Below are 47,530 nucleotides of genomic sequence, written 5' to 3' on the forward strand. Positions count from 1 at the left end.
AGAACTGTTGGAGCAGGTGTTGTTTCAAAACTTATTGAGTAGGTGAATTATGAGAGAGACAAAAAGTAGAGTAAGAATAAAATTAAAATCTTTTGACTCCAGAGTTTTAGATATTTCTGCTGCTCTAATTGTGAATACACTTAAAAAACTTGGAGTTGAAGTTTCTGGTCCAATACCTCTTCCTTCAGAAAGAACCCTTTATACATTTTTGAGAGCACCAAACATAGATAAAGATTCAAGAGAACAACTTGAGTTAAGAATACATAAAAGACTTATTGATATTTTAAACCCTACACCAGAGTCAACAAAAGCACTTATGGATCTTGATTTACCAGCAGGAGTTGATATTGAAATTAAGTTATAAGGAGAAAGTTATGAAAGGCATAATTGCTAAAAAAATTGGAATGACACAAATTTTTGAAGAGAATAGAGTAATTCCAGTTACAATTCTAAAGGCAGGGCCTTGTAAAGTTGTTCAGAAGAAAACCCCTGAAAAAGACGGATATCTTGCAGTTCAACTTGGATTTGAGCCTGTAAAAGAAAAAAGATTAAACAAACCACTACTTGGACATATGAAAAGGGTAGGAGAATTTTTTAAATATTTAAAAGAGATAAGAGATTTTGATAAAGAAGTTGGCGATACTATTGATGTGAATATTTTCAAAAAAGGTGAAAAGGTAAAAGTTACAGGAGTTTCAAAAGGAAAAGGGTTTCAAGGAGTTATGAAGAGATGGGGAATGGGTGGTGGTTTTGATTCTCATGGTTCTACATCTCATAGAAGAATTGGATCAATTGGAAACAGATTGACACCACAAAGAGTTTTTAAAGGAAAAAGAATGCCTGGTCATATGGGTTTAGACACAGTAACAGTTAGAAATTTAGAAGTTGTTTTTATTGATACAGACAATAATTTACTTGGGCTTAAGGGTGCTGTACCTGGTCCAAATGGAAGTATTGTTTTGGTGAGAGGTGAATAATGAATATACCAGTTTATGATATAGAAGGTAAAGTTTTGGAAAGTGAAGAGATTCCAGAGGCATTTTCTATACCACCACATTATCACTCTCTATTTTTATCAATAAGATACATTAGAAATGCTTTAAGAAGAGGAACTGCTTCAACTAAAAAGAGAGGAGAAGTTAGAGGTGGTGGTAGAAAGCCTTGGAGACAAAAAGGTACTGGTAGAGCAAGACAAGGTTCCATTCGTTCACCATTATGGAAAGGTGGAGGAGTTGTCTTTGGTCCAAAACCAAGAAGTTTTAGAATTGAAATTCCTAAAAAAGTAAAAAGATTAGGTCTTCTCTCTGCAATCAGTGCAAAACTTAGTGAAAATAAATTTTTTGTTGTTAGTGGAATAAAATTTGAGAAACCAAGCACAAAAGATGCAGTTCAACTTTTAAACAAACTCAATCTCATGAGTTCAACACTTTTTGTTTTCTCTGATGAAAATGGAGAGGTTTTGCTTAGTATGAGAAATATTCCTAAAGTTTTGCCAATTCATTTTAGATTTTTAAATACATATGATGTTTTGAAACATGAAAATCTTGTATTAACAAAAGAAGCATATGAAAAGGTAAAAGAGGTGTGGGCAAATGTTTGAAAGAGTTTTAATAAGACCAGTTATATCTGAAAAAAGTCAAAGACTTATAAATGAAAGAAAATATGTTTTTCTTGTTCATAAAGATGCAAATAAAGAAATGGTTAAAAAAGCAGTAGAAGAGATGTTTAATGTTAAAGTTGAAGATGTGAATATAGTGAAAAAATATCCAAAGAAGAGAAGAATAAGATACCTTTTCACTAAAACTCCAGATGGTAAAAAAGCAATAGTAACCTTAAAAGAAGGTTACTCAATTGAATTTTTGAAAGGAGTGTAAAAAATGGGAATAATAAAAGTTAAACCAACAAGTCCTGGTAGAAGGAATGCAACTTATTTGGATAATAGTGATATAACAAAAAAAGAACCTGAAAAAAGTTTAACAATAGGTTTAAGAAAAAAAGGCGGAAGAAACAATCAGGGTAAAATAACAATTAGATTTAGAGGTGGTGGAACCAAAAGGTTATATAGAATTATAGACTTTAAAAGAGATAAAGATGGAATTCCAGGTAAAGTTACTTCAATTGAATATGATCCAAATAGATCTGCAAGAATTGCATTGATTACATATGCAGATGGTGAAAAAAGATACATTATAGCACCACTTGGATTAAATGTAGGTGATACAGTTCTTTCAGGAGAAAATGTTCCTCTAAAACCTGGAAACGCAACTTTTTTAAGAAATATACCAGTTGGAACTATTATTCACAACATTGAACTTATTCCTGGTAAAGGAGCTCAAATTGCTCGTTCTGCTGGGTCATATGCTCAAATTTTATCAAAAGATGAAAAATATGCTCAGGTTAAACTTCCTTCAGGTGAAATAAGACTTATTAATTTAAATTGTCGTGCAACAATAGGACAAGTCGGAAATGTAGATCATGAAAATGTTCAATTAGGTAAAGCAGGAAGGTCAAGATACCTTGGAAGAAGACCACATGTTAGAGGTTCAGCAATGAATCCAGTTGACCATCCTCATGGTGGTGGTGAAGGTAAAGCACCAATTGGACATCCATCTCCACTTTCTCCTTGGGGTAAACCAACTCTTGGAAAGAAGACAAGAAAGATGAAAAAGCCAAGTTCAAAATTTATTGTTAAAAGGAGGAGGTAGAGATGGCTAGAGAAAAATATGTTGATCCAAAACTTCTTAAAAAGATAAGAGAAATGAATGAAAAAGGTCAAAAAAAGATAATTAAAGTTTGGTGTAGAGATTCAACTATAACCGAGGAAATGGTTGGACATACAATTGCTGTTCATAATGGAAAGGTTCATATCCCAGTTTATATTACTAAGGCAATGGTTGGTCATAAACTTGGTGAGTTTGCATTCACAAGAACTTTCAGAGCACATAATAGACCTACCGAGAGGTCCACTGCATTGAAGTAGAGGAGGATAATATGGAAGTTAAAGCACAAGCAAGATTCGTTAGAATTTCACCCAAAAAAGCAAGAAAAATTGCTAATATGGTTAGAGGAATGAATGCTAAACTCGCATTAAAATCTTTAAAATTTGTTCCTAATAGAGCAGCAATTCCTATTGCTAAAACAATTAAATCAGCGATTGCAAATGCTAAGAATAATTATCAAATGGATGAAGAGTCTTTATACATTAAAAAAATTTTTGTTGATCAAGGGCCTGTTATGAAAAGAGTTCTTCCCAGAGCAATGGGAAGAGCAGATATAATTAGAAGACCACTATCTCATATAACTGTGTATGTTGAGGAGAAAAAGGAGGAGTAATGGGACAAAAGTGTAATCCTTTAGGTTTTAGATTAGGTATAACAAAAGAGTGGAAGGCTTTCTGGTTTGCTCCAAAAAAAGATATTCCTAAGATTCTTCTCGAAGACCTAATGATTAGAAACAAAATTGATGAACTTGGAAGAGATGTTGCTGTATCTTCAACTGAAATTTATAGAAAAGGAGAGCAAGTTAGAGTTTTAATTTTCAGTGCACGACCAGGAGTTCTAATTGGTAAGGGTGGAGCAAACATAGAAAAGTTGAGAAATGAAATTCAAGAGATAATTGGTAATAAGAAACTTGATATAAAAGTTGTTGAAATCAAAAAACCAGAACTTTCAGCAAAACTTCAAGCGGAATTTATTGCAGATAGAATCGAAAAAAGAGCATCTTATAAAAGAGCAATGAAACAGACAATTGCAAGAGCAATGAAAGCAGGAGCAAAAGGAATAAAGGTTCAATGTTCTGGAAGATTAGAGGGAGCAGAAATTGCAAGAACTGAATGGTTTAAAGAAGGAAGAGTTCCTCTTCAAACTTTAACAGCAGATATAGATTACGCTTATGTGCCTGCTGTTACAAAATTTGGAGTTATTGGAGTTAGAGTTTGGATTTATAGAGGAGATATTCCAGTTAGAAGATTCAATAGAGAACAATTGGAGGTGTAATATGTTGATGCCCGAAAGAGTTAAATGGAGAAAACAACATAGAATAAGGGCTAAAGGAATAGCCACAAGAGGAAATAAACTTGCTTTTGGTGATATAGGACTTAAAGCACTTGAACCAGGTTGGATAACAGCAAGACAAATTGAAGCAGCAAGATTGCCATTAACACAAGTTGCTCATAAATCAGGAAAAATGTGGATAAGAATTTTTCCTGATAGACCTGTTACAAAAAAACCAGCAGAAACAAGAATGGGTGGTGGAAAAGGAGATCCAGAATATTGGGTAGCAGTTGTTAAACCAGGAAGAATTCTTTTTGAACTTGAAGGTGTTCCTGAAAAGGATGCAATTAGAGCACTTGAACTTGCTCAAGATAAATTACCAATTAAAACAAAAATAGTAAAAAGAGAGGGATAAAGATGAAGGCAAAAGAATTGAGAGAGTTAACTGTTGATGAATTAAAAAGAAAACTTGAAGATTTGAGAAGAGAACTTTTCAATCTTAGATTTCAACAAATTACACATCAACTTAAAAATCCTGTAAGAATTAGATTTGTAAGAAAAGATATTGCAAGAATATTAACTATATTAAAAGAGAAGGAGAAGACACAATGAAAAAAAGTTTAATTGGAGTTGTATCTTCAAATAAAATGCAGAAAACAGTTGTTGTGAAAGTTGAAAGAATGATTGAACATCCAAGATATAAAAAAATAATAAAAAGATTCTCAAAATTTTATGCTCATACAGAAATTCCATTAAACATAGGAGATATAGTTGAAATTGAGGAAACAAGACCGCTCTCCAAATTAAAAAGATGGAGAGTTAGAAGAGTTGTTAAAAGAGTTGAAGAAGAGATTATGGAGGTTAATGATGATCAGGCCATATAGTAGATTAAAAGTTGCAGATAATACTGGAGCTAAAGAGGTTTTATGTATAAGAGTTTTAGGTAGTTCGAATAAAAAATATGGAAGAGTTGGTGATGTAATTGTTTTTACTGTAAAAGACGCTATTCCGAAAAGTCCGATTCCTAAAGGTGCTGTTGGTAAAGGTGTGATTGTTAGAACAAGAAATAAAATAAGAAGACCTGATGGATCATACCTTAGATTTGATGACAATGCAGTTGTAATTATAGATGATGAAGGAAATCCAAAAGGTACAAGAATATTTGGTCCTGTTTGTAGAGAATTAAGAGAAAAAGGTTATTTAAAAATTATTTCACTTGCAGCAGAGGTGGTATAAGATGAAGTTGAGAATTAAAAAGGGCGACACTGTTAAGGTAATTTCTGGAAAAGATAAAGGAAAAATTGGAAAAGTTCTTAAAGTTTTACCCAAAGAAAAAAAAGTAATAGTTGAAGGTGTAAATATTATAAAAAAATATTTTAGACCGACACAGGAGAATCCAGAAGGTGGAAAAAAAGAAGTTGAGGCACCAATTTATTATTGGAAAGTTCAACTCATTTGCTCTCATTGTAAAAATCCAACCAGAATCGGCATGCTTTTTTTAGAAAGTGGAGAAAAAGTCAGAGTTTGCAAAAAATGTGGTGAAATAATTGATAAAGTATAACAGGAGGAGAAATGGGATATCTAAAGGCTAAGTGGATGGAGATTGCTCCAAAATTAATGGAAAGATTTAATTATAAAAATATAATGGAAGTTCCAAAGATTGTTAAAATTGTAGTGAATAGAGGAATTGGAGATGCAACTCAAGATCCAAAGGCAGTTGAAAAAACTGAAGAAGAGTTTAAATTGATAACTGGTCAAAAACCAATTTTTATTAAGGCTAAAAAATCTATCGCTTCTTTTAAAGTTAGAAAAGGAATGATAATTGGAGCGAAAGTTACTCTTAGAGGAAAAAGAATGGAAGAATTTTTTGAAAAACTTATTAATGTAGCACTACCAAGAATTAGAGACTTTAAAGGTCTGTCAAGAAAAAGTTTCGATGGTAGAGGAAATTACACATTTGGAGTTGAGGAGCAACTTATATTTCCAGAAATTGATTATGATAAAGTAGATAAAATTAGAGGTTTTGATATTACAATTGTTACAACTGCAGAAACTGATGAAGAGGCAGAAGCATTACTTGAATTGTTAGGATTTCCATTTGAAAGAAAGAAAAAGGAGGCATAAATGGCAAGGAAAGCAATGATAGAAAAAGCAAAAAAAGAGCCCAAATATAAAACAAGAAAAGTTAACAGATGTAAAATATGTGGAAGAGCAAGAGCAGTATATAATGATTTTGGGCTCTGCAGAATGTGTATTAGAAAATATTTTCACTCGGGTTATATACCTGGTATGAAGAAAGCGAGTTGGTAGGAGGTGATACACTTGTTAACAGATCCAATTGCTGATTTGATTACAAGAATTAGAAATGCAAATATGGTTTATAAAGAAGAAATAGATGTTCCTTATTCAAATATGAAAAGAGCAATTGTTCAAATTCTTAAAGAAGAAGGTTACATTAAAGATTTTGAGATTATAGATAAAGATAACAAAAAAACAATAAAAATATATATGAAGTATGGCAGAAATAAAGAGAGGGCTATTTTAGGCATAGAAAGAGTTTCAAAACCAGGTAGAAGAGTTTATGTTGGAAAAGATGAGATTCCTAAAGTTCTTAATGGAATAGGTATGGCGATTCTCTCAACTTCTAAAGGAATAGTTACTGACAGAGAAGCAAAAAAATTAGGAGAAGGTGGAGAAGTTCTTCTTCTCATTTGGTAAGGAGGTATAAAATGTCAAAAATTGGAAAAAAACCAATTCCGATACCCAAAGATGTTATTGTTGAAATAAAAGATAGAGAAATTTATGTTAAAGGAAAAAAAGGTGAACTTTCAAGAAAAATTCCTGATGTATTAAATGTTAAGATAGTTGATAATTCAATTGTAGTAGAAAGAAAAAATGATTTAAAAGAAACAAAAGCATTGCACGGAACTTATAGAGCATTAATTAATAATATGATTATCGGAGTAACAGAAGGATTTCAAAAAGCCCTTATCCTTCAGGGTGTAGGTTATAAAGCCCAACTTCAAGGTAAAAAACTCATTATTAATTTAGGTTATACGCATCCAATAGAAATGGAGCCACCGCCAGGGATAGAATTTAGTGTTGAAAAAGATATTAAAATTTATGTAAGAGGTTTTGATAAAGAACTTGTTGGTCAAGTTGCAGCAAACATAAGAAAACTTAGAGATCCAGATCCATATAAAGGAAAGGGTGTAAGATATGAAGATGAAATTATTAGAAAGAAAGCAGGAAAAGCACTTAGTAAAGGTGCATAATAACGGAGGTTACTTATGATTAAAATTCAATCTCGTAATGAAAGAAGAAAAATCAGACACATAAGAATAAGAAAGAAAATAAGAGGAACTCCAGATAGACCAAGAGTTTCTTTTTATAGAAGTTTAAAACACATTTATCTTCAAGCAATAGATGATACTAAAGGCCATACACTTCTTGCGTTATCAACTCTTTCAAAAGAAATAAGAGATGAAATTAAAGGAAAAACAAAAAAAGAAATTCATGCACTTCTTGGTAAAAAATTTGGTGAAAAACTTCTTGAAAAAGGAATAAAAAAGATTGTATTTGATAGAGGCGGATTTAAATATCACGGGAATCTAAAAATTCTCTGTGATGAAATGAGAAATGTTGGTATTGAATTTTAGGAGGAAGATATGATAGACCATGAAGAACTTGAAGTAACTTCATATGAGGAACAATTAATACAAGTAAGAAGAGTTGCAAAAGTAACAAAAGGTGGTAAAAGATTAAAATTTAGAGCACTTGTTGTTGTTGGTGATGGAAGTGGTAAAGTTGGTGTTGGTCTTGGTAAAGCAAGTGAAGTTCCAGATGCAATAAGAAAAGCAGTTAATAGGGCAAAAAAAGATTCAATTGAAATTCCACTTAAAGGCACCACAATCCCTCATGAAGTTTGGGGAAAATGGGGAGCAGCAAAAGTATTTTTAAAACCAGCAGTTCCGGGTACTGGAATAATAGCAGGTGGACCAGTAAGAGCAATTCTTCAGAAAGCAGGAGTTAAAGATGTTCTTTCTAAATCATTTGGATCAAATAACCAAGTAAATGTGGCTTTTGCAACTATTGAAGCGTTAAAAAGTTTAATAACTTATAAAGAAAAAATGGAAATTCTTGGCAAGAAGAGACCTAAGGAGGAGAAAGAATGATAAAACTTTCTAATCTTAAGAATCCATTTCCCCATAAAAAAAAGTTTATAGTGGGAAGAGGTCCAGGATCTGGTGCTGGTAAAAATTGTGGATACGGAAACAAAGGTCAAAAATCAAGAAGTGGGAGAGGAAAAGAAGTATGGTTTGAAGGTGGTCAAACTCCAATATACAAAAGATTACCTCAACTTAGAGGAATTAAAAATAAATCCCTTAAAAATCTTAAAGAAATTGCATCTTTAAATATAAAAGATATTGTTGATCATTTTAAAGAAGGAGATACTGTAAACTTACAAACATTGAAAGAAAAGGGTTTAATTGAAAAAAGAATTAAATATCTAAAAATTCTTGGAGAAGGTGAAATCTCTTTTCCGCTCAATTTTGAGGCTCACTCTTTTAGTAAAACTGCAAAAGAGAAAATTGAGAAGGCTCAAGGAAAGTGCATTCTGTTGAGGTGAGAAGATGTGGAGTCTTTTGAAAAATGCGCTTAGAATAAAAGAATTAAGAGGAAGAATAATTTTTACACTTTTTATGTTTGCTCTTTTTAGATTAGGAACCTTTATTCCTGTTCCAGGAGTAAATAGAGATCTCTTGAAAGATGCTGTAACCCAAGGTGGGCTTTTGAGTTTGATTGATATTTTTGCTGGTGGAGGACTTTCAAACTTTTCAATTTTTGCACTTGGTGTTTTTCCTTATATTAACGCATCAATTATTATGCAACTTTTAGGTGCTATTTTCCCCAAACTTGAAGAACTAATGAGAGAAGGCGGTGAAGAAGGAAGAAGAAAAATTGCAATGTGGACAAAGTACCTCACATTTTTCCTTGCTTTAATTGAGGCTGGTGCTCTTTTAATTACTTTTTCAAACCAAGGTTTTGTTACTGCAAAAGGACTTCTCTCTCAATTTACGATAATTTTAACTTTAGTTGCAGGAACTTATGTGCTTTTCTGGATGGGAGAAACGATAACAGAAAAGGGAATTGGAAATGGAGTTTCGCTTATAATTTTTGCTGGAGTTATTAGTAGAATTCCCGTAGGAGTTGGTGAAATTGTCAGATTATATGGAAAAACAGGTGGTATAACTCTTCCTCAAATTATCTTTACTATTTTAGGATTTCTTGCTATTCTTCTTGGGATTTTATATCTTTATCAATCTGAAAGAAGAGTACCGGTTCAATATGCTAAAAGAATAGTTGGAAGGAGAATGTATGGTGGTCAATCAACATATATTCCTTTAAGGTTAATTCAGGCAGGAATACTACCAATTATTTTTGCTTCAGCATTTTTAACTTTTCCAGCAACAATTGGTCAATTTTTCCCTGGTACATGGATTGATGCTATAGGTAAAGCATTAACTAAATCAAATTCATTTTGGTATAATTTATTTTTCTTCTTATTTGTTGTATTCTTCACTTATTTCTATACTGAAATTTCATTTAATCCAAATGAACTATCTGAAAATCTTAAAAAATGGGGAGGATTTATTCCAGGAGTAAGACCAGGAGAAGCAACAACACAATACATAGCAAGAATTATTAATAGAGTTACATTTCCATCTGCTTTAATTCTTGGTTTAATTGCAATTGTTCCTAACTTTTTCTTTGGCGCAACTCAGATTAGAGCATTTTATTTTGGTGGTACATCAATTCTAATTATAATTGGTGTTGCACTTGAAACAATTCAACAAATTGATGCCTATGTTAAAATGCGTCATTACGAGGGTCTTTTGAAGTGATGATAATTATACTTCTTGGAAATGTTGGTGTAGGAAAAGGAACGCAAGGAAAACTCATTATGAAAAAATACAATATTCCATATTTCGCAACTGGTGATATCTTTAGAGAAAATATTGAAAAGAGTACTCCTTTAGGAGTTAAAGTGAAAGAGATAGTTAGACAAGGAAAACTTGTAAGTGATGAACTTGTAAATGAGATAGTTTTTGATAAAATAAATAATTTGGAAAATTTTATACTTGATGGATATCCAAGAACTTTAAATCAGGCTTTGGCCTTTGAAAATTTTTTAAAAGAGAAAAACAAAGAAGTTAATATTGTTCTTTATATTGATGTTCCAGAGGAGATAATTATTAAAAGGTTATCTGGTAGAAGAATATGTCCTAAATGTGGTAGGATTTACAATATCTACTTAGACAAACCAAAAAAAGATGAAATATGTGATTTTGATGGAGAAAAACTTGTGACTCGAGAAGATGATAAAGTTGATGTTATTCAAAAAAGAATTGATGAATTTAAACAAAAAACTTATCCTTTAGTTGAATTCTATGAAAAAAGGATGAAACTTTGCAGAATTAATGGAAATAGAGAAGTTAACGAAGTTTTTAATGATATTTCAAAGATTATAGATGATTATATTGAAAAGCAAAAGAGAAATTGAAATTATGAGAGAGGCAGGAATTATTTTGTATGAGATAATGGATCAACTAAAAGATATGGTTAAAGAAGGAGTTTCTGCTTTTGAACTTGATAAGTTTGCTGAAGAGAGAATTGTTTCTTATGGTGCAGTTCCTGCTTTTAAAGGATATAGAGGTTATCCATATTCAATATGTATCTCTATTAATGAAGAGGTAATTCATGGATTTCCGCTTAAAGAAAAAGTTTTTAAAAATGGAGATCTTGTATCTTTAGATTTAGGATTAATGTATAAAGGATATTACTCTGATATGGCTTATACTGTTCCAGTTGGTGAAATTGATGAAGATAAAAAGAAATTAATTGAGTTTGGTGAAAGAGTCATGTATAAAGCAATTTCTATTGCACAGATAGGGAATAGAATTGGAGATATATCTAATACAATTGAACTTAATTCGAAAAGTTTTGGTTATTCAGTTGTAAAAGAATTTATTGGCCATGGAATAGGAAGAAAATTACATGAAGAACCAGAGGTACCAAACTTTGGAGAGAAAAACAGTGGTCCATATATAAAAGAAGGTATGACTTTTGCTATTGAACCTATGATATGTATGGGAAGTGGAGAAGTTTATGTAGATAAAGATGGTTGGACTGTTAAAACAAAAGATGGTAAACCTGCTGTTCACTTTGAACATACAATTGCTATTACAAAGAGTGGTCCAATAATTTTAACTTCACCTGAGGAGATAAGATGAAAGACAAAGAGTATATTGAAGTTGAAGGAGTTGTAGTAGAAGCACTTCCTGATATGCACTTTAAAGTTAAATTACCAAATGGAAAAATTATAAAAGCATTTGTAAGTGGGAAAATGAGATTAAATTCTATTCGAGTTCTTCCTGGGGACAAGGTTAGGATTCAGATTTCAAAATATGACCCAACCCAGGGAAGAATAGTATATAGAATTTCTTAAAGGAGGAAATAATGAAAGTTAGATCATCTGTTAAGAGAATTTGTCCTAAGTGTAAAGTTATAAAAAGAAAGGGAAGAGTTATGATTATTTGCTCTAACCCTAAACATAAACAAAAACAAGGTTAAGGAGGTAAAAGTGGCAAGAGTTGTTGGAGTTGATTTGCCTAAAAACAAAAGAATAGATATTGCATTAACTTATATTTATGGAATTGGTTTATCAAGAGCAAAAGAAATAATTAAAAATTTAAACATTGATCCTAATAAAAAAGTTAAAGATCTTACTCCAGAAGAGATAAATAATTTAAACGATTATATTCCAAAACACTATAAAGTTGAAGGTGATTTAAGAAAAGAGATTGCTTCAAATATTAAAAGATTAATTGACATAAACTGTTACAGAGGATATAGACATAAAAGAGGACTTCCTGTTAGAGGTCAAAGGACAAGAACAAATGCAAGAACAAGAAAAGGTCCAAGAAAAACTGTTGGTAGTAAATAAAGGAGGATAAAGGATGGCTAAGACAAAGAAAAAAAGAAGAGTAGATGAAAATGTGAATGTGTATATAAATTCAACATTTAACAACACAATTGTTACAGTTACTGATAAAGATGGTAATGTAATTACTTGGGGATCTGCAGGAACCAGTGGTTTTAAAGGAACCAAAAAAGGAACTCCATTTGCTGCTCAAGTTGCTGCAGAAAATGTTGCAAAAAAAGTTAGTATGCTTGGTGCAAAATATGCTGATGTTTTTGTTAAAGGTCCTGGCCCTGGAAGAGAAACTGCAGTAAGAGCACTTCAAACAGGAGGTCTTATTGTTAAATCCATTAAAGACATTACACCAATTCCACATAATGGTTGTAGACCACCAAAAAGAAGGAGAGTATAAGGAGGTATTAAGATATGGCTAAGATAACTAAACCAAAATGTAGAATATGTAGAAGATTAGGAGTTAAACTTTTTCTAAAAGGTGAAAGATGTTATTCAAGAAAGTGTGCACTTGAGAGAAAATTTTCACCTCCTGGTGTTCAAGGAATGAGAAGAAAAGCAAAACCATCAGACTATGCAATTCACCTTTGGGAAAAACAGAAATTAAGAAAAATTTATGGAGTTATGGAAAGACAATTTAAACTTTACTTTGAAAGAGCAAATGCACAAAGAAAAATTCCAACTGGTGAGAAACTTCTTGAACTCCTTGAGAGAAGATTAGACAATGTTATCTTTAGAGGAGGTCTTGCAATTTCAAGATCCTCTGCAAGACAACTTGTAAATCACGGTCATGTAAAAGTAAATGGAAAAACAGTAAATATACCTTCATATGAAGTAAAACCAGGAGACATAATTGAATTAAAGCCAAAAGCAAGAAATATTCCTCAAGTTATTCAAGCAATTGAGACAAGATCATTTGTTCCTTCATGGCTTTCTACAGATTTTGATAATTTAAAAATCACTGTAAACTCAATCCCAACAAGAGATCAAATAGATACTCCAATCAAAGAGGAACTTGTTGTTGAGTTCTATTCTAAATAGGAGTTAATATGGAATATTTAGCAGGCAAACCTAAAATTAAAATTTTAGAAGATAATAATAATTATTTAAAAGTAGTAATTGATCCACTTTATAGAGGTTATGGAATCACAATTGGAAATGCTTTAAGAAGAGTTCTCCTTTCATCTATTACAGGATATGGAGTATATGCAATTGAAATTAAAGGAATAACTCATGAATTTACAACTATTCCATATGTATATGAAGATGTTCCTCAAATAATTTATAATATTAAACAACTTGTTTTAAAAGGAAATCTTGAAAGAGACAAACTTCACCTTCATGTTAAAGGAGAAAAAGAAGTAAAAGCAAAAGATATTGATCCAAATCCAAACATAGAAATTGTAAATCCTGATTTACACCTTTTTACTATAACTGATAAAAAGGGTGAAGTTGAGATGCTTCTTTATGTTAAAAGAGGTTTTGGATATCTACTTGATTCAGAAAATAAAGAGCCAGGATTTCCAATTGATACAATTTTTATTGATACAAATTTCTCTCCAGTAAAAAAAGTAAATTTTGAAGTTTCTTCTTCAGATGTCGCTCCCTTCCCAAAGAGAGAAAAATTAACTCTTGAAATTTGGACAAATGGAGCATTAACTCCAAGAGAATCAGTAAAGGAAGCAATAAATATTCTTAATTACTATATGGGAATTCTTTCAGAACTTAAAGTTGAAGAGGAGAAAAAAGAGATTAGTGTTGAGTTATTGCCTTTATCAACAAAAGTAAAGAAAGTTTTAATAAGTGAAGGTATTGAAACTTTATCACAACTTAAAAAAGAGTTTCTATCTGGTGGTCTTAAAGATTTGAAAGGTATTGGTGAAAAATATCTTTCTGAAATTGAAGATGTTTTAAAAAATTATAGTGAGGAAGCAGAAGAAGAAAGTATTTTAAATAGATCTATTGAAGAAGTTGCAACTGAACTTTCTATTTCTATGGATGATTTAAATGTTTTAAAACTTGGAGGAGTGAAAACCTTAAAAGATTTAATTAAACTTTCTCATGATGATCTTTTATCTGAAAAATTCAATTTATCTTCAAAAGTTGTAAAAAAGATTGAAAATAGATTAAAAAAATGGAATTTATCTTTAAGAAAGGAGATAAGCGATGAGGCATAAAGTTGGTTATAGAAAGTTGAATAGATATCCATCTCATAGAAAAATGATGTTGAGAAATTTAGTTACCTCTCTTATTTTAAAGGAAAAAATTATAACCACAGAAGCAAGAGCAAAAGAAGCAAGAAAAATTGCAGATAAAATTATAAATCTTGCTAAAAAAGATACACTTCATGCAAAAAGACAAATTTATTCGATTCTACTTTCAAAAGAGGCAGGTAAACATTTAGAAGAGATAAAAGATAAATTTGAAGGAAGAGATGGTGGTTATACAAGAATTGTACCCTTAGGAGAAAGGAGAGGAGACGGAGCTAAATTAGTAGTACTTGAACTTGTTAAAGAGTGATTGAACTTAAAAATATTTACTTCTCTTATTTTGTTCCTGAGAAGGTTGATGTTTTAAAAAACATCAACTTAAAAATTAATAAAGGTGAATTTATATCAATAATCGGAAAGAATGGTTCTGGTAAATCTACCCTTGGTAGAATTATTTCTTTTTTATTAGAACCAACTCAGGGTGAAATTTTATTTGATGGAAAAAAGGTTAAAAGTGAAATTGATTATCTTGAAATAAGAAAAAAGATTGGAATGGTTTTTCAAAATCCTGATAATCAAATTGTATCTCAAATTGTTGAGGAAGATGTTGCTTTTGGATTAGAGAATTTAAACTATGATGAGGAAACTATAAAAAAGAAGGTTGAGGAGGTTTTACTTGAAGTTGACCTTCTTGAAGAAAGAAGGTTTCCTCCTCACTTTCTTTCTGGAGGGCAAAGACAAAAACTCGCAATTGCTGGAATACTTGTAATGGAACCAGAATATATTGTTTTAGATGAACCAACTTCTTTGCTTGATCCAAAAGGAAGGGGGGATGTTATCAAATTAATAACAAGATTAAATAAAAAGGGGATAACCATAATTCTAATAACTCATAGAATGGAAGAAGCGATGCTGGGTGATAAAGTTTATGTTTTAAATGATGGTGAAATTGTTATGTCAGGAGAACCAGAATATGTTTTTACAAAAGTTGAATTTTTAAGAAATATTGGTCTTTCTGTTCCACCGTTAACATATCTTTCTTATTTATTGAAAAATGAAGGAATGCCAATTGAGGTTAAGTTATGGAATATAAAGGAGTTGAAGGAAGAACTCCTGCAATTGAAATTAAGAATTTAACATACACATATTCAAAAGGTCTTCCTTATGAAAAAGAAGCAATAAGAGATATTAATATGATAGTTTATGAAGGAGAAGCAATTGGAATTTTAGGCCATACAGGAAGTGGAAAATCAACATTAATTCAACATCTTAATGGTATACTTCTTCCACAACAAGGAGAAGTTAAAATTTTCGGGGAAACTATTAAAAATGATAAAAAATTTTTAAAAAATTTAAGAAGAATTGTTGGAATAGTTTTTCAATTTCCAGAAGATGAACTTTTTGCTGAAACAGTTTATGAAGATATTGCTTTTGGACCTAAAAATCTAGGTTTAAATGATGATGAAATAAGAATAAGAGTTTTAAATTCAATTAAAGAGGTTGGGCTAGATGAGAGTTATCTTGAGAGGTCTCCATTTTCATTATCCGGTGGTGAAAAAAGAAGAGTTGCAATTGCTTGTATTTTATCAATGGAGCCAAAAATACTTGTTTTAGATGAACCAACATCGGGTTTAGATCCAATAGGAAGAGAAGATATTATTTCTTTAATTAAAAAACTAAAAGATGAAAGAAAAGTTACAATAATTATGATTTCTCATTCAATGGAAGATATTGTTCAATTTATTGATAGGGTTTACATATTAAATAATGGAAGAGTTGTTTTAGAAGGCAAAACAGATGAAGTTTTTAAAAATAAAGAATTATTAGAAAATTATGATCTCTCTGTACCAGAATTGTTTCAATTGGGAGAAGAGTTAAAAAAAGAGGGTTTTATTATTAACTCATCTTTTAAAGATTTTGAAATTGCAAAAAAAGAAATATTAAGGAACTTTTATGATTAGTAAAGATTCAATCGTAATTGGACAATATTATCCAGGTTTTGGCTTTTTATACACAATTGATCCAAGAGCAAAGATTATTTCTTTTCTTTTCCTCATGATTATGATATTTGTTTACAAAACTATAACTTCATTCATTCCAATTTTTATTTTAATAATGTCCTTTTTTATATTATCAAGAATTCCACTAAAACATGTTTTAAAGGGTTTAAAACCAATTTTTATTCTTCTTATTATAACTATTTTCTTCCACTTTTTCTTTACACCTGGAAAATCTCTTCTTAATTTGTTTTTTTTGAAATTGACTTATGAAGGTTTAACAAGGGGAATATTTATTGGAACAAGACTTATCCTTTTAATTTTTATTTCATCAATTTTAACTTTTACCACATCTCCTCTTGAATTAACAAGAGGATTAGAATTTTTAACACTTCCATTAAACAAAATTGGTTTTCCCTCATCTGAAATCATTATGATGATAACAATTGCTTTACGTTTTATCCCAGTTCTTGTAGAAGAAGCAGATAGAATTATTGTTGCTCAAATAAGTAGAGGTGCAAATTTATATGAAGGAAATATTATTAAAAGGTCAAAAAATTTAATTCCAATACTTATTCCACTTTTCATCTCTGCTTTTAGAAGAGCAGAAGATCTTGCAATTGCAATGGAGGTTAGATGTTTTCAACCAGGAAAGAAAAGAACATACATGAGACGTCTTATCTGGCATAAAAGTGATACAATTTTTCTTATATTAATTCTTTTTCTTGGAGTTTTATCTTATTTCATAAAATGATAAAAAATATAAAACTAACTTTAATGTATGATGGAACAAATTTTTTTGGTACTCAAAAAAATGAAAATTTTAGAACAGTTGAAGGAGTTCTTGAAAACTGTTTATCAAAAATTTTAAAAATTAATGAAATAAAAATAACTTTTGCCAGTAGAACAGATAGAGGAGTTCATGCCATTGGTCAAGTTGCAAACTTTTTAGTTGAGACAAATATTCCAGGTGATAGATTTAAAAATATTTTAAATGATAAATTGCCTCAAGATTTAAGAGTTAAAGAATCAATTGAAGTAGAAAACACTTTCTCTTCAAGGTTTGATTCTAAAGGTAAAATTTATCTTTTTTTTATTAATAATTCAAAAGATACTCCTCATCCTATAATTGATAGATATTCTTTGTGGTTTCCTTATGAAATTAATATCGAAAGAATTAAAAAAAATTTAAAAATTTTTGAGGGTATAAAGGACTTTTCAAGTTTTACAACTGAAGAAGAGAGAAAGGAAGAGTCAACAATAAAAGAAATATATGAAACAAATTTAATAAAAAAGGGAAATTTTATTATTTTATATTTTTTTGGAAAATCTTTCTTAAGGCATCAAATAAGAAGAATGGTTGGGGCTCTTCTTGAAATTGAAAGAAGAAATTTAAAAAGTGATATTTTGTTAGAAGCTTTAAATTCAAAAAAACATTACCTTGGAGAAAAAAAAGTTTCATCAAGAGGCCTTTTTTTATTTAAGGTTCTTTATTAATCCCTTTTGCAAATTTTATAACTTTTTTTGCAAGACAAAGAGTTGAATCGATAATTGGAACTTTAATCTCTATGTATGGAAATAATAGTGGAATTTCAGTACAACCTGCAATAATAACTTGAGATCCACTATTTATATATTCTTCAACTATTTTATTGAAAAGATCTATATTTTCTTTTATTTTTCCCCCTTTTATTGAATAAATTATTTTCATTACATCATTAATTAAATCTTTTCTTATAATAATATTTAAACCCTCCTTTTTGATGGGTGTTTCATATACTTTTCCAATTATTGTTCCCTCAGTAGCGATAAGTCCAACATTTTTAATATTCTTATAATTTTCTTTAATCTCTTCGATGACAGAGTCGACTATACTTAAAAATGGTACTTTTATCTCTTTTTTTATTTCATTCACAAAATAGTGAGCAGTATTACATGGCATACATATTGCTGAAACTCCTAACATTTCAAGATTTTTAGCAGATTTTAATATATATGGAAGTGGATTTTCTCCTTTGCCAAGTAAATACATAGTTCTATCAGGGATTTGAGGATAATTATCTATTATTAAATGAATATGATCTTGATCCTTTTCTGCCTTTGTATTTTTTAAAATTTTATAAAAAAGGTCCAGAGTTGCCTCTGGACCCATTCCACCTATTACACCAATTATTCTTTCGCCTATTTCCATTTTGATAAATCAAGTTCTTTTTCAGTTTTTGCAACTATTGCTGTTCCAACCATATCTCCTGTTACATTAAGACATGTTCTTCCCATATCTAAAATAGCATCAATTCCAAGAATCATTGCATATGCTGCTGCAACTGCTGTTCCTGCTTCTACTTTAAACCCAACTGAATTTAATACCATAAGCAACATAATTGCACCTGCACCTGGGACGCCTGCTGTTCCAATTGAGGCAAGTGTTGCAGTTAAAACTACTATCATCTGTTGAGAAAAAGTTAAGTGTGCTCCAACTGCAAATGCAACAAAAAGAGTACAGACTCCTTGATATAAACATGTACCATCCATGTTAATTGTTGCACCAAGTGGAAGAGTGAAAGAGTAAATAGATTTAGGAACACCTAAATTTTCATCTGTGTTTTTCATTGTAATTGGAAGAGTTGCACTTGAACTTCTTGTAACAAAAGCAGTTAGCATTGCTTCTTTTGCACCTTTTAAGAATTTATAGAAAGACAAACCAAATAAAGATAGAGCACCACCATAAACTAAAAAGAGATGTACTGCAAGACCAATATAAACTGTTAAAGTAACCATTCCAAGAGGACCAAATGCTTTTGCTCCTTGTTTTCCAAAAACAACAGCAATTAATGCAAAAACACCAATTGGTGCGTATTGAAGAACTCCGCCAACAATTTTATACATTATCTCTGCTGCAGCATCAGAAAACTTATAAACAAGATTTGCGCCTTCTCTTAACCTTTCATCAGGACTTTCTCTTAGAATTGATATTGCAATTCCAAATATTAATGCAAAAAAGATAATTGGTAAAACATCACCTTTTGCAAGAGATTCAACAGGGTTTGTTGGTATTATATTTAGAAGTGTTTGGACTACTGAAGGAGCAGTTAATTCTTTACCAGGTGCTTCTCCTGGTAGAGTTAACCCAACCCCAGGTTTCAGGAGATTTGCAAAGATTAATCCTATTATAACTGCTAATACTGTAGTTATGAGATAATAAACAATTATTTTTACACCAACTCTACCAAGTTTTGATGGTGCTATACTTGCAGCACCTGTTATAAGGGAGAAGAAGATAACTGGCACAACTATCATTTTCAATAATCTAATCAATAAATCACCTAATGGTTGAACAACTTCAATTTTAGGACCAACAATTAAACCCACAATAATACCAATTACTAACCCAATTAGAATTCTCAGGAGTAGGTTTGGTTTAAAATACCAATCAAGAATTCCTACTCTCTTTTTTTCCATTATTAAAATCTACCTCCTTTTGTTTTAATTTTTAAATAATTTACCAATTTTATTATAAATTACAATAATTAAAAGCACAAGGTTATAAATTTTGTTATTTCAATTTATGTTATAATCTAAATAACAAAATTTAAGGAGGTTTTATTATGATCAAAGTTTTAGGAGAAGAAGTTCTTAGAAAGGCTATACAGGGAGAATTACAAGCATCAAAATTTTATTCTGATGTTTCAAAGTTAATTGTTAATAAAAAGTCAAAAACCTTAATGGAATCACTATCAAATGAAGAGGCAAGGCATAAGTCAATTCTTGAGAAGAGATATAAAGAACTTTATAATAAAGATTTTGAAGAGATTCCTGGGTTTGTTTTTGATCCAAATTTAAAATTAGAAAAGTTTGGTTTAAATTCAAAGAGCAATGCAATAGAAATTTTAAGTGCAGCAATAGAAGCAGAAAATAATGCTATAAAATTTTATTTTGAACTTCTTCAAGCGGTTGAATCGAATGAAGATAAAGATTTACTTCATTCATTAATTGAATTTGAAAATTCACATAAACAAAAGTTGCAAAATGAATACAATGACATAAATAGAGAGTTTATTTGGAATATTCCTTAAAGCCATGAGTGTTGTAAGTGTAAAAAATTTAACCAAATTTTATGGAGATCTTAAAGCAGTTGATAATATCTCTTTCGAGATTGAAGAAGGAGAAATTTTTGGCTTAATTGGACCAAATGGTGCTGGAAAAACAACAACTTTAAGAATAATAGCAACAATACTATCTCCAACTGAAGGAGAAATTAAGGTATTTGGGTATGATCTTAAAACTCAATCTGATAAAATAAGAGAAATAATTAGTTATCTTCCAGAAGAAGCAGGTGCCTATAAATCTCTCTCAGGTTTAGATTATCTTGATTTTATGGCATCTCTTTATGCAAAAGATTCAAATACCAAAGAAAAATATATAAAAAATGCAATAGAAATTGCAAGTCTTGGTGATAGAATAAAGGATAAAATCGGAAGTTATAGTAAGGGAATGGTTAGAAAACTTCTTCTTGCACGAAGTTTAATGCATTATCCAAAACTTGCAATTCTTGATGAACCAACTTCAGGTCTTGATGTAATAAATTCAATTGAAATAAGAAAAATTATAAAAGAGTTTACAAGAAATGGTACAACAGTTCTTCTTTCATCTCATAATATGCTTGAAGTTGAGTTTCTTTCAGATAGGATTGCTTTAATTGATAAAGGAAGAATTTTAATTCAAGGAAAACCAGATGAATTAAAAAAGGAATTTAATGCAAGAAATATTGAAGAAGTTTTTATGGAGGTAGTGAATAGATGAAAAAGTTTTTGGTTTTATTTAAAAAAGAGATCAAAAGTTTAATCACACTACAACTCATAATACCTTTAGTTATTATGGTAGTTTTGTTTTCAATAATTGGTAATATTGTTGGTAAAGAGACAAAAAAAGCAACTGAACCTAAAGAAGTTGCAATTTTAGATTATGATGATACATTCTTATCAAAAGAGATTATAAATATATTATCAAACAGTAATTTTAAAGTAAAATTACTTGAGAAATCACTTTCAAAGGAAGACGCTAAAGAATTAATTAAAAAGGAAAGAATTCAAACCTTAATAGTAATACCATTTGGATTTCAAGACAATATCTCAAGATATATACCAACAGAAATTGAAACCTATAGTATATTAACAGGACTCTCCTTTGTAAATATAATGCATTCAGTCTCAACAAACGCTATTTTAAATAGTATAAATGAGTCAATTTCAGATAGATATATATCAGAGCGCTTTTTTGGAATGAATCCACAATCTATTAAAAGACCAGTAAATGTAAAAAGTTTTGTAATTGTTAAAGATAAAATTTCAGAAACAACCATTGAAACAATAGCAAATGCAATTACATCACAAAGCGCTTTTATTCCAATCATTTTAATGATTGTTATTATTTTTTCCTCTCAAATGATTGCTTCCTCAATTGCACAAGAAAAAGAAAATAAAACCCTTGAAACGCTTTTAACTATACCAATAAATAGAACCTCAATAATTTTTGCAAAAATGTTAAGTTCTGGTGTTATTGCTTTGATTATGTCAGCTATTTATATAATTGGAATGAGAAGCTACCTTACTGGGATAACAGGGTCAAGATTTTTTACAAGTTCAACACAAGATATTTCAAAGATTTTAAGTGATCTTGGATTAACATTTAATACAACTACATATATAGTTTTGGGAATTTCTCTATTTTTTGGTATTCTTTGTGCACTTTCACTTGCAACTATTCTCGCAGTTTATGCAGATAGTGTTCAAAGCGCACAAACCCTTTTAACTCCACTTATGGTTATGGTTTTAATTCCTTATTTTCTTTCTCTATTTATGGATTTAAATTCCTTACCATTTATTTTTAAAATAATTATTTTCCTTATTCCTTTTTCACATCCATTTATGGCTAATACATACCTTTCATTAGGTAATTATCTAATTCCAATATTAGGAATTTTTTATGAAATTCTTTTCTTTCTAATTTGTCTTTATATCGCAACAAAAATATTTTCTTCCGATAAAATAATAACCACAAAACTTAAAATAACAAAAAGAATATCTTTTTAAATAACCTGTTAAAATTAAATTATGAATATAGTTGATGGGGTTATTATTTTGATACTCATTTATTCATGTTATGCAGGATATAAAAAGGGGATTTTTAAAATTTTAATTTCCATATTGGGTTTTTTTCTTAGTATTTATCTTGCCTATAAATTTTCTCCAAACTTTGCATTGTTTCTTGAAGAAAGATTTGGTTTAATAACAAATATTAAAAATTACATTTCACCATATATAAATTTGCCCCCAGAAACAAAAATATTATCAAACACCTCTTCTAATCTTTTCCTTTTTGTTGATTCACTTAAATTGCCAAAATTTTTGAAATCTTCATTCATAGAAAATATAAATTTACTTGTAAATTTTGAAAATTTAAACACTGTTTTTGATTCATATTTATATTTGTTATCACTGGTAATAGCAGAAGTTATATCTTTTATAATTTTATTTCTGATATTTATAATAACTTTCTCAATTTTAAGAGGAATATTTTCTTCAATAATTCATAAAATCCCAATCATTGGAACAATTGATCGTCTTTTTGGTCTAATATTTAACATGATACTATATTTTTCTATAATTATTTTGATTGTTTTTGTATATTCAAATTTACTTTTAAAGATTATAAAACCCGACTCAATAATTGTAAAAACTTTTGAATCTTCTTTTTTTGTTAAGTTTATTGAAAACAATATGATTTTCTTCAAATCAATACTTAATACTCTAATTTTAAAAATTATGGAGGTATTGAGTTGAAGAAAATTTTAATTTTTACTCTTCTTATTATTTTTTTAAATATAAATAGTGGTTATTCATTGAATATCGATGTACGAGTTTTATTATTTAAAAATCCTCTCTATTTAGAATTTGGTGATGATTTGAATTTAAAATTAGATAATGTAGAAGTTTTTAAAGCGAATAAAATATATTATTATGAAAAAAATTTAAATTCTTTAAGAATAAGAGTAGGAATTTTTTTATCAATTCAAGATGCATTAAAATATTTTGATTTTTTAAAAGACAAAATTCAAACAAAAGATTTTTATATATATTTTGAAAATGGAAAATACAATTTAGATATTGGAGATTTTAAATCAAATGAAGAAAGAGAGACATTTAAATTATTAAATAAACTCTATCTTGTTTTTATGGAAAATATTGATATATCTGGTTATTTCATTTTTGTAGGTACTGAAAGAATCAAAATTCAATTTAATAAAAGTGATTTAAATGGAATAATTTTTGAAATTTATCCAAATAGTGGTTTTGTAAAAGTTAACTCAAGAAGATATAGAGGATATATATATTTATATGTTACTCTATCAACATCATATATTATTAATAAATTAAACATAGAAGATTATCTTAAAGGAGTAATACCATCTGAAATGCCATCAAGTTTTAACATTGAAGCCTTGAAATCTCAGGCTGTTGCAGCAAGAACATATGCACTATCAAAAATTAGAGAAAAAAACATATATGATGTAACTGCAACTCCTAATTCTCAAGCATATCTTGGATTAGATAAAGAAACAGAAAAGACAAATCTTGCTGTTGAATTAACAAAAGATGAAGTTATAACTTATGATGGAAAAGTAATTGAAGCGGTTTATCATTCAACTTCTGGAGGATATACTGAAAACAATGAGAATGTTTGGTTTTCAGTACCATATCCATATTTAAGGGGAGTTGAGAGTCCTTATGAAGATAAATCACCACATTATAATTGGACTCAAACATTTACAAATTATAGAATACAAATTTTATTTAAAAAATATTTTAAAGAAAAAAATATAGATGATATTGGAGAAATTTTAGGCTTTGAAGTTTTAAGAAGAGGAGTTTCTCCAAGAGTTGTTGAGATAAAAGTAATTGGAATGTATGATGAAATAATTCTTACAGGGCCAGAATTTCAGTCAATTTTAGGGCTAAAAAGCACATGGTTTGATTTTGAATTTAAAGTTTATAGATTTAATCATTTATATTCAATTGTAAATATGGTTGATAAAATCCCATTTTTTAAAAGCAGTTTTAATGACTTGATAAAAAAATTTGAGGATTATGAATATGATATAAAATATATAAGAAGAAGGTGGGAGATAGTTGTTTTTAAAGGGAAAGGATGGGGTCATGGGGTTGGAATGAGTCAATGGGGTGCTCAAGGTTTTGCTGAAAATGGAATGAATTATATAGATATTTTAAAACACTACTATACAGGGGTAAATGTAGTAAAATTAGAGAGTGGAAATTGACATTTTTGATTACTACCTACCAAAAGAACTTATTGCTCAAGAACCACTTAAAGAAAGAGATAAGGCTAGATTACTTGTTTTATATAAAGATAGTGGAAAAATAGAGCACAAGTTTTTTTATGAACTTCCCTACTTTTTAGAAGAAGGAGATCTTCTTGTTTTAAATAATACAAAGGTAATAAAAGCAAAACTTATATTAACTCTTGATACAGGGGGTAAGTTAGAGGCACTTTTGATTAGAGGTAATAAAAATTTAATTGAAATTAAAGCAAAAAAAGCAAAAAAATTAAAAGAAGGCAGAGAAATATATTTTAAAGATGGAACAAAGGGAGTTGTTAAAAAGGTTTTAGATGAGGGAAAAAGATTAATTGAGATAAAAGATGTAGAAAATTACATTGATTTTATCGATAAGGTTGGTGATGTTCCACTTCCTCCATATATAAAAAACAAAAATATTAATGAAGATGATTATCAAACAATTTTTGGAGAATATTTAGGTTCTATTGCAGCACCAACAGCTGGTTTACATTTTACAGAAAATTTAATAAATAAATTAAAAGAAAAAGGAGTAAAGATTGAGTATGTAACTCTACATGTAAGTACTCCTACTTTTGAGCCAATTAAAGAGAAAAGTTTAGATAAAGTTAAACTTGGAGAGGAGTGGATAGAAGTAAATGAGAAAGTTTTAAATGAAATAAAGAGTACAAAATTAAATAAAAAAAGAATTATTGCTGTAGGAACAACAGTTGTAAGAACTCTTGAAACAGTTGCAAGAATTGAGGGCATTAAAGAGTATAAAGGAACAACAGATCTATTTATAAAACCTCCATTTGAATTTAAATTTGTTGATGCACTAATTACAAATTTCCATTTACCTAAAACCACTCTTCTTGTTTTAGTCTGTGCATTTGGAGGAATTGAAAATGTTTTAAATGCATATAAAGTTGCAATAAATGAAAGATATAGGTTTTACTCTTTTGGAGATGCTATGTTAATTATTTAATTTTATTGTATAATTTTTTTGAATATAAACAAAAATAAGGAGGAATAAGATGATAAGATTTGCAGAAAGAACTCAAACAATGGGAACAGAAGGTGCTTTTGAAGTTCTTGCCAGAGCGAAAGAATTAGAAAAAATGGGAAAAGAAGTTTTTCATTTTGAAATTGGTGAACCAGATTTTGATACTCCAGAAAATATTAAAAAGGCTGCCTTTGATGCTTTAAATAAAGGATTTACACATTACACCCCTGCATTTGGAATTTATGAAGTTAGAGAAGCAATTGCAAGATATATTTCAAAAACAAGAGGATATGAAGTTAAACCTGAAAATGTAATTGTAACTGCTGGTGCAAAACCCGCAATTGTCTATGCTGTTCTTTCTCTTGTTGAAAAAGGAGAAGAGGTTATTTACCCTGATCCAGGATATCCAATTTATAACTCTGCAGTTAAAATTGCTGAAGCAAAGGGAGTACCATTGCCTCTTTTAGAAGATAAAGATTTTAGATTTGATTTATACGATCTTGAAAAAAGAGTTACTAATAAAACAAGAATGATAATTTTAAACTCTCCACATAACCCAACTGGTGGAATTTTAACTCTTGATGATTTTTATGGAATAAGAGACATTATTGGAAATAAAGATATTTTTATTTTAGCAGATGAAATTTATTCAAGAATTGTATATGATGGTGAGTTTGTTTCAATAACAAAAATAAAGGAGTTAAGGGATAGAGTTATTTTAATAGATGGATTTTCAAAAACATATGCAATGACTGGTTGGAGACTCGGTTATGCAGTTGCTGATCCAGAGATTATAAAGATGATTGCAAAATTTGTAATAAATAATTACTCTTGTCCTACAGCATTTGTTCAAATTGCTGGCATTGAAGCACTTGAAGGAGATCAAAGTGCAGTAGATTATATGGTAAAAGAGTTTAAAGAGAGAAGAGATCTTATTGTTGAGGGTTTAAATAGTATAAAAGGAGTAAAATGTCTTCTTCCAAAGGGAGCATTTTATGTTTTTCCAAATGTAAAAAGTTTTGGAAAGAGTTCAAAAGAGATTCAGAGTTATTTGCTTAATGAATATGGTATAGCATCTCTTCCTGGAACAAGTTTTGGAGAATATGGAGAAGGATATCTTAGATTTTCATATGCAGCAAGTAAAGAAAGTATTAAAAAAGCATTGGTTGTTCTAAAGGAGGCATTTAAAAGACTATAATGGATTATTTTAGTTTTCTTTTATGGTTATTTATTTTTATTTCGCTATTTTATCCTGTATTTCAAAGGAGACAAATTGAACTTCAAAGGTTAAGAGTTATTGCATCACTTCAAAAGAAAAGAGGATCAAGAGTAATTACTTTAATTCATAGAGAAGAATCGATTTCATTTTTTGGGATTCCGTTTAGAAAAATGATTGATATTGAAGATTCTGAGCAAATTTTAAGAGCAATAAGAGAGACACCCGATGATATGCCAATTGATCTTATTCTTCATACACCAGGTGGTCTTGTTCTTGCTGCAGAACAAATCGCAAGGGCATTAATTAGAAGAAAAGGTAAGGTTACAGTTTTTATTCCTCATTATGCAATGTCGGGTGGCACATTAATTGCACTTGCAGCAGATGAGATTGTAATGGATAAAAATGCTGTTCTTGGGCCAATTGATCCTCAGATTGGTGGTTATCCTGCAATTTCAATTTTAAAGGCTGTTGAAAAGAAAAATATAAATGAACTTGATGACCAAACTTTAATACTTGCAGATATAGCAGAGAAGGCAATGAATCAAGTTTATGAACTTGCTGTAGAAATTTTGAGTGATAAAGAAGGGTCTCTTTCAAAAGAGCAGATCGAATTTATTGCAAAAGAGTTATCATCTGGAAAATGGACTCATGACTATCCTTTAACATGTGAAAGGGTTAAAAAACTCGGTCTTCCAGTTTCATTCAATATGCCAGAAGATGTATATTTGCTTATGAGTTTATACCCTCAAGCAGGAGTTGGAAGACCATCTGTTCAATATTTACCAATGCCTGTTCAACCTCCATCCCATAAAAAAACAACACAAAATGAATGATAAAATCAATCTTCTAATTAAAAATATTTCAAAAGTAATTGTTGGAAAAGATGAAGCAATAAAAAAAGCAATAATAACTTTAATTTCAGGTGGGCACCTCCTTATTGAAGATGTACCTGGAGTTGGAAAAACAATGCTTGCAAAGTCTATTGCAAAAAGTATTAATTTAGATTTTAAAAGAATTCAATTTACACCAGATTTACTTCCTTCAGATATAATTGGTATTACAGTTTATAATGAAAAAACAAAAGAGTTTGAATTTAAAAAGGGCCCTATATTTTCAAATATAATTCTCGCAGATGAAATAAATAGAAGCACACCAAAAACTCAATCTGCTCTTCTTGAAGCAATGGAAGAGAGACAAGTTACTGTTGATGGCATTACATATCCTTTAAATGAACCATTTTTTGTTATTGCGACAGAAAATCCTATAGAATATGAGGGAACATTTCCTCTTCCAGAAGCACAACTTGATAGATTTTTTATGAAAATTGAAATTGGTTATCCAAATAAAGAAGACGAAATTTTGCTTTTAAGTAGAGTTCAATTAAAACATCCTATTGAAGATTTAGAGGAAGTTATAAAAAAAGAAGAGATTGTGGAGATTCAAAAGGAAGTAAAGAAAGTTTATATTGATGAATCTTTAAAAGAATACATTGTTAATCTTGGAAAAGAGTTAAGAGAAGACGATGATATTTATTTAGGTCCTTCTCCAAGAAGTTTAATTATTTTAATGAGAGTATCACAAGGAAAAGCCTATATTGAGGGAAGAGATTTTGTTGTACCAGATGATATAAAATCTCTATTTGAATCTGTTATGTCTCATAGAATAATTTTAAAGCCAGAATCAAAACTTAAAGGAATAACTGAAAAAGAGGTTATTGAAAGAGCAATTCAAAGGGTAGAAGTTCCAATTGTTTAAAAAATTTAAAAAAGAGATAACTTTTCTTATTATTTTAATTATTGGAATTTTATTAAATTCTAAATTTCTTATTTCAATTTCAATATTTTTCATCCTCTATATCTTATTTTTTAAAAAATTTTTAAAAAGAGAATTAAAAAAATTTAGTTATTCAATTAAAATAAAGCCAAGTTTTATTCTTGAAGGAGAAACTTTTGAAATATCTTACTATTTAAAATTTTTTAAAACAAATTTAATAAATTTTGAGTTAATTCCTTCACTTCCAACCTATTTTATTCCAATTGAAAGTAAAAATTTATTTTTGGAACTTCCTCAAGAAAAGGAAATAGTTCATAATTTTAAAGTAAGAGCAAAAAGAAGAGGAAAATTTTTTCTTGGGAGTTTTAAAGTAAGAGTTTATGATGTTTTAGGATTAGTAAATATTGAAGAGTTTTTTGATGAGAAGATAGAAATTATTGTTTATCCTAAAATGATCGAAATAAAAAAATCTATTGTTAAAACAAGAGAGCCCTCTTTTGGCATTAAAGTCAAAGAAAGGATATTTGAGGATTTTACATCAATTCAAGGACATAGAAAATATACCGGAAATGAAGAACTTAAAAAAATAAATTGGAAACTTTCTGCTCATAAGGGAGAGATTTTAGTTAAAGAATTTCCCTCAACTGCAGTAACTTCAATAACACTCCTCTTAGATCCTTTTGCCTCAAAAAATCAAAGGAATCAAGAGATTTATGAAGAACATTTAACGACTGTTTCTTCTTCTTTTGTCTATTTTTTTGAAAGATCAAAATTTTATTATGGTTTATGGATACCATATCAATTGAGAATTGAAGAAAAAAATGGTAAAGATCACCTTATGAAGATTCTTTCTATAATTTCAGACTTAAAAAATAAAATTGAATTTGATTTTTCCTACTTTTTAATTGAAAATTCACAAAAAATAAGAGAGTTAAGAAATGTTTTACTTATAAAAAGAACAATAAATACAATAGAACTTTACAATTTAATAAAAACAAAAAGTGCATTTTCAACCTTTACAATATTTTTGCTCCCAGATTTTGGTTTCTTATATCCATGGGAAAAGCCTCATCCATATATTCTTCAAGAAAGTGAAGAAATTGAAAATATAAGAAAAATTAAAGACTCTTTAAAGAGATATGGAATAAATATTATAATTATAAGAGGAAATGAAAGCATCAAAGATCTTGTTTTTATATAATTTAACTCTTTCTCTAAATTGGTTTTTAATAAATTTTTTGCTATTAAATATTCTTTTTAAGAATATTTTTATATCTATTTTAATTCCCCTTTCTCTTTTCTTGTTTATTTTTAACTATAAAAACAAAAATATTGAAACAATTTTAAAAAGTTTAATTGCCCTCTTCTCTATAACATTTATCTCTTTAACATATATTCCAATTAGTTTTTCAATTTTTTTAAAAATTCTTTTATTTTCTTTTATTTTTATTTTTTCTTTAATAATTTTAAAAACTGAAATTTCAAATACCACTTCAATTATTTTAATTGCTACTCTTCTAATTTTTTATGAAAAATATATAGGCAATAATCTTTTAATTTATATTCTTTCATTTCTTTTTATAATTCAATCAATTTTTTTAAAATTTCTTAAAAACAAATTTTTTTATTTCTGGGAAAATAATTTCAAATTAAATATTTCTCGTAATAAAAGAGTTTTTATAAATTTGATCTTAATCTTTCTAATTTCTACAATTTTAATCTCCTCTATTTCTTTAATAAATGCATCAATCTTAAGTAAATTAACTTTGCCAAGTGAACTATTTATAACCCAGAATAAAAATCAAACAAAAGAAGAAAATTTTAAAACAAATGATAATAAAATAACAATTTTCACAAAAAAATATGTTTTTAAAATCAGCAATTTTTCACTTAAATTCTTTAACTTTATCTTTAATTCATTTTATCTAATTATCTTTGTTGGTTTTTTCATAGTTTTAATATTACTTGGAATAAGATTTTTTAATCTCATAAAAGCAGTTTATGGAAGTAAAAAGTCTCTAAAATTTTTAATTTTATCCTTTTTCATATCAATATTAATGATTCTTTCAATATATTTTTTATATAAGCCTTTTGAAATTTTAATTAAAACAATTGCAAAAAACTCTAAAATCCAAAATATCTCATTTCCTCTTTTTGAAATTGTTCAAAAAATAAGAAATTTTTTTACTTCAGATTCAAATATTGCCCAGAAAATTTTACCAATATCAATTGATGTTGGTTTAATTGTAGTAGTTTTATTTTTTATTATTCTATCAACAATTTTTTTGTATTTTTTAATTTTTTATCTATATAAATCTTCTTTTAATGAGAGAAAGTTAGAATTGAGTAAAATAATGTCAGAATTTAATTTAGAGAAAGAGGATAAATTTGAAATAACTGGATCACCAAGAGAGAAAATAATAAAACTATATAATATTTTGATTAAAAAACTATCTCTAATTTTATTAAAACTTGATTATGAAACCCCAAATGAGTATAGAGTCAAATTTAAAAAAGAGAAACCAGAACTTTCAAATGAATTTGATTTAATAACAGATAATTTTATTATTTCTAAATATTCAAATTATAATATAAGTGAAGATTTATTTTATAAAACATTTTTAGCATTTAAAAATTTATCAAATAAGATATTTAAGGAGGTGTACTTTGGAAGAGAGATTTAAAAGCGCAGATAGACCTGAAACAATTGAGGGAAAACAGTATCATATTGATTTAAAGAGAGGAGATTTATCAAGATATGTTTTAACTCCAGGTGATCCAGGAAGAGTTGATAGAATTTTAAAAACTTGGGATGAGGGAGAAATTAAGGCATTCCATAGAGAATATAAATCTGCAACAGGAAAATATAAGGGAGTAATGATTTCCGCTCTTTCAACTGGAATTGGAGGTCCATCTCTTGCAATTGCGATTGAAGAGGCTGCACGTATTGGCTGTGATACATTTATAAGAGTTGGAACAACGGGTGCAATTCAAGAAGGAATAAATTTAGGAGATTTAATTATAATAAATGGTGCAGTAAGATTAGAGGGCACAAGTCATCAATATGTAAGAGGTGAATTTCCAGCAATTTCTTCAATTGAGGTTACTCTTGCATTGATTGAAGCAGCAGAAAGGTTAAATTTTAAATATCATATTGGTATTGCAGCATCTACTGATTCATTTTATGCAGGACAAGGAAGGCCCGGATTTAATGATTATCTTCCGTCTTTTGCAAAAGAAATTTTTAATGATATGAGAATTGCAAATGTTACTAACTTTGAAATGGAGACCTCTACTTTATTTGTTTTATCATCTATATATAAATTAAGAGCAGGATCTGTTTGTGTTGTTATTGCAAATAGAGTAACAAATGAATTTCAATATGTTGGAGAAGAAAGAGCAATTCTTGTTGCAAATGAAGCAGTTAAAATTTTAAGTGAATGGGATGATATAAAAGAGAAAAAAGGCAAAAAATTTTTCTTCCCAAGTTTATTAAAATAATTTTTACATAAGATAAATTATCGCTTTAAAGTTTAAATTTTTATTTTCTGGAATAGATATTTTGATAAAAATGAGACCCATAAACCTAAAATGAGGTAAATAACTCCTTTTAACATATCAAAGATATAAAAAGAGAAAAAAATTAATAATAAAAGAACTACTAAACCAATTAATTCTCTTAAAATTATATTTTTTATAGTCAAATTTCTTGTGTCTTTCTCTTTTAAAATTAATGTTCCTAAAAGTAAACCTGAAAAAGAAGAGAGAAGAATGGAATTTTTTTTCATAAAAAATGAAATGATAAAAATTAAAATTGGTATTAAAGAATTAAATCTAAATTTATAAAATTTATCAATTAAAATATCCATATAATTAAAAATAAAATTTATTATAAAAAAACCTATAATTAACCCACCTATAACATCAATAAAAAAGTGAAGTGAGAGATAAAGTCTCGAAATTGAAATGAGTGAAACAATTAAGATTGAAAAAATGAAAAAAGATTTTTTCTTAAAAATTTTTGTTAATGAAAACCAAAAAACAAAGGAATTTTGAGCGTGTCCACTTGGAAATCCAAATTTCTCTTCTCCTATTGATGTTGTATGTATTGGATGAAAAAAATCTTCTTGGGGTCTTGGAAGTTTAAAAATATTTTTAATCAATGTATTAAAAGAAAAGGATATAAAAAGAAGAAATACTATTTTTAAAGAGGTTTTGTTATTAAAAATGAAAAAGAGGAATGATATTGCTAAAATATAAAATTCAAAACTTCCAAGATCTGTTATAAATATAAAAAATTTATTTAAAAGAGGAGTTCTTATCTCTTCAAAAAACTTTAAAATAACAATACTCAACATATATTTTAGAATACAATTTTTGTTATAATAATTCAATATGAAAAAAGAAGATTTAATTTTGTTTTTGCCGCCTTTTTTATGGGGATGGACTTTTGTTATTGTTAAAAATGGAGTTATAAATTATGATCCATTCTCATTTGTATTTATGAGATTTACATTCACTTTAATTTTAATGATTATTTTAATATATTTATTTAAGGTTAAAATAAATCGTGATATTTTTATAAAAGGAGTAATTGTTGGATCATTTCTTTTTTCAGCGTATCTATTTCAAACAATTGGACTTAAATACACTTCTCCAACAAACAGTGCTTTTATTACTTCAATTTCAATTCCTATAACCCCTTTCTTTAATTTTCTTTTAACAAAAAGAAAATTAATTTTAAGAACATATATTGCAGTTATAACTGTTTTAATAGGTCTTTATCTCCTCTTTGGAGCAGAGTTTAGTTCAATAAATATTGGTGATTTCTTAACTTTAATTTGTGCAATTTTTTGGGCATTACACATTTCAACAATAGGTTACTTTTCACTTAATGATGAGAGTTTGTCATTTCTTTTTTCTCAAATTTGGACTGTTTTTATTTTATCATCAATCTCAATTTTAATTACAAAAAGAAGTATTTTACCAATTCCATATAACTCCCTTTTTGGCGCAATTGTTACTTCAATTTTTGCAACACTTATCCCATTTTATATACAAATAAGATATCAAAATAATAAAAATACAATAAAAACAGCATTTATTTTTGCAACAGAACCAATATTTGCAAATATATTAGAATTTCTTTTAATTGGCACAGTGTACTCATTAATAAATTATATAGGGATGTTTTTTATATTTTTATCCTCATTTATAGCCCAAAGAGATTAAATTAATCTTTAATAAACTTTTCAAACTCATTTAAAGGTAAAGTATTAATAATGTCTTCTTTTGTAAGCCAACCTCTTCTTGCAACTCCAACTCCAAATTTCATATCATTTAATCCATATAAAGAGTGAGCATCGGTTCCAATTGCAAATTTAAGACCATAAACTTCTTTTCCATGCATAACATTTATGTCATTTAAATCTAATCTCTCAGGAGTTGCATTTATTTCTAAAATTTTTCCACTATTTTTTGCCTCTTTGAATATTTCATCAAGATCAACTTCATATTCATCTCTTGAGAGAAGTAATCTACCTGTTGGATGGGTAATTATTTTTATTTTTTTGATTCTCATTGCTTTTATTATTCTCTCAGTTATTTTCTTTTTACCCTGATTAAAGCCTGTGTGGATTCCAGCGAGGCATATATCAAAAATCTCAAGGTCTTTTTCATCAAAATCAACTGAGCCATCAGACAAAATATTCAATTCACAACCAAAAAATACTCTAAATTTCCCTGCAAATTTATTATTTATTTCATCAATTTCTCTTTTCTCTTTTTTGTAATCTTCAAGAGACATCCCACCTGCTACTCCAAGTGATTGAGCATGATCTGCAATAATAACATATTCATAACCAAGTTCCATGCATTTATTTACTATTTCAAGAATAGAATTTTCTCCATCAGAATATTTTGTATGTACATGTGTATCTCCTTTTATATCTTTATATTCAATAAGATTTGGAAGTTTTCCATCAAGAGCAAGTTCAATTTCCCCTCTATCTTCTCTCATTTCAGGAGGAATATACGGAAGATCAAGTATGTTATAAACTTCTTCTTCTAATTCTCCACAAATTCTTTTATCAGTTTTAGCATCAAATACACCATACTCATTAACCTTAAGACCCTTTTTAATTGCAAGTTCTCTTATTTTTACATTATGTTGTTTAGAGCCAGTAAAATATTGAACTGCAGCACCGAATGATATTGGTTCAACAACTCTTACATCAATCTGTATATCTTCATTAGTCAAAATTGTTGATTTAGTATCACCCCTTGCAACAACTTCTTTTACAATATCCATACTTGTGAATGTATCCATTACTTTTTCTGGATCTTTACTTGTTACAAGAATATCTATATCTCCAATTGTCTCTTTCATTCTTCTTATACTTCCACAAACCTCTATCTTATCAATTGGCGCTTTATTTTTTAGAACTTCAACCACATATTGAGAGAGTGGATATGCAATACCAAGTAAAATTCTTTTTGTTTCTTTCTTTTTTCTGTCAATGAGAGCCTTCATAATATTTTCTTCTTTTTTAGGTCCAAAACCTTCAACTTCTCTTATTTTTTTCTCTTCAACTGCTTTTTTAAGATCTTCAATTGATTTTATTCCAAGTTTTGTATAAAGAGTATATGCTCCTCTTGGCCCAATCCCAGGAATTTCAAGAAGTTCAAGTAGTGTTGGTGGGATTTTCTTTTTTGCTTCCTCTAGTTTATCTATTTTACCAGTTTCAAGATACTGAACTATCTTCTTTGCAATTCCCTCTCCTATGCCCTTAATTTCAGTAAGTCTACCCTCTTTAGCTAAATCTTCAATTGGAAGTGGAAGATTTTCAATTTTTCTTGCTGCTTCAATATAAGCATTTATTTTAAATTTCATTTCACCCAAAATTTCAAGATATTCTGCAAGTTCATATAATTTTTGAGCAACTTCTTTGTTTCTCATAATTAAATTATAACTCTTATGTTTATAACTTGATTTTGCTTTTTTTTAAAGATAAAATTTTTTTAAATGAAAAAGATAATTTAAAAAATTAAAAAGAGGTGAATTGATATGAAAGTGAGTGATTTATTTCCAATTCCAGATTTTTTTGAATTTAATAACTTCTTGGTTTTTGAGCCACATCCAGATGATGCAGATATTTTTATGGGAGGAGTTATTAAAAAATTGACCCAGATGAATAAAAATTTAATCTTAATAACAGTTACAAATGGTGATAAAGGTACTTATGATCCATCTTTAAGCGAGATTGAGTTAAAAGCAATAAGAAAAGAAGAGAGGTTAAGAGCAAATGAAATTCTCGGAATTAAAAATTTAATTTTCCTTGATTATTCAGATTATGATCTTCCAGAAAAAAAGATTCTTGTAAAAGAGTTTTTAAAAATTATAAGAGAATTAAAACCAGAAGTTGTTTTTACTCCTGATCCAAATCTTCCATATGAGGTTCATCCTGATCATAAACTTGTTGGTGAAGCAGTTAGTGAAGCATTTTTCTTTTCTTCATTACCACTTGTCATGAGTGAAAAAGATCCACATTATGTAAATTTAATATCCTATTACATAACTCCATATCCAAATAAATTTATTGATATAACAGATACCTTTGAAACTAAACTTAAAAGTATAAGAGAACATAAGAGTCAATTTAATGATGAAAATTTTAAAAAGATGGAGATTTATTTAAGGTTAAAAAATGGTGAATATGGAGAAAAAATTGGTGTATCCTTTGCTGAAGCATTTAAGGTTTTTACACCTTTACATTTACATACAAATGTTGATTCAATAAATCTTTGAGGAATTTTATGTCAAATTATGAATACATTCTTGAAGAAATAAAAAGAGTTCCAGAGGATATCGAAGAAATACTTATTTCATTTAAAGATTATGATTTTAAAGAAATTATGTTTAATAATATTCTTTTCCTTGGTACAGGGGGTGGATCAAGAGCATCATTTGATGTTCTTTTAACATATCTTTTTGATAAATCACCATATCCAATTTTTATACATCAAGGATATGAAATCCCAAGTTTTGTAAATGAAAAAACTCTTGTTTTTTCTGTTTCATATTCAGGTGAAACTGAGGAAACAATTTCATCAACTCTTGAAGCATTAAAAAAGACAAAAAACATTTTTATTTTAACTAAAGGAGGCTTTTTAGAAAAACTTGCAAAAGAAAAGAGACTCTTTTTTATAAAGTTAAAGGATGGATATGAGGCAAGACATGCTTTGCATTTAATATTTTTCTCAATTTTAAAAATTCTCTCTCACTACCTTCATTTAAATTTAGATGATGAAATTATTGATACTATAAGAACTTTAAAGGAGATAAAAAAGAAATCTCATGAAGATATTAGAAAAATAGTTGATGAGATTAAAGGAAAAATTCCATTTATATATGGAAGTTATCTTTTCTCAGATTCTCTTTCAGAAAGATTAAGGAGGCAATTAAATGAAAATGGAAAAACTCTTTCTCATTCAAATATTGTTCCATCGCTTCATCATGATGAGATTGTTGGATTTATGGATAACTCCTTGTCTCAAAAAGTTTTTGTTATTTTAATAAGAGATTTATATGAAGATGAGAAAATAAATAAAAGATTTGAAATAACAAAAAAGGTCCTTGAAAGTTATGGATTTAAATATTATGAAATTTATCCTGAAAATAGCCTTTATAAACTTTCGAGAATGTTTTCAATTATATATAAAATAGATTTAATATCATTAGAATTTGCTAAAATAAGAGATTTTGATCCAAAAGATGTAAAAATAATTGAATATCTAAAGGAGTTAATGAAAAAATGAGAGAGTATTCTGTGGGAATTGATATAGGTGGAACAAAAATTTTAATGGTTTTAATTGATGAAGACGGGAAAATTTATAAAAAAGGTTTTCTAAAAATTGGAAACACAGATGAGGGTGACAGAATTTTAAATGATATAAAAAAAGTTTTCCTTTCTTTAATTGAAGGTTTTGAAATTAAATCAATTGGTGTAGGTTGTGCTGGATTTATAGATTATAAAAGTGGATTTGTTAAAAAATCACCAAATATAAACTTTTTAGTCGATTATCCACTTAAAGAAGTTCTTGAAAGGACTCTTAATTATCCAGTTTTCATAGATAATGACGTTAAAATGGGTGCTATTGGAGAAATGTTTTTTGGTGAAGGTAAAGATAGTGAATTTTTTATTTTTATTACTTTGGGCACTGGAATTGGTGGAGCATTAGTTTATAAAAATAAAATCTTAAGAGGTATGAATAATCTTGCAGGAGAAATAGGTCATATTACTCTTGATAAAGAAGGTGTACTTTGTGGCTGTGGAAAAAAGGGTTGTTTTGAAAAATTATCTTCTGGCGGTGCAATAAGAGATTATGTTATTTATGGTTTAAAAATGGGTAGAGAATCAAAAATTTTAGAGAGAGTTAATTTTAATATTGAAAAAATTGATACACCATTAATTATGGATCTTGCATTTGAAGGAGATTCTCTATGTGTAGAGGCAGTAAAAAATGCCACCTTTTATATAGGGTTAGTTACTTCATATTTAATAAATATTTTAAATCCAGAAAAAATAATTTTTGGTGGAGGGCTAACTTATGGATTAGGATTTTTCTTTGATGATATAATAAAAATTTCTCAACTTTATTCTTTAAAACTCCCTTTTGAGAATACCAAAATTTTAAAATCAAAACTTAAAGAAGATGCGATCTCCATTGGTGCAGCAATTTATAGTTTAAAAAAATTAAGAGGTGAAGAGATATGAATATTTTTTTAAAGAAAATTTTAAAAATTTTAAAATTAAAAAATTTAGAACCCTATCTTGAATCACTTTTATCAATGGGAAGAAAAAGTGAAGTTACATTTCCAAATGAACTTGTTCCATTAAATTTAGAAATTCTTTTAAAAGGACTTTTGACAAGTAGAGTGTTTGAGATAAATTCAAATTGGATTTATCCATATTGGATTGAAGAACAATTAAACCCAAAAAGCAATTCTTTTGTTGCAAGAGGAGCAAATATTTTTGCAATAAATATAACTCATAGAAATTGGACAATTCTTGGATTTCCAGAAGGAAATGAAAAAGGGGTTATTGATGAAAAAGGGTTAATTTCACCAAGACAAAATTTTCCTTCACTTGATATTTTTATTAAAAAGGATGAAAATCTTTTCTTTCCATCAAGAGAAAAGATTAAACAAAAATTTGATACAGAAACTTCATTAATCACCACTTCTTATAAAAGTGAAGATTTTGAATACAATTTAAAATCTTTTTCAAGTGTGAGAGATTTTGGAATATATTTAAATTTTTATATAAAAACAAAGGTAAAAGGAAAATATAAAATTTATTTTCTCGTGAGACCATTTAATCCTGAATCATTTGTTCCAATTTTTTCACTTGAATTTAAAAATGAGAAACTATATGTTAATAATAGAATATTTTCAATTCCTATAACAGAGGGTTTTAATAAAATAATCTTTAAAGAAGAGAAGGATATCATTGATCATGAAATATTAAATGAAGATAAAGCAAAATCAAAGTATGGTATGTTAACAGGTGGATACTATTATGAATTAAATTTAAATGAAAATGATGAAAAAGAGATTGAACTTTTTTTGCCTCAAGAGGATTATTATAAAGTAAATAATTTTTATGAATCACTAAACTTCAATAAAAGATTTTATGAGAAAGAAAAAGAAGACGAATTAAAAATTTTTTTACCAGATAAAAAAATAAATGAGATATTCAATTCAAATAAAATTTACCTTAAATCTTTAATCTCAAATAATTTAATAACACCAGGGCCACTTACTTATAAAAGATTTTGGTTTAGAGACAGTGCTTATATGATTTCTGCACTCTCAAAAATTGGAGATTTTTCTAGAAGTAAAAATTTGCTCAAAGAATTTCCTAAAAAGCAAAAGAAAAATGGATACTTTATTTCACAAAATGGTGAATGGGATTCTAATGGAGAAGCAATTTTTGCAATTGTTGAATATTATAGATTCTCAAAAGATAAAGATTTTTTAAATGATATATATAATTCTATATACAAAGGCGCTCTTTGGATTGAAAAGAAAAGAAAAAAATTTAAAGAGTCAAAAGGCCTTCTTCCACCTGGTTTTTCTGCAGAACACTTTGGTCCAAATGATCTTTATTATTATGATGACTATTTTGGATTAAGAGGTCTCCTTGATGCATCTTTTACATCTAAAGAGTTGGGTTTAAAAGAGAACGAAAAAAAATTTTACTATTTTTATGAAGATTTTAAAAAAAGCATAAGAGAGGCAATTGAAGATGATCAAAAAAGATTAAATAAAAAAGTTGTTTTAGGTGCTTATGGTAGGGGTATTGATGCTTCTATGATAGCAACATTTACATCTATCTTTCCATTAAGATTAGATCTTTTAACAAAAGAGGAGATTTTAAATACGTATTATGTTTTAAAAGAAAAATTTTTTGAAAAAGGTTGTTTTTATCAAAATATAACACACTCAGGAATCAACCTGTATCTTACTCTTGAGATTGCAAATTCTCTTTTGTATCTTGAAGAGTGTGATGAAGCAAAAAAACTTTTTAAAAATGTAATAAGTCTTTTAAAGCCAACTTATACAGGACCTGAAGGAATTAATCCTAAAACACTTGGTGGATGTGAAGGAGATGGACATCATGGATGGCTTGTTGCAGAAATTTTGCATTTTATAAGAAATTCAATTGTTTTTGAAAAAGAAAAAGATATTTATCTTTTTTCAGGTGCATTTCCAGATTGGTTTGAAAATGGAAATGAAATTTCCTTTTTAGATGGACCAACCTATTTTGGAAAATTATCATTTAATATGAAAGTAAATGGTAATTTAATCGAAATTAACTTTTTATCAGACTTCGACAAAGAATTAGAAAATATTGTGTTATTTTTCCCAATTGATATTGAGAGGATCATTGAGGGAGATTTCAAAAAAAGAGAGAAAAATAAATTTATTTTTAGTAAAAAAAATAAAAAAATAGTTATTGAAAGGAGGTAAGAGAGGGTGAGGTTTTTTGAAAGAATTGGTCTTGATGAAGTCTATTCATTTAAAAAGGGAGTTCTCGCTCTTTTTGTGCTTCTTCTTTTGACAGGAATTATTCTTTATGCAGATCAAAATGTAATGTCTCCAAGTATTGAATTTATTGAGAAAGAATTTAGAATAGGAGATAAAGAGATAGGAATTGTTGGTTCTGCTTTTACTCTTGTTGCTGCAGTTGTAACTTTGCTTTGGGGTTATTTAACTGACAAATTTTCAAGAAAAACACTTCTTGTTATTGCGATTCTTTTAGGTGAAATACCATGTTTTCTTACTGCATTTGCAAGAGGTTATAAAGAACTTCTAATTTTAAGAGTTTTAACTGGAATAGGAATTGGAGGCACTGTTCCTATAGCATTTTCTCTTGTCGGAGATCTTTTTACTGAAAAACAGAGACCTCGTGCACAAGCATGGTATGATGCTATTACAGCAATAGGAATAATTATTGGAATGGTTGTCGCAGGCTTCCTTGCCCCAGTTTATGGTTGGAGGATACCTTTTATTGTTGTATCTTTTCCTAATTTCTTTTTTGCTTTAGGAATGATTATTTTTGGAAGAGAACCTGAAAGAGGCGCTGGAGAACAAGAGATAAAAGATCTTGTACTGGGTGGTAAAAAATATAAGGGAACACTTACTTTAAAAGACTATATTAGTTTAGTTAAAATACCAACAAATGTATGGTTATTCATTCAAGGAATACCTGGTACTGTGGCTTGGGGGATAATTCCATTTTATTTGATAACCTTTTACTTTAGACACAAACACTACCCAATTCAACTTGGAACAATTCTTTTGATTATTTTAGGTCTTGGAACAATTGCTGGAAAATTTGTGGGTGGATATATTGGAAATAGGTTGTATTTGAAGAAAAGAGCATACCTTCCAATTTTATGTGGTTTATCACAATTAATTGGTGTTATTCCTGTTCTTATAACTCTATTTTGGCCTGGAAAAGTAAATCCATCATTTTTAGATATACTTCCTCCGAGTTTATTTGGATTTATTGGAGCATTTTTTATCTCTTTTGCAGGTCCAAATGTAAAAGCAATGCTTATGAATGTTAATGTTCCAGAACATCGGGGAGCGATATCCTCAATTTTTAATTTAACAGATTCAATTGGAGCGGGATTTGGTCCTTTTGTTGGTGGTTTAATCTCTTCAATTTCTTCATTAGATACCGCTATGAAAGTTTCTGCCCTTTTCTGGATTCCTTGTGGAATTCTTTTCTTTGTTGTTGCGTTATTTATTCATAATGATGTTGAAAAAGTAAGAAAGAAAATGGAATCTATAAGAGATGAAATGATGAAAAATGAATGAATTTGATATCTCTTTTGAAAAAATTGAAATAGAATCAGAAGAAAAACATATTTTCTTTGAAAAAGAGAAAGAATTTTCACTCTTTGACTACAAATTGAGTTCTTTTTTGGATCTCTATTTTAAGCCAAAAAAGAAAATTTTTATTAAAAAGATATCTATAACTTATAAAGTTAACAAACCTGAATCTTATTTTGTTTTTAGAAATGGTTTTCAATCTTGGTCACCTTCTCACTTTTTTAAAAATGAAATAAAAGAGAGGTCACCCCTTTTCAAAATTTTAAAATATCACTATCTTGATCCAGAAAATTTATTTCCAACTATAAGTTATATTTTTACAATTTTAAAAGGAAACTTCACTTATCTTATTTTTAAATGTGAAGATCCAAATTTTTATGTCTATTTTGTTATAAATAAAAGAAAAATAGATATTGTATTCGAAATTGATAAATTTTTGTCTGAACCTCTTTTACTCAGAATTAAAATTGAGGAGACAAATAGTATATCTTTTGATCAAAATTTTAATAAAAAAATTTATGGGTGGACATCTTGGTATTACTATTATAGAAATATAAATAAAGAGGAAATTTTTAAAAATATAGATGCAATAGAAAACATTCCGTTTAAACTTAACTATTTTCAAATTGATGATGGATGGCAAAAAAGTATTGGTGATTGGGAAGAGAATGAAAAATTTAAAGGTTCGCTTAAAGAAATATGTGACAAATTAAATAATAAAAATATTTCACCTGGTATATGGCTTGCTCCTTTTATAGTTGAGAAAAATTCATCCATATTTAAAAGGAGAAAAGACCTTCTTTTAAAAGACAAATCTGGAAAAATTTTTCCATGTGGTTTTAATCCGTTATGGAGTGGGTATTTTTATCCTCTTGATATTGAAAAGGAAGAAGTTTATGAAAGAATTTTAAACATTTTAAAAAATTTAAAAGAAATTGGTTTTAAACTTTTTAAACTTGATTTTCTTTATGGAGGATTTATAAAAGGAGAACATGAAAATTCAAGATATGAAAGATTCATTAATTTTATAAATGAAATTAGAAAGGAACTAAAAGAATCAATAATACTTGCATGTGGTGCACCATATATTTTAAAAGAGAATCTTTATGATATTTTAAGAGTTGGTCCAGATACTATGGATGGATGGAAAAATATCTTTTTAAGATTTATTGGATTTGAGGGTAGAGTTGAAGGATATAACTCTTTGAGAAACACAATTCAAAGGAATATTTTTTCTCCTCAAAAATTTCTTTTTGATCCTGATGTGATATTTTTAAAACCAAAAAAACTTAACTTATTCGAAAAAGAAACAATAATTATAGTAAATTACCTTCTTTCAAACATAATTTTCTTTTCTGATCCAATTTATAATTTAAAAAGAGACGATTTTAATTTACTTAAGATATTAAATGAAATAGGAAACTATTATTTAACTGATTTTGATTTTCAAGATGATCTTTATAAATTTGTTTTTTATGGGGAGAAACTTAAATTCTCTCTTTTTGTAAATCTCTCTAACAAATTAAAGAAAATTGAAAATTATAAAGAGGAGTTTATTAAAAAAAGAGATGATAACTTAATTTACCCTCATGAGTCAAGGATTTTTTTAATATGATACTAATAATTACATTTAATCTTGCAATTGATAAAGTTTTATTTGTCGATGAATTTAAACCTTTTAGTGAAAATAGAGTTAAGGTTTTATCCTCACTTCCAGGAGGGAAAGGGGTTAATGTTGCAAGATGTTTAAGATCTCTCTATAAAACCTCCACTATTGCAGGTTTTATTGGAGGATATAATGGCGGTTTTATTAAAGAAGGTTTGAAAAAAGAAAAAATAGGGAGTATTCTTGTTGAAATTGAGAATGAAAATCGAATTTGCAATATTTTACTTGATAGTAGTGGTAAAATTACTGAAATATATGAAGTGGGGCCAGAAATAAAAGAAGAAAAAGTTCAAGAGTTAATTAATGAGATTAAAAAAAGAGAGGAGAGTTTTCAGTATATTGTTATTTCAGGAAGTATTCCTAAAGGGATAAATGAAAATCATATTTTTGAAATTCTTGAAATTTTTAAAGATAGAAAAATCTTTCTTGATATACATGGAGAAATTTTAATCAAAATTCTTGAAAAATTTGAAATATTTTTCTTGAAAATAAATGAAAATGAATTTAAAAAAACTTTTAATGCTTCTTTATTAAGTAAAAATTTATTGATTAATATTTTTAAAAATTATAAAATTTGTCTTCCAGTAATAACTCTTGGTGAAAAGGGAGCAATATTTTTATATAAAGAAAATTTATATAAAATAACTACAGATTATAAAGTTAAAATTGTTAATCCAGTTGGAGCGGGTGATTCTTTTATGGGTGGTTTTGTTTATGGAATAGATGAAGGAATGAATATTTTTGATGCTTTAAAATATGGAACATCAGCATCAATAAGTAATCTTTCTTTTTTTGAAGGAGGAAAAGTTAATAAAGAAGATATTGAAAATATTTTTAATAAGATAAATATATTATTAATGGAGGAGTAAGTTATGAAGAATTTTTTATGGGGTACTGCTACTTCAAGTCATCAGGTTGAGGGTGGAAATTTTAATAATGATTGGTGGTTATGGGAAAAATTGGGAAAAATCAAAACAAATGATTCCTCTCATCCATCATGTGATCATTACCATCTTTATAAAGATGATTTTAAATTAATTAAATTTTTAAATAACAATGCTTATAGGTTTTCAATTGAATGGTCAAGAATAGAACCAGAAGAAGGAAAATTTGATGAAAAAGAAATAGAACACTATATTGATATGCTTGAAGAATTAAGAAAATTAAATATAGAACCCATTTTAACTCTTCATCACTTTACAATACCAATTTGGTTTTACAACAAAGGAAGTTTTTTAAATGAAGAATCACCAAAAATTTTCTCAAGATTTGTTAAAAAAGTTATACCTTATTTTAAAAATTATGTAAGATATTGGATAACAATAAATGAACCACTTGTGCTCGCTGTTTTAGGATATATTTTTGGTTGGTGGCCACCTGGAATGAAAAGTTTCAAATTGGGTTTAAAGGTTGCAAGAAACTTAATTCTTTCACATATGGAAGCGTATAAGATAATTAAAGAGGAAGACGAAAGTTCTATGGTTTCAATTGCTCATAATATGGAGCTTTTTTATCCGGCTTCTAACTTCTTTTTAGATAAAATTGTCGCAAATTACATAAGCGATCTTTATAATTACAAAATTTTAGATTCTCTAATTGAGGGAGTCATTAAAAAACCATTTGGAAAAGATGAGGTGATTTCTGATTTAAAAAATTCTCTTGATTTTATTGGAGTAAATTATTATACAAGAGCATTTGTCAAATATCACCCATTTAAAATTTTTGCAGAGAAAAAAAGAAAAAATGCGATTTTAACAGATTTTGGTTATGAATATTATCCAGAGGGGATTTATGAAATACTGATGAATTTGAAAAAATATAATAAAAAAATATTAATAACTGAACATGGAATTGCAGATAGAGAGGATAAATTGAGAAAGGATTTTCTTATAAAAGCAATTGATTCTGTTAAAAAGGCAAAGAATGAGGGAGTTCAAGTTTTTGGCTATATGTACTGGTCTTTAATGGACAATTTTGAGTGGATTGAAGGATATTCAATGAAATTTGGTCTTTTTGAAGTTGATTTTAAAACACTTGAAAGAAAACCAAGAGAAAGTGCTTATCTTTACAGAGATCTATGCTCTAAAGAAATTTAAAAGGGAGGAAAGTATCCTCCCTTTAATAAATTTTATTCCCCAGGATAAGTAATCTTTACTACTTTAAGATTTGGATCCCAATCAACTTTACACCCAAGATTTTCTGCAATGAATCTAACAGGAAGCATTGTCCTTCCAGAGATAATCATTGGTACTACCTTTGGATTACCTGGATCTATTTGTTTATCAACTCCATTCACTCTTGCAATATTTTTCCCTATCCAGAGTTCAATTACAATACCTTTTAGACTAACAGTTACCTTTTTTTCTACTCCATCCCAACCAACAGTTGCACCTAATGGTTCTGCAATCCATCTTATTGGTAAAAGAGTTCTTCCTTCAACTATTAAAGGTGGTACATCTATCTCTTTTGGTTCACCGTTAATGTACATAATTTTGTTTCCTATTTGAAGTTTTAAAATAATCTTTTCTATTTCAATATATTTATATAAATAACCATAAAATGAACCAGCGTATATATTTTTTGAATTATTAATATCAATGGCTAATCTTCTTATATTTAAATCAACTAAGCCTTCATTGATCGAATTCCATGAATTTCCACTATCAGTAGATTTAAAAATACCACTATATGAACAAGCATAAATTATATTTGTATTTTGTTGATCAATTTCAATAGATAAAAAATAATTATTTTTCATTAAACCATTACCAACTTCAATCCAATTTTCTCCTCCATCAATTGATTTGAATACAGTAGTAGAGCCAGCATATAAAATATTATTATTTTTAGGATCTATTTTTATTACATAAAAATTTAAATTTGTTAATCCATTATTTTTAGAGATCCAATTTTCACCGCCATCAATAGATTTGAAAATTCCATTTTTTGTTGCAACATATATGATATTGCTATTATTATAATCAATTGCAATATTATAAATATATTTATCACTTAAACCATTTGTTATATCAATCCATGTGTTGCAACCATCTGTTGATTTGTATATTTTAAAAGGATTTATTGCATATATAGTATTGCTATTTTTAGGATCGTATATTAACATGGTTATATAATTACTTAATTTTTTACTATCAACTTTAATCCAAGTTTCTCCTCCATCAATAGATTTATGAATATAATTCCATGTTCCAACCAACAGAGTGTTATTGACAGGATCAACAGCAATTGTTTGAATTTGTTCATTATTTAAACCTTCTCTTTTTTCAAACCAATTTCTTCCTCCATCATATGATTTATAGAAACCGCTTTCTGTGCCTAAATATATAATATTGCTATCTTTTGGGTCAACTTTTATAGAATTGATTGTAGGTCCAAATATTCCTTTATTAATTTTTAACCAATTTAAACCATAATCAATTGATTTATAAACGCCACACCCTGTTGCAGCATAAATTATATTATTATTTTCCTTATTGATACTAATTTTAAAAATATTAAAACATGATAATCCATTGATAATCTTTTTCCAATTTTCTCCACTGTCATTACTTTTATAATAACCACCATTTGTTGCAAGGTATATAAGATTTGTATCCTTTTCATCAATAGAAATACAATTTATTTTATAACCCATTAAACCAATTGACTTATTTTCCCATTTTTCTCCTTCATCTACTGACTTATAAACATGTAAATTTGTACCGATGTAAATAATTTTCGTGTTCTTTGGATCAATTGCAATAGTATTAATTATCAGATCTGTAAGACCAGAATTTTTTTCTTGCCAACTTTCTCCTCCATCAATAGACTTAAAAATTCCATTATCAGTTGCAACATAGATTAAATTACTATTTGTGGGGCTAATTTTAATATCATTTATATTTAAATTAGTCAA

The 47,530-nt window shown here is 28.2% G+C and carries 60 protein-coding genes; 55 read left to right on the plus strand and 5 right to left on the minus strand.

The annotated features are described in order from the left end of the window. The first annotated feature begins 49 nt into the window (after positions 1 to 49). Genes rpsJ through truA form a run of 34 tightly spaced genes read left to right on the plus strand, consistent with a single transcriptional unit; the run spans position 50 to position 17,692 of the window. Positions 50 to 364: a 30S ribosomal protein S10 gene (gene rpsJ / locus QMD25_03260; protein ID MDI6861018.1), complete on the plus strand. Its 315-nt coding sequence runs from the start codon at positions 50 to 52 to the stop codon at positions 362 to 364. 10 nt (positions 365 to 374) lie between these two features. Next, positions 375 to 977 (plus strand): 50S ribosomal protein L3, encoded by a 603-nt coding sequence (gene rplC, locus QMD25_03265; protein ID MDI6861019.1) that lies wholly within the window; start codon positions 375 to 377, stop codon positions 975 to 977. Continuing rightward, a complete protein-coding gene (gene rplD, locus QMD25_03270) occupies positions 977 to 1,600 on the plus strand; it encodes a 50S ribosomal protein L4 (GenBank protein ID MDI6861020.1) in 624 nt (207 codons plus the stop codon). The genes rplC and rplD overlap by 1 nt, the downstream gene beginning before the upstream one ends. Continuing rightward, positions 1,593 to 1,874: a 50S ribosomal protein L23 gene (gene rplW / locus QMD25_03275; GenBank protein MDI6861021.1), complete on the plus strand. Its 282-nt coding sequence runs from the start codon at positions 1,593 to 1,595 to the stop codon at positions 1,872 to 1,874. Before rplD ends, rplW begins: the two co-directional genes overlap by 8 nt. A 3-nt stretch (positions 1,875 to 1,877) precedes the next feature. Next, positions 1,878 to 2,705, plus strand: coding sequence for a 50S ribosomal protein L2 (gene rplB / locus QMD25_03280; protein ID MDI6861022.1), 828 nt, complete (start codon positions 1,878 to 1,880; stop codon positions 2,703 to 2,705). A 2-nt stretch (positions 2,706 to 2,707) separates the two neighbouring features. Next, positions 2,708 to 2,980: a 30S ribosomal protein S19 gene (rpsS, locus tag QMD25_03285; protein MDI6861023.1), complete on the plus strand. Its 273-nt coding sequence runs from the start codon at positions 2,708 to 2,710 to the stop codon at positions 2,978 to 2,980. Positions 2,981 to 2,991: 11 nt separating this feature from the next. Continuing rightward, entirely contained in the window at positions 2,992 to 3,333 is a 342-nt protein-coding gene (gene rplV / locus QMD25_03290) for a 50S ribosomal protein L22 (protein MDI6861024.1), read from the plus strand. Further along, positions 3,333 to 3,995: a 30S ribosomal protein S3 gene (rpsC, locus tag QMD25_03295; protein MDI6861025.1), complete on the plus strand. Its 663-nt coding sequence runs from the start codon at positions 3,333 to 3,335 to the stop codon at positions 3,993 to 3,995. The genes rplV and rpsC overlap by 1 nt, the downstream gene beginning before the upstream one ends. Before the next feature lies 1 nt (position 3,996). Continuing rightward, positions 3,997 to 4,407 carry a 50S ribosomal protein L16 gene (gene rplP / locus QMD25_03300; GenBank protein MDI6861026.1) on the plus strand — a complete coding sequence of 137 codons (411 nt, stop codon included), beginning with the start codon at positions 3,997 to 3,999 and terminating at the stop codon, positions 4,405 to 4,407. Positions 4,408 to 4,409: 2 nt separating this feature from the next. Continuing rightward, positions 4,410 to 4,604: a 50S ribosomal protein L29 gene (gene rpmC, locus QMD25_03305; protein MDI6861027.1), complete on the plus strand. Its 195-nt coding sequence runs from the start codon at positions 4,410 to 4,412 to the stop codon at positions 4,602 to 4,604. Then, a complete protein-coding gene (gene rpsQ / locus QMD25_03310) occupies positions 4,601 to 4,876 on the plus strand; it encodes a 30S ribosomal protein S17 (protein ID MDI6861028.1) in 276 nt (91 codons plus the stop codon). Before rpmC ends, rpsQ begins: the two co-directional genes overlap by 4 nt. Beyond that, positions 4,860 to 5,228 (plus strand): 50S ribosomal protein L14, encoded by a 369-nt coding sequence (gene rplN / locus QMD25_03315; protein MDI6861029.1) that lies wholly within the window; start codon positions 4,860 to 4,862, stop codon positions 5,226 to 5,228. The genes rpsQ and rplN overlap by 17 nt, the downstream gene beginning before the upstream one ends. 1 nt (position 5,229) lies before the next feature. Further along, on the plus strand, positions 5,230 to 5,553 hold the full coding sequence (rplX, locus tag QMD25_03320; GenBank protein ID MDI6861030.1) for a 50S ribosomal protein L24: 324 nt from the start codon (positions 5,230 to 5,232) through the stop codon (positions 5,551 to 5,553). 11 nt (positions 5,554 to 5,564) lie between these two features. Next, complete coding sequence (gene rplE, locus QMD25_03325) at positions 5,565 to 6,116, plus strand: 50S ribosomal protein L5 (GenBank protein MDI6861031.1); 552 nt, start codon at positions 5,565 to 5,567, stop codon at positions 6,114 to 6,116. Then, positions 6,117 to 6,302, plus strand: coding sequence for a type Z 30S ribosomal protein S14 (locus QMD25_03330; GenBank protein ID MDI6861032.1), 186 nt, complete (start codon positions 6,117 to 6,119; stop codon positions 6,300 to 6,302). A 12-nt stretch (positions 6,303 to 6,314) separates the two neighbouring features. Next, positions 6,315 to 6,710 (plus strand): 30S ribosomal protein S8, encoded by a 396-nt coding sequence (gene rpsH, locus QMD25_03335; GenBank protein ID MDI6861033.1) that lies wholly within the window; start codon positions 6,315 to 6,317, stop codon positions 6,708 to 6,710. A gap of 11 nt (positions 6,711 to 6,721) precedes the next feature. Beyond that, complete coding sequence (gene rplF / locus QMD25_03340) at positions 6,722 to 7,267, plus strand: 50S ribosomal protein L6 (GenBank protein MDI6861034.1); 546 nt, start codon at positions 6,722 to 6,724, stop codon at positions 7,265 to 7,267. A gap of 15 nt (positions 7,268 to 7,282) precedes the next feature. Next, entirely contained in the window at positions 7,283 to 7,651 is a 369-nt protein-coding gene (gene rplR, locus QMD25_03345; protein ID MDI6861035.1) for a 50S ribosomal protein L18, read from the plus strand. A 9-nt stretch (positions 7,652 to 7,660) separates the two neighbouring features. Continuing rightward, the gene (gene rpsE, locus QMD25_03350) at positions 7,661 to 8,167 is read left to right on the plus strand and encodes a 30S ribosomal protein S5 (GenBank protein ID MDI6861036.1); all 507 of its coding nucleotides are present in this window, start codon (positions 7,661 to 7,663) and stop codon (positions 8,165 to 8,167) included. Further along, a complete protein-coding gene (gene rplO / locus QMD25_03355) occupies positions 8,164 to 8,622 on the plus strand; it encodes a 50S ribosomal protein L15 (protein MDI6861037.1) in 459 nt (152 codons plus the stop codon). Before rpsE ends, rplO begins: the two co-directional genes overlap by 4 nt. 4 nt (positions 8,623 to 8,626) lie before the next feature. Further along, positions 8,627 to 9,898 carry a preprotein translocase subunit SecY gene (gene secY / locus QMD25_03360; protein ID MDI6861038.1) on the plus strand — a complete coding sequence of 424 codons (1,272 nt, stop codon included), beginning with the start codon at positions 8,627 to 8,629 and terminating at the stop codon, positions 9,896 to 9,898. Continuing rightward, positions 9,898 to 10,557: an adenylate kinase gene (locus QMD25_03365; GenBank protein MDI6861039.1), complete on the plus strand. Its 660-nt coding sequence runs from the start codon at positions 9,898 to 9,900 to the stop codon at positions 10,555 to 10,557. The genes secY and QMD25_03365 overlap by 1 nt, the downstream gene beginning before the upstream one ends. Then, the gene (map, locus tag QMD25_03370) at positions 10,526 to 11,287 is read left to right on the plus strand and encodes a type I methionyl aminopeptidase (protein ID MDI6861040.1); all 762 of its coding nucleotides are present in this window, start codon (positions 10,526 to 10,528) and stop codon (positions 11,285 to 11,287) included. Before QMD25_03365 ends, map begins: the two co-directional genes overlap by 32 nt. Continuing rightward, positions 11,284 to 11,502: a translation initiation factor IF-1 gene (gene infA / locus QMD25_03375; GenBank protein MDI6861041.1), complete on the plus strand. Its 219-nt coding sequence runs from the start codon at positions 11,284 to 11,286 to the stop codon at positions 11,500 to 11,502. Before map ends, infA begins: the two co-directional genes overlap by 4 nt. Before the next feature lie 11 nt (positions 11,503 to 11,513). Continuing rightward, positions 11,514 to 11,627: a 50S ribosomal protein L36 gene (rpmJ, locus tag QMD25_03380; GenBank protein ID MDI6861042.1), complete on the plus strand. Its 114-nt coding sequence runs from the start codon at positions 11,514 to 11,516 to the stop codon at positions 11,625 to 11,627. 10 nt (positions 11,628 to 11,637) lie between these two features. Further along, positions 11,638 to 12,000 carry a 30S ribosomal protein S13 gene (gene rpsM / locus QMD25_03385; protein ID MDI6861043.1) on the plus strand — a complete coding sequence of 121 codons (363 nt, stop codon included), beginning with the start codon at positions 11,638 to 11,640 and terminating at the stop codon, positions 11,998 to 12,000. A gap of 13 nt (positions 12,001 to 12,013) precedes the next feature. Then, complete coding sequence (rpsK, locus tag QMD25_03390) at positions 12,014 to 12,388, plus strand: 30S ribosomal protein S11 (GenBank protein MDI6861044.1); 375 nt, start codon at positions 12,014 to 12,016, stop codon at positions 12,386 to 12,388. Positions 12,389 to 12,402: 14 nt separating this feature from the next. Then, on the plus strand, positions 12,403 to 13,029 hold the full coding sequence (gene rpsD / locus QMD25_03395) for a 30S ribosomal protein S4 (protein MDI6861045.1): 627 nt from the start codon (positions 12,403 to 12,405) through the stop codon (positions 13,027 to 13,029). Positions 13,030 to 13,037: 8 nt separating this feature from the next. Next, positions 13,038 to 14,165 (plus strand): DNA-directed RNA polymerase subunit alpha, encoded by a 1,128-nt coding sequence (rpoA, locus tag QMD25_03400; protein MDI6861046.1) that lies wholly within the window; start codon positions 13,038 to 13,040, stop codon positions 14,163 to 14,165. Then, the gene (gene rplQ, locus QMD25_03405) at positions 14,155 to 14,508 is read left to right on the plus strand and encodes a 50S ribosomal protein L17 (GenBank protein MDI6861047.1); all 354 of its coding nucleotides are present in this window, start codon (positions 14,155 to 14,157) and stop codon (positions 14,506 to 14,508) included. Before rpoA ends, rplQ begins: the two co-directional genes overlap by 11 nt. After that, positions 14,505 to 15,335: an energy-coupling factor transporter ATPase gene (locus QMD25_03410; protein MDI6861048.1), complete on the plus strand. Its 831-nt coding sequence runs from the start codon at positions 14,505 to 14,507 to the stop codon at positions 15,333 to 15,335. The genes rplQ and QMD25_03410 overlap by 4 nt, the downstream gene beginning before the upstream one ends. Continuing rightward, the gene (locus tag QMD25_03415; GenBank protein MDI6861049.1) at positions 15,281 to 16,159 is read left to right on the plus strand and encodes an energy-coupling factor transporter ATPase; all 879 of its coding nucleotides are present in this window, start codon (positions 15,281 to 15,283) and stop codon (positions 16,157 to 16,159) included. Before QMD25_03410 ends, QMD25_03415 begins: the two co-directional genes overlap by 55 nt. After that, positions 16,152 to 16,949 carry an energy-coupling factor transporter transmembrane component T gene (locus QMD25_03420; protein ID MDI6861050.1) on the plus strand — a complete coding sequence of 266 codons (798 nt, stop codon included), beginning with the start codon at positions 16,152 to 16,154 and terminating at the stop codon, positions 16,947 to 16,949. Before QMD25_03415 ends, QMD25_03420 begins: the two co-directional genes overlap by 8 nt. Next, the gene (gene truA / locus QMD25_03425; protein MDI6861051.1) at positions 16,946 to 17,692 is read left to right on the plus strand and encodes a tRNA pseudouridine(38-40) synthase TruA; all 747 of its coding nucleotides are present in this window, start codon (positions 16,946 to 16,948) and stop codon (positions 17,690 to 17,692) included. Before QMD25_03420 ends, truA begins: the two co-directional genes overlap by 4 nt. Here the strand turns inward: truA and QMD25_03430 are convergent. Together QMD25_03430 and QMD25_03435 are read right to left on the minus strand one after the other, a co-directional pair. Beyond that, complete coding sequence (locus QMD25_03430) at positions 17,676 to 18,386, minus strand: amino acid racemase (protein MDI6861052.1); 711 nt, start codon at positions 18,384 to 18,386, stop codon at positions 17,676 to 17,678. The genes truA and QMD25_03430 overlap by 17 nt on opposite strands. Next, positions 18,377 to 19,654: a dicarboxylate/amino acid:cation symporter gene (locus tag QMD25_03435; protein MDI6861053.1), complete on the minus strand. Its 1,278-nt coding sequence runs from the start codon at positions 19,652 to 19,654 to the stop codon at positions 18,377 to 18,379. The genes QMD25_03430 and QMD25_03435 overlap by 10 nt, the downstream gene beginning before the upstream one ends. 146 nt (positions 19,655 to 19,800) lie before the next feature. Here QMD25_03435 and QMD25_03440 point away from each other — a divergent pair, with 146 nt between their 5' ends. Genes QMD25_03440 through QMD25_03495 form a run of 12 tightly spaced genes read left to right on the plus strand, consistent with a single transcriptional unit; the run spans position 19,801 to position 32,044 of the window. Beyond that, the gene (locus QMD25_03440) at positions 19,801 to 20,268 is read left to right on the plus strand and encodes a ferritin family protein (protein MDI6861054.1); all 468 of its coding nucleotides are present in this window, start codon (positions 19,801 to 19,803) and stop codon (positions 20,266 to 20,268) included. A 4-nt stretch (positions 20,269 to 20,272) separates the two neighbouring features. Continuing rightward, the gene (locus QMD25_03445; GenBank protein MDI6861055.1) at positions 20,273 to 20,995 is read left to right on the plus strand and encodes an ABC transporter ATP-binding protein; all 723 of its coding nucleotides are present in this window, start codon (positions 20,273 to 20,275) and stop codon (positions 20,993 to 20,995) included. Continuing rightward, positions 20,992 to 22,284: an ABC transporter permease gene (locus QMD25_03450; GenBank protein ID MDI6861056.1), complete on the plus strand. Its 1,293-nt coding sequence runs from the start codon at positions 20,992 to 20,994 to the stop codon at positions 22,282 to 22,284. The genes QMD25_03445 and QMD25_03450 overlap by 4 nt, the downstream gene beginning before the upstream one ends. A gap of 21 nt (positions 22,285 to 22,305) precedes the next feature. After that, the gene (locus tag QMD25_03455) at positions 22,306 to 23,034 is read left to right on the plus strand and encodes a CvpA family protein (protein ID MDI6861057.1); all 729 of its coding nucleotides are present in this window, start codon (positions 22,306 to 22,308) and stop codon (positions 23,032 to 23,034) included. After that, entirely contained in the window at positions 23,031 to 24,530 is a 1,500-nt protein-coding gene (locus QMD25_03460; protein ID MDI6861058.1) for a SpoIID/LytB domain-containing protein, read from the plus strand. The genes QMD25_03455 and QMD25_03460 overlap by 4 nt, the downstream gene beginning before the upstream one ends. Then, positions 24,520 to 25,533 (plus strand): tRNA preQ1(34) S-adenosylmethionine ribosyltransferase-isomerase QueA, encoded by a 1,014-nt coding sequence (gene queA, locus QMD25_03465; GenBank protein ID MDI6861059.1) that lies wholly within the window; start codon positions 24,520 to 24,522, stop codon positions 25,531 to 25,533. Before QMD25_03460 ends, queA begins: the two co-directional genes overlap by 11 nt. A gap of 49 nt (positions 25,534 to 25,582) precedes the next feature. Beyond that, positions 25,583 to 26,749, plus strand: coding sequence for a pyridoxal phosphate-dependent aminotransferase (locus QMD25_03470; protein ID MDI6861060.1), 1,167 nt, complete (start codon positions 25,583 to 25,585; stop codon positions 26,747 to 26,749). Next, complete coding sequence (locus QMD25_03475) at positions 26,749 to 27,603, plus strand: hypothetical protein (GenBank protein MDI6861061.1); 855 nt, start codon at positions 26,749 to 26,751, stop codon at positions 27,601 to 27,603. The genes QMD25_03470 and QMD25_03475 overlap by 1 nt, the downstream gene beginning before the upstream one ends. Continuing rightward, positions 27,596 to 28,525, plus strand: coding sequence for a MoxR family ATPase (locus QMD25_03480; protein ID MDI6861062.1), 930 nt, complete (start codon positions 27,596 to 27,598; stop codon positions 28,523 to 28,525). Before QMD25_03475 ends, QMD25_03480 begins: the two co-directional genes overlap by 8 nt. Beyond that, positions 28,518 to 29,744, plus strand: a complete 1,227-nt coding sequence (locus tag QMD25_03485; GenBank protein ID MDI6861063.1) for a DUF58 domain-containing protein — start codon at positions 28,518 to 28,520, stop codon at positions 29,742 to 29,744. The genes QMD25_03480 and QMD25_03485 overlap by 8 nt, the downstream gene beginning before the upstream one ends. After that, entirely contained in the window at positions 29,713 to 31,227 is a 1,515-nt protein-coding gene (locus QMD25_03490; protein ID MDI6861064.1) for a hypothetical protein, read from the plus strand. Before QMD25_03485 ends, QMD25_03490 begins: the two co-directional genes overlap by 32 nt. Continuing rightward, entirely contained in the window at positions 31,211 to 32,044 is an 834-nt protein-coding gene (locus tag QMD25_03495) for a nucleoside phosphorylase (GenBank protein MDI6861065.1), read from the plus strand. Before QMD25_03490 ends, QMD25_03495 begins: the two co-directional genes overlap by 17 nt. A 32-nt stretch (positions 32,045 to 32,076) precedes the next feature. Here the strand turns inward: QMD25_03495 and QMD25_03500 are convergent, their stop codons facing one another. Next, positions 32,077 to 32,901 (minus strand): phosphatase PAP2 family protein, encoded by an 825-nt coding sequence (locus QMD25_03500; GenBank protein ID MDI6861066.1) that lies wholly within the window; start codon positions 32,899 to 32,901, stop codon positions 32,077 to 32,079. Positions 32,902 to 32,938: 37 nt separating this feature from the next. Between QMD25_03500 and QMD25_03505 the strand changes: the two genes are divergently transcribed. Further along, entirely contained in the window at positions 32,939 to 33,775 is an 837-nt protein-coding gene (locus QMD25_03505) for a DMT family transporter (GenBank protein MDI6861067.1), read from the plus strand. A 1-nt stretch (position 33,776) separates the two neighbouring features. Here the strand turns inward: QMD25_03505 and polX are convergent, their stop codons facing one another. After that, positions 33,777 to 35,501, minus strand: a complete 1,725-nt coding sequence (gene polX, locus QMD25_03510) for a DNA polymerase/3'-5' exonuclease PolX (GenBank protein ID MDI6861068.1) — start codon at positions 35,499 to 35,501, stop codon at positions 33,777 to 33,779. Between the two features lie 108 nt (positions 35,502 to 35,609). Between polX and QMD25_03515 the strand changes: the two genes are divergently transcribed. The 8 genes from QMD25_03515 to QMD25_03550 are packed head-to-tail and all read left to right on the plus strand — an operon-like array spanning position 35,610 to position 45,710. Further along, on the plus strand, positions 35,610 to 36,350 hold the full coding sequence (locus QMD25_03515; protein ID MDI6861069.1) for a PIG-L deacetylase family protein: 741 nt from the start codon (positions 35,610 to 35,612) through the stop codon (positions 36,348 to 36,350). Positions 36,351 to 36,358: 8 nt separating this feature from the next. Next, the gene (locus tag QMD25_03520; protein MDI6861070.1) at positions 36,359 to 37,360 is read left to right on the plus strand and encodes an SIS domain-containing protein; all 1,002 of its coding nucleotides are present in this window, start codon (positions 36,359 to 36,361) and stop codon (positions 37,358 to 37,360) included. Then, the gene (locus tag QMD25_03525) at positions 37,357 to 38,319 is read left to right on the plus strand and encodes an ROK family protein (GenBank protein ID MDI6861071.1); all 963 of its coding nucleotides are present in this window, start codon (positions 37,357 to 37,359) and stop codon (positions 38,317 to 38,319) included. Before QMD25_03520 ends, QMD25_03525 begins: the two co-directional genes overlap by 4 nt. Beyond that, positions 38,316 to 40,577, plus strand: coding sequence for a hypothetical protein (locus tag QMD25_03530; GenBank protein MDI6861072.1), 2,262 nt, complete (start codon positions 38,316 to 38,318; stop codon positions 40,575 to 40,577). Before QMD25_03525 ends, QMD25_03530 begins: the two co-directional genes overlap by 4 nt. 6 nt (positions 40,578 to 40,583) lie before the next feature. Further along, on the plus strand, positions 40,584 to 41,933 hold the full coding sequence (locus QMD25_03535; protein ID MDI6861073.1) for an MFS transporter: 1,350 nt from the start codon (positions 40,584 to 40,586) through the stop codon (positions 41,931 to 41,933). Then, positions 41,926 to 43,563 carry an alpha-galactosidase gene (locus tag QMD25_03540; protein ID MDI6861074.1) on the plus strand — a complete coding sequence of 546 codons (1,638 nt, stop codon included), beginning with the start codon at positions 41,926 to 41,928 and terminating at the stop codon, positions 43,561 to 43,563. The genes QMD25_03535 and QMD25_03540 overlap by 8 nt, the downstream gene beginning before the upstream one ends. Then, positions 43,560 to 44,483: a 1-phosphofructokinase family hexose kinase gene (locus tag QMD25_03545; GenBank protein ID MDI6861075.1), complete on the plus strand. Its 924-nt coding sequence runs from the start codon at positions 43,560 to 43,562 to the stop codon at positions 44,481 to 44,483. Before QMD25_03540 ends, QMD25_03545 begins: the two co-directional genes overlap by 4 nt. Positions 44,484 to 44,486: 3 nt before the next feature. Further along, positions 44,487 to 45,710: a family 1 glycosylhydrolase gene (locus QMD25_03550; GenBank protein ID MDI6861076.1), complete on the plus strand. Its 1,224-nt coding sequence runs from the start codon at positions 44,487 to 44,489 to the stop codon at positions 45,708 to 45,710. Positions 45,711 to 45,742: 32 nt separating this feature from the next. Here the strand turns inward: QMD25_03550 and QMD25_03555 are convergent. Continuing rightward, positions 45,743 to 47,530, minus strand: a 1,788-nt coding sequence (locus tag QMD25_03555; protein ID MDI6861077.1) for a stalk domain-containing protein, incomplete at its 5' end; no start/stop codon positions are given.

Source organism: Caldisericia bacterium (assembly GCA_030018355.1).
Lineage (GTDB): Bacteria > Caldisericota > Caldisericia > B22-G15 > B22-G15 > JAAYUH01.

Coding starts and splice junctions, on each gene's coding strand:
- rpsJ (MDI6861018.1), top strand. CDS start 50: ATGAGAGAGACAAAAAGTAGAGTAAGAATAAAATTAAAATCTTTTGAC.
- rplC (MDI6861019.1), top strand. CDS start 375: ATGAAAGGCATAATTGCTAAAAAAATTGGAATGACACAAATTTTTGAA.
- rplD (MDI6861020.1), top strand. CDS start 977: ATGAATATACCAGTTTATGATATAGAAGGTAAAGTTTTGGAAAGTGAA.
- rplW (MDI6861021.1), top strand. CDS start 1,593: ATGTTTGAAAGAGTTTTAATAAGACCAGTTATATCTGAAAAAAGTCAA.
- rplB (MDI6861022.1), top strand. CDS start 1,878: ATGGGAATAATAAAAGTTAAACCAACAAGTCCTGGTAGAAGGAATGCA.
- rpsS (MDI6861023.1), top strand. CDS start 2,708: ATGGCTAGAGAAAAATATGTTGATCCAAAACTTCTTAAAAAGATAAGA.
- rplV (MDI6861024.1), top strand. CDS start 2,992: ATGGAAGTTAAAGCACAAGCAAGATTCGTTAGAATTTCACCCAAAAAA.
- rpsC (MDI6861025.1), top strand. CDS start 3,333: ATGGGACAAAAGTGTAATCCTTTAGGTTTTAGATTAGGTATAACAAAA.
- rplP (MDI6861026.1), top strand. CDS start 3,997: ATGTTGATGCCCGAAAGAGTTAAATGGAGAAAACAACATAGAATAAGG.
- rpmC (MDI6861027.1), top strand. CDS start 4,410: ATGAAGGCAAAAGAATTGAGAGAGTTAACTGTTGATGAATTAAAAAGA.
- rpsQ (MDI6861028.1), top strand. CDS start 4,601: ATGAAAAAAAGTTTAATTGGAGTTGTATCTTCAAATAAAATGCAGAAA.
- rplN (MDI6861029.1), top strand. CDS start 4,860: ATGATCAGGCCATATAGTAGATTAAAAGTTGCAGATAATACTGGAGCT.
- rplX (MDI6861030.1), top strand. CDS start 5,230: ATGAAGTTGAGAATTAAAAAGGGCGACACTGTTAAGGTAATTTCTGGA.
- rplE (MDI6861031.1), top strand. CDS start 5,565: ATGGGATATCTAAAGGCTAAGTGGATGGAGATTGCTCCAAAATTAATG.
- QMD25_03330 (MDI6861032.1), top strand. CDS start 6,117: ATGGCAAGGAAAGCAATGATAGAAAAAGCAAAAAAAGAGCCCAAATAT.
- rplF (MDI6861034.1), top strand. CDS start 6,722: ATGTCAAAAATTGGAAAAAAACCAATTCCGATACCCAAAGATGTTATT.
- rplR (MDI6861035.1), top strand. CDS start 7,283: ATGATTAAAATTCAATCTCGTAATGAAAGAAGAAAAATCAGACACATA.
- rpsE (MDI6861036.1), top strand. CDS start 7,661: ATGATAGACCATGAAGAACTTGAAGTAACTTCATATGAGGAACAATTA.
- rplO (MDI6861037.1), top strand. CDS start 8,164: ATGATAAAACTTTCTAATCTTAAGAATCCATTTCCCCATAAAAAAAAG.
- secY (MDI6861038.1), top strand. CDS start 8,627: ATGTGGAGTCTTTTGAAAAATGCGCTTAGAATAAAAGAATTAAGAGGA.
- QMD25_03365 (MDI6861039.1), top strand. CDS start 9,898: ATGATAATTATACTTCTTGGAAATGTTGGTGTAGGAAAAGGAACGCAA.
- map (MDI6861040.1), top strand. CDS start 10,526: ATGATTATATTGAAAAGCAAAAGAGAAATTGAAATTATGAGAGAGGCA.
- infA (MDI6861041.1), top strand. CDS start 11,284: ATGAAAGACAAAGAGTATATTGAAGTTGAAGGAGTTGTAGTAGAAGCA.
- rpmJ (MDI6861042.1), top strand. CDS start 11,514: ATGAAAGTTAGATCATCTGTTAAGAGAATTTGTCCTAAGTGTAAAGTT.
- rpsK (MDI6861044.1), top strand. CDS start 12,014: ATGGCTAAGACAAAGAAAAAAAGAAGAGTAGATGAAAATGTGAATGTG.
- rpsD (MDI6861045.1), top strand. CDS start 12,403: ATGGCTAAGATAACTAAACCAAAATGTAGAATATGTAGAAGATTAGGA.
- rpoA (MDI6861046.1), top strand. CDS start 13,038: ATGGAATATTTAGCAGGCAAACCTAAAATTAAAATTTTAGAAGATAAT.
- rplQ (MDI6861047.1), top strand. CDS start 14,155: ATGAGGCATAAAGTTGGTTATAGAAAGTTGAATAGATATCCATCTCAT.
- QMD25_03415 (MDI6861049.1), top strand. CDS start 15,281: ATGGAATATAAAGGAGTTGAAGGAAGAACTCCTGCAATTGAAATTAAG.
- QMD25_03420 (MDI6861050.1), top strand. CDS start 16,152: ATGATTAGTAAAGATTCAATCGTAATTGGACAATATTATCCAGGTTTT.
- truA (MDI6861051.1), top strand. CDS start 16,946: ATGATAAAAAATATAAAACTAACTTTAATGTATGATGGAACAAATTTT.
- QMD25_03430 (MDI6861052.1), bottom strand. CDS start 18,386: ATGGAAATAGGCGAAAGAATAATTGGTGTAATAGGTGGAATGGGTCCA.
- QMD25_03435 (MDI6861053.1), bottom strand. CDS start 19,654: ATGGAAAAAAAGAGAGTAGGAATTCTTGATTGGTATTTTAAACCAAAC.
- QMD25_03440 (MDI6861054.1), top strand. CDS start 19,801: ATGATCAAAGTTTTAGGAGAAGAAGTTCTTAGAAAGGCTATACAGGGA.
- QMD25_03445 (MDI6861055.1), top strand. CDS start 20,273: ATGAGTGTTGTAAGTGTAAAAAATTTAACCAAATTTTATGGAGATCTT.
- QMD25_03450 (MDI6861056.1), top strand. CDS start 20,992: ATGAAAAAGTTTTTGGTTTTATTTAAAAAAGAGATCAAAAGTTTAATC.
- QMD25_03455 (MDI6861057.1), top strand. CDS start 22,306: ATGAATATAGTTGATGGGGTTATTATTTTGATACTCATTTATTCATGT.
- QMD25_03470 (MDI6861060.1), top strand. CDS start 25,583: ATGATAAGATTTGCAGAAAGAACTCAAACAATGGGAACAGAAGGTGCT.
- QMD25_03475 (MDI6861061.1), top strand. CDS start 26,749: ATGGATTATTTTAGTTTTCTTTTATGGTTATTTATTTTTATTTCGCTA.
- QMD25_03480 (MDI6861062.1), top strand. CDS start 27,596: ATGAATGATAAAATCAATCTTCTAATTAAAAATATTTCAAAAGTAATT.
- QMD25_03490 (MDI6861064.1), top strand. CDS start 29,713: ATGAAAGCATCAAAGATCTTGTTTTTATATAATTTAACTCTTTCTCTA.
- QMD25_03500 (MDI6861066.1), bottom strand. CDS start 32,901: ATGTTGAGTATTGTTATTTTAAAGTTTTTTGAAGAGATAAGAACTCCT.
- QMD25_03505 (MDI6861067.1), top strand. CDS start 32,939: ATGAAAAAAGAAGATTTAATTTTGTTTTTGCCGCCTTTTTTATGGGGA.
- polX (MDI6861068.1), bottom strand. CDS start 35,501: ATGAGAAACAAAGAAGTTGCTCAAAAATTATATGAACTTGCAGAATAT.
- QMD25_03515 (MDI6861069.1), top strand. CDS start 35,610: ATGAAAGTGAGTGATTTATTTCCAATTCCAGATTTTTTTGAATTTAAT.
- QMD25_03520 (MDI6861070.1), top strand. CDS start 36,359: ATGTCAAATTATGAATACATTCTTGAAGAAATAAAAAGAGTTCCAGAG.
- QMD25_03525 (MDI6861071.1), top strand. CDS start 37,357: ATGAGAGAGTATTCTGTGGGAATTGATATAGGTGGAACAAAAATTTTA.
- QMD25_03530 (MDI6861072.1), top strand. CDS start 38,316: ATGAATATTTTTTTAAAGAAAATTTTAAAAATTTTAAAATTAAAAAAT.
- QMD25_03540 (MDI6861074.1), top strand. CDS start 41,926: ATGAATGAATTTGATATCTCTTTTGAAAAAATTGAAATAGAATCAGAA.
- QMD25_03545 (MDI6861075.1), top strand. CDS start 43,560: ATGATACTAATAATTACATTTAATCTTGCAATTGATAAAGTTTTATTT.
- QMD25_03550 (MDI6861076.1), top strand. CDS start 44,487: ATGAAGAATTTTTTATGGGGTACTGCTACTTCAAGTCATCAGGTTGAG.